Below are 54,663 nucleotides of genomic sequence, written 5' to 3' on the forward strand. Positions count from 1 at the left end.
CTCCACGAACGCCGCGTCCCGCAGGCCCGCGCCCCGCTCGAAGGAGAACAGCATCGACCGGGTGCCCTCGGCGTCGTACAGCTGGAGCTGCTCGTGGTCGATCTCCTCCTCCCGGCGCCGCAGCGTGTAGTACGCGAACAGCGCCTCCGAGCCGTTGACCAGGTACAGCTTCACCGGCGGGGTGAACGGCAGCGCCCGGAACGACACCCGTACGTCGACGCCGTGCGAGGCGCGCAGGGCGCGCAGGTTGTGCCGCAGCACCTGCCCCTGGGCGTTGCGCTGCGCCAGCCAGCGCCGGTGCAGCAGATCGGCGCCGGCCGGGTCCGCCGGGCCGGCGGGCGCCGGGAAGGCGAGCGCGATGTCCCGGGAGGGCAGCAGCACCCGGACGTCGACCTTGGCCGGTTTCAGCTCGCCCGCGTGGATGCGGCGCAGCGGCTCCCCCATGGCGAGGGTCAGCGAGACGGAGGTCAGGCACAGGGCGTCGATCCGCACGTGCGGGGCCGCGAAGGCGGCGGCGACGCGCGGGGCGAGCGCCACCGTGGTGGGCAGCGGCACGGCGGCGGGACCAGCGGTGGCGGCGGCCCGGTCGGGGATCGCGACGGTCGCCGGGCTGCCCTTGGACAGGTTGGTCAGCAGCCGCTCGGCGTGCAGGATGCGCAGCGCCTGCCGGACGGCCGCGCGTTCGACGCCGAACTCGTCCGCCAGCTGTGCCTGGGTGGGCATGCGCTGGCCCGGCCGCAGCGCCCCGGACCTGATCCGCGCGCGCAGCTCGTCGGCCACCTCGTGGGGTGACCGGTGTGGCGGCTGAGGCCTTTTCCGCCCATTGGCGGAGGCGTGTTCCGGCTCCACGCCCGAACGCTACAACTTCCCGCCATCTTGCGGCAGTTCACCGACAGGTGGTTATGAGTCGCTTCCAAGTGGAGATAACCACAGAGAAGTTGGCCGCCAACTCTGGCGACATGGTCGAACTTACCGAAGGTTGGCCGGACTCCCCTCCGGAGGGGAGCCGGGAGCCCGGCCGGCCGGCACCACCGCACCACAACCACAACTGAAGAGCACGCTACGGATGCGTGAACCTGTCGGAACCGCCGCGGAAGGAGGCTCAGAACGAGTCCGGGCACCAGGGACGCCTGGACGAGCGCAGCAGGGCGTCGGCCACCCGGGCGGCGCCCGCTCGTGTCTCCACCACCCGCCCCGCGGCCACCAGCCGCACCGCCGACTCGTCCCCCAGCCACAGCGACCCGAGGTCGGACACGTCCAGCGTGAGATCGGCGTCCCGCGATGTCGCCGTACACACCCCGCTGCCGTCCCCGTCCGTCTCCAGCAGATACCGTCCGCCGGCGAACCCGCCCGCGTCGACGACCTCCAGCACCAGCCGCCCGGCCCCCGTGTACGTCCGCGCCTCGAACGCCCGTACGACGTCCAGGATCCGTACCCACATCCAGTCCGCCTGCGTGGTGATCCCGGCCGCGCGCGGGTCCGGCAGAAACAGCGGCAGCAGGTCGTCCGGGGCCCGGTAGCCCGTCTTCACCGTGGTGATCCAGTCGACGGAGCACAGGAACCGCCACAGCGCCCGCTCGGCGGCCGGTTCCGACGCGATCAGCCACTGCACGGTGGCCGTGTTCAGCGGCTGCTTGGCGGCGCCCCACTTGTCGTCGGCGGTGTACGCCGCCATGCCCTCGACCTCGCCGCCCGCCGAGCGGTACACCGCGTAGAACGGCTCCTTCCACTGCGGCCAGACGCGCAGCGCCCCGGTGTTGACCTGCCACCAGCGGTCGTTACGGTCCACCGCGCCGGGCGTCGCGCGCCGCACCCGCTCGTGCAGCTCGGGGCCCAGCTTGCGCACCTCGGCGCCGTCGACCAGGTCGATCCGGCCGCCGTCCTCCGGACCCGCCCACCGCGGGTCCAGCCCGGCGCGCGGCACGTCGATCGTCCACTCGGCGGCCGTGGTGCCGGGCCCGAAGCCGTAACGCCCGTAGATCCGGTACTCGGCGGCGATCAGCGTCGCCACCACGTCCCCGCGTTCCTTCGCCGCCGCCAGGTCCCGGCCCATCATCCGGGTGAGCAGCCCGCGCCGCCGGTGCGTCGGGGACACGGTCACGTTCGTGACGGCGTCGGAGGGCACCACGGCGCCCCCGACCGCCGTCAGCTCCTGCGGGAACGACCTCAGCGTCGCCACACACCGGCCGTCGTCGAAGGCCCCGAGGGTGCGCTCCGGCACGATCGCGGCGGCGCGGGCGGCGAGCACCTCCTCGGTGAAGGGTTCGCTCTGCAGGAATCCGGTGGCCATGGCCCGCAGCCAGTGCGGGATCTCGTCCTCGGTGATCGGTCGTATGTCGAGGTCGTCGCGGTCGCTCATGGCGCCACGGTAGGCGTCCGGGACGCGGGCCGTCGCGGGGATTTCAGCGCGTCGAACGGCGCGTCGAACGGATCTCGCCGAATGCCGGCCGGCCCCGCGGCCGGACCTCACAGCAGCAGGTCGTCGACCTGTGCCTCCCCGTCGCGGTACCGGCGGGCGATCTCCGCGCTGCAGTCGTCGGCCGTGCGCTGGAGCCCCTGGCGGCGCCGGGACACCTGCTGCTCGTAGCGGACGAGCCGGCCGATCCCGTCGGTCAGCTCCGCGTCGGTACGGGCGTCCAGCGCGGACAGCTCCACCTCGGCCAGCATCTCGGCCGCCAGCCGCCGGTACTCCTCGCGCTGCGGCGTCCCCACCGTGACGTGGCGGGCCGAGGAGCGGTGCCGGGCCGGGGCGTCGGTCAGGATCTCCGGCAGCCGCTCCACCACGGACGCCTCGCCCACCGCCACCACCGAGGTCGGCCCGCGCCGCGCCAGCTCCGCGCGCAGGATGTCGATCCGCCCCTGCAGCAGCCGCCGTACATAGCTCAGGTCGGCCTCGTCGCGCTGGGCGTCCCGGCGCAGCGTGCGCAGCTCGGGCAGGCTCAGCGCGGCCAGGTCGGGCTGGGGCGGCTCCGGCAGCAGCGGTGGCCGGTCGCCGCCCTCACCGCCGTCGGGACTGCCGGTGCGCTGCGCGGGCGGCCGCAGCGTCCCCACTTCCTCGCCCGTGCTCGGTGTGCTCATGTGCCTCTACCGTCCCCTCGACCGGTGTGTGGGAAGCATCGTGCCACCCCAAGTGGCCGCTATGTGACCGAGTGCCCCCGAACGGCCCCAGATGGACGGGTTAGGGATCGAAAAGCAGCCACGGCATGATGGTCATATGCGAGCAGTGGTGCAGAGGGTGGACGGCGCGAGCGTCGTGGTGGACGGCCGGACCGTCGGGGAGATCATCGGCGAGGGCCTGTGCGTGCTGGTGGGCGTGACCCACGACGACACCAGGGAGAAGGCGGCCCAGCTGGCCCGCAAACTGTGGTCGATCCGGATGCTCCAGGACGAGAAGTCCTGCAGCGACATCGACGCCCCGCTCCTGGTGATCAGCCAGTTCACGCTCTACGGCGACGCCCGCAAGGGCCGCCGCCCCACCTGGAACGCGGCCGCGCCCGGCGAGGTCGCCGAGCCGCTGGTCGACGAGGTGGTCGCCCAGCTGCGGGCGCTGGGCGCGACGGTGGAGACGGGCCGGTTCGGCGCGCAGATGCGGGTGTCGCTCACGAACGACGGCCCGTTCACCGTCCTCATCGAGATCTAGGGCCCCTATAGGGGGTGTCTCGCTAGGGCGCTACGACGACTTCCTGGGCGGCCGCCGTGTCCCCGGCGACCAGCCGGGCGTCCAGGGGCACGTTCCGCTTCACCAGGGCGAGGGCGACCGGGCCCAGCTCGTGGTGGCGGGCGGACGTCGTGATGAAGCCGATCTTCCGCCCGTCGGGACCGTCGTCCGCGAGGCGGATCTCGGTGCCGTGGGTGGGCAGATGGACCTCGCTGCCGTCCAGGTGCAGGAAGACCAGCCGGCGCGGCGGCTTGCCCAGGTTCTGCACCCGGGCGACGGTCTCCTGGCCGCGGTAGCAGCCCTTCTGCAGGTGCACGGCGGTGCCGATCCAGCCCAGCTCGTGCGGGATGGTGCGGTGGTCGGTCTCGAAGCCGAGGCGGGGGCGGTGGTGCTCGACGCGCAGCGCCTCGTAGGCGAGGAGCCCGGCCGCCGGGCCGGCCTGCCCGGCGTACTCCTCCAGCCGCTCCCGCGGCAGGAACAGGTCACGGCCGTGGGCGGTCTGCCGTACGACGACGCCTTCGGGGACCTCGGCGATGGAACCGGCGGGCAGGTGGACGACCGCGAAGTCGGCGGTGCGGTCGGCGACCTCGACCCGGTAGAAGAACTTCATCGACTCCAGGTACTGGATCAGCGCGTCCTGGGTGCCGGGCTCGATGTGCGCCCAGACCGTCGAGCCGTCGTCCACGAGGTACAACGCGTGCTCGATGTGGCCGTTCGCGGAGAGGATCAGCGCCTCGGTGGCCTCGCCGGTGGGCAGGTCGCTGACGTGCTGGGTGAGCAGCAGATGCAGCCAGCTCAGCCGGTCCTCGCCGGAGACGGTGACGACTCCGCGGTGCGAGAGGTCGACGAAACCGGTGCCGTCGGCGAGGGTGCGCTGCTCGCGGAACAGGTCGCCGTAGTGGGCGGCGACGCCTTCGTCCACACCCTCGGCGGGGACGGCGCCGGGCAGGGACAGCAGGGGGCTCTTCATGGCTCCAAGCCTACGACTCGGTATTTGAACTCTTCAGGGAACAGTTCTCGCACCTGCCGAAGATCGCGAAGTGCTTCATGTCCGTGTCGAAGCCGAACTGTTCGCGCAGCTTGGCGGTGAACTCGGCGGCCACGCCGAGATCCGCCTCGATGACGTCGGAGCAGTCGCGGCACACCAGGTGGATGTGGTGGTGCCGGTCGGCCAGGTGGTACGTGGGCGCCCCGTGCCCGAGGTGCGCGTGGCTGACCAGCCCCAGCTCCTCCAGCAGCTCCAGCGTCCGGTACACCGTGGAAATGTTGACCCCCGACGCCGTCTTCCTCACTTCCACGAGGATGTCGTCGGGGGTCGCGTGTTCCAGGGTGTCCACGGCTTCGAGCACGAGTTGCCGCTGCGGGGTCAGCCGGTAGCCGCGCTGCCGCAGATCGCTCTTCCAGTCGGTGCTCACCACACCGGAAAGTGTAGGCCGCCCGTGCCCGAGGGCTTACTTGAAGAAGGCGATGCCGTCGTCAGGCATGTCGTCGGGCAGGGCCTTCGCCCAGCGCTCGACGTCCTCCGGAGTGACGACCTTCTTCAGGTGGGCCGACATGTAGGGGCGCAGCTCGACCTCGGGGGTCTGCTTCTCGCCGACCCACATCAGATCGCTCTTGACGTAGCCGTAGAGCCGCTTGCCGCCGCTGTACGGGCGGGAGGCGGCGGTGCGGGCGACGGCGTCGGTGACCAGGTCGATCTGCGGCTTCTGGTGGGCGAGCTCGCCGTACCAGATCTCGATGACGCCGTCGTCGCGGGTCATCGTCACCTCGACCTTGCGGTCGGCGTCGATCCGCCAGAAGCCGTGCTCCGACTCCAGGGGCCGCACCTTGTTGCCGTCGTTGTCCAGCACCCAGGTGTGGGAGTGGTACTCCAGGAAGTCCCGGCCGTCGTGCGTGAAGGTGACCTCCTGCCCGAAGTTGCACTTCTCCGAGCCGGGGAAGTCGTGCACGCCCGCGCCCGCCCAGTTGCCGAGCAGGAAGGCGAGGGGGACCAGGTCCTTGTGGAGGTCGGACGGGATCTCGATCATGAGCGGCGTTTCCTGGCTATTCCTGTCGACTGGGTCAGCGCTGGCCCTGGTACAGCTTCTTCACGGTCAGACCGGCGAAGGCGAGAACGCCGACGGCGACCAGGACCAGCAGGATTTCGAAGAAGAGCTCCACGGCGTGCTCCTTGCAGGGCGAGGGTGAGCGGTACACAAGGCCGGGGCCCAGCTTACGCGGGTGCCTCGCGCACTACGATTCCGGCTATGGCGAAGAAGCTCGTGATCAAGGTGACCGCGGGGGCCGATGCCCCCGAGCGCTGCTCGCAGGCGTTCACGGTGGCGGCGGTGGCCGTGGCCAGCGGGGTGGACGTCTCCGTGTGGCTGACCGGCGAGAGCGCCTGGTTCGCGCTGCCCGGCAGGGCGGCGGAGTTCGAGCTGCCGCACGCGGCACCGCTGCCCGACCTGATCGACTCGGTGCTCGCCGCCGGCAAGCTCACCCTGTGCACCCAGTGCGCGGCCCGGCGGGAGATCACGGAGAAGGACGTCATCGAGGGCGTGCGTATCGCGGGCGCGCAGGTCTTCGTCCAGGAGGCGCTGGCGGAGGACACCCAGGCGCTCGTCTACTGACGCGTCTCACCGGAGCCCGGGTGCTTCTTGCCGTCCAGCTCGTCCCACCACTCGTCGGACTGCGGGTCGCCGGAGGGGTCGTCCCACCAGCGGTCGTCGGGGCCGCGCCGGTTGGCGATCATCGCGGCGACCGGCGGGATCAGCATGGCGACCACGCACATGCCGACGGCCACCTCGGTCGACCAGAGGCGGACGACTCCCCAGGCCAGGACGAACAGCACCAGGCAGATGCCCATCATGGCGAAGTACGTATGACGCCGCCGTGCGTACATACGTCCAGAGTAGGCGGGCAGGCCGAAGGGCCGCACCCAGGCGTCCAACCCGGGGGTGCGGCCCTTCCGCCGTACGGGGTGCCGTCCTCGTCAGACCGCGATCGCGACCTCGGCCAGGTCGCCCTTCTCGGCGACGACGACCGTGCGGTCGGCGGTGCCGCCGGGGACGAGGGCGCGGACGGTCCAGGTGCCCTCGGCCGCGTAGAAGCGGAACTGGCCCGTGGCGGAGGTGGGGACCTCCGCGGTGAACTCGCCGGTCGAGTCCAGGAGGCGGACGTAGCCGGTCACCGGCTCGCCGTCGCGGGTCACCTGGCCCTGGATGGTGGTCTCACCGGGCTTGATCGTCGAGGCGTCGGGGCCGCCGGCCTTCGCTCCACACATGTCGTACTCCTGAAGAGGTCTTGAAAGGTCGGTCGGGAGGGGTTACTTGTTGGCGCCGAGCTCGATCGGCACGCCGACGAGGGAGCCGTACTCGGTCCAGGAGCCGTCGTAGTTCTTGACGTTCTCGACACCGAGCAGCTCGTGCAGGACGAACCAGGTCAGGGCCGAGCGCTCGCCGATACGGCAGTAGGCGATGGTGTCCTTGGAGAGGTCGACGCTCTCCTCTTCGTAGAGCTTGCGCAGCTCGTCGTCGGACTTGAACGTGCCGTCGTCGTTGGCGTTCTTCGACCACGGGATGTTGCGGGCGCTCGGGACGTGACCCGGACGCTGCGACTGCTCCTGCGGCAGGTGGGCCGGGGCGAGCAGCTTGCCGGAGAACTCGTCAGGGGAACGCACGTCGACGAGGTTCTGGGAGCCGATGGCCGCCACGACGTCGTCGCGGAAGGCGCGGATGGCGGTGTTCTGCGGCTTGGCCTTGTACTCGGTGGCGGCGCGCTCGGGCACCTCCTCGACCAGCTCGCGGGCGTCCAGCTCCCACTTCTTGCGGCCGCCGTCGAGGAGCTTGACGTTCTCGTGGCCGTAGAGCTTGAAGTACCAGTAGGCGTAGGACGCGAACCAGTTGTTGTTGCCGCCGTAGAGGACCACCAGCGTGTCGTTGGCGATGCCCTTCGCCGACAGGAGCTTCTCGAAGCCCTCCTGGTCGATGAAGTCACGGCGGACCGGGTCCTGCAGGTCCTGCGTCCAGTCGATCCGGATCGCGTTGCGGATGTGGTTCTTCTCGTACGCGGACGTGTCCTCGTCCACCTCGACGATCGCGATGTCGGGGTTGTCCAGGTTGTCCTGCAACCAGTCGGCGTCGACCAGGACGTCGCTGCGGCTCATGCTCTTTCTCCTCCGGGGCAGTTGCGGCGGGGCGTGCGAGTGAGAGGGTGCGCTCGAATGCCGCGGGGCGGCGCGGCGCACGGATGCCCTGAGCAGGGCGGGGGGTGAACGCGGAAGGCGGTGCTGCCGCTCAGACGGTGCGACAGAGCATGGCGGCAACGCGGCACAGGTCTACTGCCCGCCGCTTCGTGAGATCCGCCTGTCGCTTCATGCTGTCGATCGTAGGGACGGACGGGCGGGCATGTCACCGGCGTGTCGCATGGTGAGACGCGATCGTCCGCTTTACGAGACAAGAAAGCGCCCGGAGCCTTGGACGTACGGCTTCCGGGCGCGTGCAGCGGCGGTCACACCTGTTTGGCGGACGCGGCCGTCTCGCCTTTCGGACAAGGGTGGGTGGTGCGGTCGGGTCCTACCCGACCAGCTGGACGTTCGAACCCCGCACCGTGATCTCCACGCCGTCCGGCGCCGCCTCCACCTTGTCCAGCCGGATGCCGCCGGGGAGGTCGTCGATGGCCTGCTGGAAGTCGGTGATCTCGCGGACCGACTCCTCGGCGAGGTCGAGGCCCGCCAGCTCCGGCAGGGAGTCGGTGCGCACCTCCACGGTGTCGCCCTTGACGGCGACCGTGCTGAGCACCGAGAGCCGCTGGGTGCCGAGCACCGGCACCTCCGCCTCCAGCCCGACCTTCATCTTGCCCTTGCCGCCGTCGGCGAGGCTCACCACGCGGGCGGTGACGCCGGGGGCGACCTCGGTGGGCTCGGACTTGGCGGCCTTGAGCAGTTCGTCGTAGGCGATGGTCGCCGTGCCGGTGGCGGAGGCGGCCGTGGCGGAGCTGTAGTCGCCGGAGAACTCGACGCCCTTCATGTGCGCCGTCAGGTCGTCGATCCGGATGCTCTCGCCGTCGCCCGCGGCGGCCACGAAGGTGTCCATGCCGACCTCGACGTCGTCCAGCTCACCGCCCGCCACCTGGGTGAGGAACGGGAAGCCGTTGATCGACACGTCCGGGGTCTCCGCGAGGTTCTCGCTGGTCCTCAGCCGGTCCGCGGCCTCCCCCTCGGCGAAGTTCACGGCGAGCCGGTCCGCGGCCACGAAGAGTCCCCCGAGGATCACGACGACGATCAGAACTATTCGCAGCGCACGCATGTTTCCCCACTTTGGCCTACGGCAACGAGGGCCAAGGTAACCCGGCCGGGCGGCCGGGCCCCGGAATTGTGGATCATCTGTGACAGGCGCGGGCCGGTCAGCCCAGCGTCCGCCCCAGCACCCACACCACCGGCGCGGCCGCGCTCAGAGGGAGGGCGACACCCGCGGTGAAGTGCACGAAGCGGGACGGGTAGTCGTAGCTCGCGACCCGGTGGCCGATCAGGGCGCACACTCCGGCCGCCGCGCCCAGCAGCGCGCCGTCCGTCCCGGAGCCGGCACCGGTCAGGCCGCCCGCCGCGAAGCCCCCGCCGGCCGCCGCGAGCAGCGCGACGACGACGGACACGGGCGTCGGCAGTGGCAGCGCCCGGGCGAGGATCGCGACCGCGACCGCCGCCGCTCCGATCGTCACCGCGTCGGGCTCGGCCGCCAGGTGGCCGGCCGCGACGACCGCCAGAGCCGCCGAGACGACCGTGGCCATCAGGCCGTACAGACGCTCGTCCGGGTCGGCGTGCGAACGCAGCTGGAGGACCAGCGACAGCAGCACCCAGACGCCGAGCGTGCCGAGGATCGCCACCGGGCCGTTGTCCCGGCCCGCCACCAACAGCGCCGCGTCCGCGGTCAGCGCGCCCAGGAACGCCAGCGCGATGCCCTGCCGGGCCGGCCACATGCCGTTCAGCCGGAACCAGCCCGCCGCGGTGACCGCCTGCAGGGCGACGAGCGGCACGAGCAGCGCCCAGGAGCCGACCGCCGCCGCGCCGGACAGCAGCAGACCGAGCAGCGCGGTCAGCGCGGCGGGCTGCAGGCCGGGTTCGATGATCGGGGAACGGCCTTCGAGCCGGGCCCGCTGGGCCGCGGTGAGCGGCGCGGACGGCTCGGGCGCCGAAGCCTGAGCCGGTGCCTGTGCATGTGCCGGAGCCGGTTCGGCCACGGCCGTCCGCGGCTCGTACGTCTGCTCGGGCACGTACGCCTGCTGCGGCGCGTACTCCGCCGTCGCCGGCTGGGCCTGGGTGTCCCAGGTCCGGCCCTCCCACTGCTGGGTGTGCGGGGCGGCGGCGTACTGGCCCTGGTACTGGGGCTGGGCCTGCTGGTACGGGTCCTGCGGGTACTGGGGGTACTGATCGGGGTGGTACTGAGCCTGGGGGTACTGGGGCTGGTACTGGGGCTGCTGGTACTGGCCGTACCCCTGGTACTCCCCTTCGGGCGCACCCTCGTACTCCCCTTCGTACCGCCCTGGGTACTGCCCGTCGTACATCCCGTCGTACGGCTGGTTGCTCATCGGTCTGGTCACCCTCCTGCGAACGGCGGGAGCACCTCGACCGTGCCGCCGTCGGCCAGCCGTACCGTCTCATGCCCGCGGGTCCCGACGGGATCGCCGTCGATGAGGAACGAGCATCGCCGCAGCACCCGCGCGAGCTCGCCGGGGTGCCGCTCCCGCACCGCGGTGAGCGCGTCGGCGAGCGTGCCCGCCTCGTACGCCTCCTCGGCGACCCCGGCCGCGGCCTTCGCGGCGGCCCAGTAGCGCACCGTGACCTTTGCCATCTCGTCCCTCACGTCAGTCCACTCGTGAACGCTGCCAGGCTAGGCCCTGCCGTCAAATTCCCGTCGTCCGCCCGGCGGGCGGGAATTTGACGGCGGGGCCTAGCCCGCCGCGCCGAGGGCCCAGTCTCCGATGCGGTCCAGGAGGGCGTCGTCCGCCGCGTTCTCCGCGTGGCCCATGTCTGGTTCGAGCCACAGCTCGCCGTGTTCGCCGGCGGCCGCGGCCAGCATGTGCGGGTGGTCCAGCGGGAAGTAGCCGTCGCGGTCGCCGTGGACGACGAGGAGCGGGGTGGGCGCGATCCTCGGGACCGCCTCGACCGGGGAGAGCGGGACCGGGTCCCAGTCGCGGTGGTGGATGCGGGTGCGGAAGCCGTAGCGGCCGACGAGGCGGCCCGCGGGCCGGGTCACCAGCCAGTGCAGCCGGCGCATGGGGGCCGTGCCCCGGTAGTACCAGCGCGCCGGGGCGCTGACGGAGACCACCGCGGCGATCTCCTGCTCCCGGTGCAGCGCCGCGTGCCGCAGCACCACCGAGCCGCCCATGGAGAAGCCGACGGTGATCACGCGCGTGTGCCCGAGGGCGCGGGCCCAGTCCACGGCGGCGGCCAGGTCCAGGACCTCGCGGTCGCCGACGGTGGAGTGGCCGCCGGAGGCACCGTGGCCGCGGAAGGAGAAGGTGACGACGGCGCCGTGGCGCGCGAGGGCGCGCGCGACCCGGCGCATGTGCGGGCGGTCCACATCACCGGTGAAGCCGTGGGCGATCACGAACACGGGGTGATCGGCGGATGGCCGTGAGGCGTCGGGAGAGGGCGAACGGGCGAGGTCGTATACAACGGCCGCCGGATCGTATACGGCTTCGATCCGCACGCCGTCCGACGTGTGCAGATACGTACGCAATCGCGCGGAACCGATCAGCCCCGCCGTCTCGGAGTGTGGACGAACGGTGGAACGGGGCGTGGATCGGGCCACATGACCTGCCGGACCTGAGCTCATGTGGGCTATTCTGCTTGGCAGAGGACTCGGGCAGCGTAGCCCCCGGGTCCTTTTGTGCTTTCGGAAGCGTTGTATACGACGCGGGAAACCGCAGGTGTACGGGCCGTCGAACGCATAGCGGCCCGCGAGGGCCGCCGCGGATCCCAGGGGCGCGGGGAGCCGCACCGTACGAGCAGTGCCGCAAACGTCCTCGCAGGGACCGAGGAGGAACCAGACGTTATGGGCGAGCGAACCGTGCACGAGCGTGAGACGACCCGGGCAGGTGGAGTGCGATGAGTTCTCTGCTGCTCCTGACCAATGCCCTCCAGCCGTCGACGGAGGTGCTTCCCGCCCTCGGCCTGCTTCTGCACAACGTGCGAGTGGCCCCGGCGGAAGGACCGGCACTCGTCGACACCCCGGGTGCCGACGTCATCCTGATCGACGGCCGCCGCGATCTCCCGCAGGTCCGCAGCCTCTGCCAGCTGCTGCGCTCGACGGGCCCCGGCTGTCCCCTGATCCTCGTCGTCACCGAGGGCGGCCTCGCCGCCGTCACCGCCGACTGGGGCATCGACGACGTCCTCCTCGACACCGCCGGCCCGGCCGAGGTCGAGGCGCGGCTGCGGCTCGCCATGGGCCGCCAGCAGATCGTCAACGACGACTCCCCCATGGAGATCCGCAACGGCGACCTCTCGGTCGACGAGGCGACCTACTCCGCCAAGCTCAAGGGCCGGGTCCTCGACCTCACCTTCAAGGAGTTCGAGCTCCTGAAGTACCTCGCCCAGCACCCGGGCCGCGTCTTCACCCGCGCCCAGCTGCTCCAGGAGGTCTGGGGCTACGACTACTTCGGCGGCACCCGCACCGTCGACGTCCACGTACGACGGCTGCGCGCCAAGCTCGGCCCGGAGCACGAGTCGCTGATCGGGACCGTCCGCAACGTCGGGTACCGGTTCGTCACCCCGGAGAAGGTGGAGCGCGCCGCCGAGGAGGCCAAGGCCAAGGCGGACCGGGCGGCCAAGGCGGACCGGGCGAAAGCGGATGAGACGGACGGTGTGCCCGCCTCCGTCGCCGGCGAGGCCTGACCGGCGCACCGGCCCGCGCCACGGCACGGCGGGCCGGTATCCCGGGCGGGCGCGGCCAACACTCAAGACGCCCTGCCCAGAGCGGGTCTCTCCGCGTAGACTCCGCGCGTGGCCAAGGTGACTCGGGATGATGTGGCGCGGCTGGCGGGAACTTCGACCGCCGTCGTCAGCTATGTCATCAACAACGGACCCCGGCCGGTCGCCCCGGCCACGCGCGAGCGTGTCCTCGCCGCGATCAAGGAACTGGGGTACCGGCCCGACCGGGTCGCCCAGGCGATGGCCTCCCGGCGCACCGACCTGATAGGCCTGATCATCCCCGACGCCCGCCAGCCCTTCTTCGGGGAGATGGCGCACGCCGTCGAACAGGCCGCGTCCGAGCGCGGGAAGATGGTCCTCGTCGGCAACACCGACTACGTCGGCGAACGCGAGGTCCACTACCTGCGGGCGTTCCTCGGCATGCGGGTGTCCGGACTGATCCTCGTCTCCCACGCGCTGAACGACCTGGCGGCCGCCGAGATCGAGGCCTGGGACGCGCGCGTGGTGCTGCTGCACGAGCGCCCCGAGTCCATCGACGACGTCGCCGTCACCACCGACGACCTGGGCGGCGCCCAGCTCGCCGTACGCCACCTCCTCGAGCACGGCTACGAGTACGTCGCCTGTATGGGCGGCACCGCCGAGACCCCCGCCGTCGGCGACCCGGTCTCCGACCACGTCGAGGGCTGGCGGCGCGCGATGGCCGAGGCCGGCCTGTCCACCGAGGGCCGGCTCTTCGAGGCGCCGTACAACCGCTACGACGCCTACCGGGTGGGCCTTGAGGTGCTGTCCGGCCCGGACCGGCCCCCGGCGATCTTCTGCTCCACCGACGACCAGGCGATCGGCCTGCTGCGCGCCGCGCGCGAGCTGCGCATCGACGTGCCGGGCGAGCTGGCCGTGGCCGGCTTCGACGACATCAAGGAGGCGGCGCTCGCCGACCCGCCCCTGACCACGATCGCCTCCGACCGCTCGGCGATGGCCCGGGCGGCGGTGGACCTCGTCCTCGACGACGGCCTGCGGGTGGCGGGGTCGCGCCGGGAGCGGCTGAAGGTGTTCCCGTCGCGGCTGGTGGTGCGGCGGTCGTGCGGCTGCGCGGAGCCCGCCTCCGGCTGACGGCGACGGCGTACGGCGGCGGCTGCACACCGGCGGCGTACGGCAGCGGCTGTTCGGCAGCGGCTTTATATCGGGCATACGAGGTTCTGCCGGGCTTCTCAGGGAGCACTCAGGCAGCTCTCATGGTCGGGCGACAAGCTCATGTCCATGACCGAGAGCAACGTGAATCCGGAGTGGCCGCCCCCGCCGGCATACCAGCCCACCGCGCTTCCGACGGAGCCGACGGAGCCCGTGACCCGGCGGCGCGCCAAGAAGCGCGGGCCTGTCGCACTGCTCACCGCCGTGGCGATCGTCGCGGCCGCGATCGGCGGCGGCACGGCGTACGGCATCCAGGAGCTGACCGGCGACGACACGGTCGCCGCGAGCAGCAGCACCAGCACCAACGTCGTGCCGTCGAGCCAGAAGGGCACGGTCGCCGGGGTCGCCGAGGCGGTCAGCCCGAGCATCGTCGAGATCGGCGCGACCTCCAACGCCGGGTCCTCCACCGGCTCCGGCGTGATCATCACCGGCGACGGCGAGATCATCACCAACAACCACGTCGTCTCCGGCGCCTCGGAGATCAAGGTGACGACCAGCGACGGCAAGGAGTACGCCGCCCAGGTCGTCGGCACCGACAGCAGCAAGGACCTCGCCCTGATCAAGCTGGACGACGCCTCCGGGCTGACGGCGGCGACGCTCGGCGACTCCGACGGCGTGCAGGTCGGCGACCAGGTCGTGGCGATCGGCTCCCCCGAGGGCCTGACCGGCACGGTGACCAGCGGCATCGTCTCCGCCCTGGACCGTGACGTGACCGTCTCCACCGACGAGGGACAGCAGCAGCAGCGGCAGCCCGGCGGCGGCTGGCCGTTCGAGTTCGGCGGTCAGGAGTTCAACGGCGACACCGGGTCGTCCACCACGACGTACAAGGCCATCCAGACCGACGCGTCCCTGAACCCCGGCAACTCCGGCGGCGCGCTGATCGACATGAACGGCAACATCATCGGCATCAACTCGGCGATGTACTCGGCGAGCGGATCCTCCTCGTCCGACGCCGGCAGTGTCGGCCTCGGCTTCGCCATCCCGGTCAACACCGTCAAGGCCGACCTGGCGGAGCTGCGGGCGGGCGCGAGCGGCTGAGCAAACGTGCGACGCTGACAGCGTCAGACCACGCCACGTCCACCACCGCACCCGAGGAACCACGCCATGAGCCCCGCCGAAGGCGACCGTGACCCCCAGCGCATCCTCATCGTCGACGACGAGCCGGCGGTGCGGGAGGCGCTTCAGCGCAGCCTCGCGTTCGAGGGGTACGACACGGAGGTCGCGGTCGACGGCGCGGACGCCCTGGAGAAGGCGACCGCGTACCGGCCCGACCTCGTCGTCCTCGACATCCAGATGCCCCGCATGGACGGGCTGACCGCGGCGCGGCGCATCCGCGGCGCCGGCGACACGACGCCGATCCTCATGCTGACGGCCCGGGACACGGTCGGCGACCGGGTGACCGGCCTGGACGCCGGGGCCGACGACTACCTGGTCAAGCCGTTCGAGCTGGACGAGCTGTTCGCCCGCATCCGGGCGCTGCTGCGGCGCAGCTCCTACGCGGCGGCGGTCGCCGGCGCCACGGCCGAGACCGGCGAGGCGCTGGCCTTCGCCGACCTGCGCATGGACCTCGCGACCCGTGAGGTGACGCGGGGCGGGCGGGCGGTGGAGCTGACCCGCACCGAGTTCACCCTGCTGGAGATGTTCATGGCGCACCCGCGCCAGGTCCTCACACGGGAGCAGATCCTGAAGGCGGTGTGGGGCTTCGACTTCGAGCCGTCGTCGAACTCCCTCGACGTGTACGTCATGTACCTGCGCCGCAAGACGGAGGCGGGCGGCGAGCCGCGGCTCGTGCACACCGTGCGGGGCGTGGGGTACGTCCTGCGGCAGGGCGGCACCGAGTGAACCAGGCGGTGCGGCGCCTGCGCGCCCTGCCGATCCGCTCGCGGCTGGCGCTGCTGGTGACCACGGCCGTGGCCGTGGCGGTGGCGCTGGCCTCGGCCGCGTGCTGGTTCATCACGCGGGCGCAGCTGACTTCGCAGTTCGACACGACCCTGCGGCACACCCAGGTCCACGAGCTCTATCTGCGCAGCCTGATCCGGGCCTGCACGTCCGACGGCACGGACAGCATCGGTTCGCTGCCCGGCTACACCGTGCAGATCGTGACGGCCGACGGCTCGGCCTGCCGGCCGTCCTCGGACGCCGAGCTGCCCGTCTCCGGCCAGGACGTGGCGGTCGCGCGCGGCGAGCAGCGCGACGCCCTGCACACGGTGACGGACGGCGACGGCGTGAAGCGGCGCGTCCACACCTATGTGCCGGGGCCCGGCCCGGTCACCGTCGGCGTGGAACGCTACGCCGTCTCGCTGGCCCAGCCCACGACGACGGTCGACAAGCCACTGACGAACCTGGCGTGGGTGCTGCTCCTGGTGTCCGGGATCGGCGCGGTGGGCGCCGGGGCCGCCGGCCTGTGGGTCGCGCGGACCGGGCTGCGGCCCGTCGACAGGCTCACCGAGGCCGTCGAGCACGTGGCCCGCACCGAGGACCTCACCATCCGTATCCCCGTGGAGGACGACAGCGACGACGAGGTCGCGCGGCTGACGCGGTCGTTCAACTCGATGACCTCCGCGCTGGCCAGCTCCCGCGACCTCCAGCAGCAGCTGATCGCGGACGCCGGACACGAGCTGCGTACGCCGCTCACCTCGCTGCGCACCAACATCGAACTCCTCACCCGCAGCGAGGAGACCGGCCGCCCCCTTCCGGAGGCGGACCGAAGGGCGCTGCTCGCCTCGGTGAAGGCGCAGATGACGGAGCTGGCCGCGCTGATCGGCGACCTCCAGGAGCTGTCCCGCCCCGACACCGGCCAGGCCGGCGACCGTACGCAGGTGATCCCGTTCCAGGACGCGGTGGAGTCGGCGCTGCGCCGGGCCCGGCTGCGCGGCCCCGAGCTGACGATCACCGCGGACGTACGGCCGTGGTACGTGCGGGCGGAGCCGTCGGCGCTGGAGCGGGCGGTGGTCAACGTCCTGGACAACGCGGTGAAGTTCAGCCCGGCGGGCGGCACGGTCGACGTACGGCTCGACGGCGGCGTCCTCACGGTCCGCGACCACGGCCCCGGCATCCCCGCCGACGAGCTGCCGCACGTCTTCGACCGCTTCTGGCGCAGCCCCGGAGCGCGTGCCCTGCCGGGCTCGGGCCTGGGCCTGTCGATCGTGGCGCGGACGGTTCAGCAGGCGGGCGGCGAGGTGACGCTCGCCCCCGCGGACGGCGGCGGCACGCTGGTGACGGTGCGCCTGCCGGGGGCTCCGACGCCGCCGCCCGAGGCGCCCGGCGACAGCGCCTGACGTCACGGCAGTTCCAGCTCGGGGTCCATACGGGTGAACACCACGTCGTCGGGCGATCTGCCCACAGCTATCGCGGTGGCGGTGTCCCAGCCCACGACCCGGTAGGCGTTCAGGGTGGTGGCCGGGCTGCCGGGGTCATCGTCGTTCGGGGTGTCGTCACAGGGCGGCTGGGCAGCGGTGCCGATCCGCTCGCCGACCTCGAAGTCGACGTTCTCCGCACCTACGTACGCGTGCCCCTGATACGTCACCACGTACGCGCAGGACGCCGCCCCCTCACCCCCGCCGCCCGCGACCGTGCACCCCGTGACCGGCAGCAGCAGCATCAGCGCCCCTCGTGCAGCCCTCATGCGGGCCCCCTTCCCTCATGACTCCGACGCCGGTCCCGTCCGGTTCGTTCACGGCAACCCTTCCGCCTCCCGCGGCGACTACCGGGCGACCATCCCCACACGGAACGGAACCCGCGCATGAGTGAGACCCATGGCAAGCCCCGTCACCGCAGGCGCAGGACGACGTTGCTGGCGGCCGGTGTGCCCCTCGCCCTGACCGCCGCGGGCGTGCTCGTGCTCGGCGAGGACGCGCAGCCGAAGGCCGCCGCGGCCGCCACGGCCGCCGTGCCCGCCTGGGCGACCGCCACCGCGGACGGCTTCGCCTCCGTCGACTCCCTCGGCCAGAACGGCACGTACGGCGGCCGGGGCGGACAGATCGTCACCGTGAAGACGCTCGCGGACCTGGAGAAGTACGCGACGGCCGCGGAGCCGTACGTCATCGTCGTGGCCGGGACCATCAACATGTCGCCGGTCGGCAAGGAGATCAAGGTCCGGTCCGACAAAACCATCATCGGATCGGGCACCTCGGGGCAGATCGTCGGCGGCGGCTTCTTCCTCGGTACCGGCGTGCACAACGTGATCATCCGGAACCTGACCATCCGGGACTCGTACCAGGGCACCTGGAACGACAAGGACCACGACTTCGACGCCATCCAGATGGACGGGGCGCACCACGTCTGGATCGACCACAACGACCTGCGGCACATGGCGGACGGGCTGATCGACGTCCGCAAGGACAGCACCAACGTCACCGTGTCGTGGAACAAGCTGAGCGACAACAACAAGACGTTCGGCATCGGCTGGACCGAGAACGTCAAGACGGACATCACGATCCACCACAACTGGATCCGCGAGACCGAGCAGCGCAACCCCTCCACGGACAACGCCGCCCACGCGCACCTCTACAACAACTTCCTGGAGGACACCCCGGGGACGGACATCACGTCCTCCTACGGCAACTACTCGCGCGGCGGCACGAAGATGGTCCTGGAGAACTCCTGCTTCCAGGGCATGCGGAACCCCGTCATCAAGGACGCCACCGCGACGATCGTCCAGCGCGGCAACGTCTTCTCCGGCACCAGCGGCCGCAACGAGAGCGGTGGCACGGCGTTCGACCCGAAGACGTACTACGGCTACACGCTCGACAAGGCGGCGGACGTGCCGGCACTCCTGAAGTCCGGTGCCGGGCCACGCGGTTCCATCGGAACGACCACCGCCGCCAGCGCCACCACCAAGGCCGCCGCCACCACCCTCACCGTCGCCCAGGACGGCAGCGGGCAGTACAGGACGGTGCAGGCCGCCGTGAACGCCGTCCCCGCGAACAACCCGTCCCGGGTCGTCATCGCCGTGAAGCCGGGCACGTACCGCGAGACGGTGAAGGTCCCGGCCAACAAGCCGCACGTCACCATCCAGGGCACCGGCGGCAGCCGCAAGGACACCGTCATCGTCTTCGGCAACGCGGCGGGCACGCCGAAGCCGGACGGGTCGGGCACGTACGGCACCGCCGGCAGCGCCACCGTCGCCGTCGAGGCCGACGACTTCCAGGCCCGCAACCTGACCGTCACCAACGACTTCGACGAGAAGGCGAACCAGTCCCTGTCCGGCCACCAGGCCGTCGCCCTGCGCACCGCCGCCGACAAGGTCTTCCTCGACGGGATCATCGTCAACGGCGACCAGGACACCCTGCTCGTGGACACCGCGGCCAAGGACCGGCTCGGCCGGGTCTACATGACCGACTCCTACGTCACCGGCAACGTCGACTTCATCTTCGGCCGGGCCACCGCCGTGATCGACCGGTCCGTCATCACGCTGAAGAAGCGCTGGGACGGCACCTCCGCCGGCTACGTCACCGCCCCGAGCACACCCGCGAACCGCAAGGGCATCCTCATCGCCAACTCCACCGTCAACGGCGACGTGGCCGACCGCACCTTCCACCTCGGCCGCCCCTGGCACGCGGGCGGCGACGCGACCCTCGACCCGCAGACCACCGTCCGCAACACGACCTTGAGCGCGGCGATCCGCACCGCTCCCTGGACGGACATGAGCGGCTTCTCCTGGAAGGACGACAGGTTCGCGGAGTACGGGAACACCGGCCCCGGCGCGGGCGCGGCGAGCGGTGACCGCCCGCACCTGACCGCCGCCCAGGCCGCCGACCAGGAGGTCGCGGACTGGCTGGCGGGCTGGGTGCCTACGGCTTCCTGAAGGCCTGCCTCCGGGCCCCCACGACGTAGAAGCCGGCGCCGCGCGCTCAGTCGCGCGGCGCGCTGTCTTCCGGCTCGACACCGGGCGGCAACACGTCGACCACGAAAGAGCCCTTGTGGGGCAGGGTCTCGATGAGTCCTCGCTCGCGCAGGTCCCGCAGGGCGCGCCGAATCGTTCGGTCAGCGACACCGTGCATCTCCGCGAGCCGTGTGATGCTGGGCAGTGCTCCGCCGGGCGGAATGCGTCCCGACCTGATCTCTTCCTCGATGACGCCTGCGATCCGCTGCCATTCGTACTGGGCCATGCCCACAGCTTCGCCTGGTGCACCATTACCCGTATTGGCAGGGCGTGGTGCACCGAGGGCATCCATGGCGTACCGTGGTACATCGACAAAGTACCCCCGCGACGGGTGCAAGCCGTCCGGGGGCGTGGCCGAACGCTGAAAGAGGAGCGTCGACATGACCGACCTTATCCACCGCACCACCCTCTGGCTGCGCCTGCTGCTCACACCCGGCACCGGAAAACGCCGCCGCACCCCGCACCGACCGCACCTCACCGCCGTACCGCGCGCGCTCCCGGAACCGCTCCCCCAGCCCCGGTCCCCGTACGGCCTCGACACCCCACTCGACGGCACCGCCTCCCGCCTCGTGCGCCCCTACCTCCGCGCCGCCGACCACGGCATCGACCTGGACCAGCGCCTGATCGGCACCCGGGAGGTGGCCGCATGACGCGCCCGCCGGCCCGCCGCACCGCCACCTTGCGCCTGCTCCCCTGGCCCTCCCCCGACGGCAAACCCTGTTACCTGTCCACGGACGACGAGGGCGGACCCCTCTCCCGCCTCGCCGACGAGATGGAGGCGTTACAGCTCGACACCGCCGCCGACGTCCTCGGCCTCGCCCGCGCCGTGCTCGACGACCCCGCCTCGCCGTACACCGAGGTCCGCTACGCAGGACTCCGGCTCGCCGAGTGCCTGACCGACACCCTGCGCGTGGCCGAGTCCCGCGGGCTGCGTGTGTCCGGCCCCGACGAGAAGGACCGCCCCCACTTCGGACAGCCCGCGCAGAACCAGAGGAGCGGACTATGGTCGTAACCACGACGCATCGAAGGAGCCCATCGGTCATGTCCGCCCACGCCAGCGAACCGACACCGGGCGTCCCCCCCATGCCCGAGCGCAACCCGAAGGCGCTGCGCGAGGCCATCGCCCAGTACGCCCCCCAGCTGCTCCCCGACTTCGACGAGCACTGGAGGTGGGCCGTTGCCGACGCGTACGACATCAGCACCGTGCCGGCGTTCATGGCCCGGTGGTGGGGCGAGTACGCGATCGCGCGCGATCCGAAGCTCGATGCACACATGAAGGACCTCCACCGGCGTGCGGCGGAGTCCACAGACATCGAAGAGGCGAAGACGCTCCTCGAAGAGGCTTCCAACATCCGCTACCAGGCCCGGCGGCTGGAGCCCGGCCAGTGACCGACGACGCTTTCATGGGTCCGCCCTGGCAGATGGACTGGCCCGAACGCAGCTGACGCCCCCCGGCCCGGTGCCGGAAAGGCCGTGCCGCACGGCGGGCGTAGGCTGTCGATCATGCCGGACGACTCCCCTCTCATACAGAGTCTGCGAACGGCCGTCGCCGCAGCGCCCGCCGACGTACCCCTACGACTGCACCTCGCGGAACTCCTGCTGGACGCGGGCCAGTCGGACGCGGCAGTCGCCGAAGCCGCCGTCGCCCTCCAGCACGCGCCGGGTGACGCCCAGGCCCGGGACCTGATGGCCCGTGCCATGGGGGCGCCGCAGCAACCGGTCCCGCGGCAGGGCGCGTTCGACTGGCAGGCCGCCCAGGAGCAGGTCGGCGACGTCGTCCCGCCCCGCTTCGTCGAGGCGCCGGTCCGTGCGGACGGGCAGGACGATCCCGGGGACGCCGAGGCCTGGGACGTGGAGACGCCGGGCGGGGTGCGGCTGGCCGACGTCGGTGGCATGCAGGACGTGAAGGACCGCCTGGAGGCCGCCTTCCTCGCGCCGTTGCGCAATCCGGAGCTGCGCAAGCTGTACGGCAAGAGCCTGCGCGGCGGTCTGCTGCTGTACGGGCCGCCCGGCTGCGGCAAGACGTTCATCGCGCGGGCCGTCGCCGGTGAACTCGGCGCCGCCTTCCTGTCCGTGTCGGTCAACGACGTGCTCGACATGTGGATCGGCAACTCCGAGCGCAACATGCACGAGATCTTCGAGACCGCCCGCCGCCAGGCGCCCTGCGTCGTCTTCCTGGACGAGCTGGACGCCCTCGGCGCCAAGCGCAGCCGGACCGCGCACAGCGGTATGCGCAACACGGTGAACCAGCTGCTCACCGAGCTGGACGGCATCGACTCGGCGGCGAACGAGGGCGTGTTCGTGCTGGCCGCCACCAACGTTCCCTGGGACGTGGACATCGCCCTGCGCCGTCCCGGCCGGCTGGACCGCACGATCCTCGTCCTGCCGCCCGACGGGCCCGCCCGCGAGGCGATCCTCCGCTACCACCTGCGGGACCGGCCCATCGAGAACGTCGACCTGGGCAAGCTGGTGAAGGCCACCGACGGCCTGTCCGGCGCGGACCTGGCACATGTCTGCGAGGCGGCGGCCGAGCGGGCGCTGCTCGACTCCGCCCGCACCGGCACCGTACGCCTGATCGGCATGAAGGACCTGCTGGCCGCCGCGAAGGACGTGGTGCCGTCCACCGAGCCGTGGTTCGCCTCGGCGCGGAACGTGGCGATGTTCGCCAACCAGGGCGGGATGTACGACGACCTCGTCGCGTACCTGAAGAAGAGGCGCAAGCTGTGACCACCACCGTGCACCCCGCCGTGGAGCGGGCCGACCTGCTCATCGACCTGGAGCGGTGCGACGAGGCCCGGGAGCTGCTGGCCGGCCGGCTCGCGGAGGACCCGGAGGACGTCCGGGCCTGGGTGAAGCTCGCCCGCAGTCATCTGGTGGGCGACGCCCAGGACGGGCAGCGGGCGCTGGAGGCGACGGAGCGCGCGCTGGCGCTCGACGCCGAGGACATCGGGGCGCTCGTCATGCACGCGCACGCCCTGCGCGCCGCCGGCCGCTTCCTGGAGACCGAGGACGTGCTGCGCGAGGTGATCCGCCTCGCCCCCGACCACTGGTACGGCTACGCGCTGCTCGCCAACTGGGTGTGGCGCATCAAGGCGATCCGCTCCGGGCGGGCCAACGGCGGCCAGGTCAGGCGCGAGGACCAGGACGCCGCCCTGCGCGAGGCGGGGGAACTGGCCCAGGAGGCCATCCGGCTGGGCCCGGAGGAGGTGTTCGCCTACGAGGCGGCGTGGCTGATCGCCGACATGGCCGGCAACCGGACCGTCGCCGACCAGTTGGACGAGGCGATCCTCCGGCTCGACCCGCAGCACGAGCAGGCCCTGGCCCGGCGGACGAAGCAGGCGGCGACCGCCCCCGGCGTCAAGGCCGCCGAGGCCGCCACCCTGTACGCCGACGCGCTCGCCGCCGCCCCGGACTCGGCGCCGATGCGGCGCGGCCTCGACGAGGCCTCCTACCGTCTGCTGCGCGGCGTCCGCTGGCTGGCGCTGCTCTGTGTGGCGCTGGCCGGCGTCGGCATCGACCTGTTCCCCACCGAGGGCGAGGTTCAGCGGGAGCTGCCGCTGCCGCTCGGCCAGCGGCTGTGGGACCTCGTGCCGATGGCCGTCGTCTGGGCGCTGGGCGCGCTGCTGAGGTACCGCCGGCTGCGCGCCGGGATCCGGGTCAACCTGCGCTCGCTGGTCCGCCGCCGCACCTGGGCGCGGGTCGTCCTCGGCCAGGCCGCGTGGGCGATGCTGTGCGCGCTGCTCGTCGTCGAGGTGCCGTGGACGGAGCGGACGGTGCCGATGGTCCTCTTCTGGGCCGGGCTGGCGCCGACGCTGGCGACGATGTGGTTCGACCGCGGGAAGGCCGGCTGAGCGGGCGAACGGCAAAGGGGGGACGCAGCCATGCGTCCCCCCTCCGCCGGGTTCTCAGCGGTTACTTCACTTCACGATCGTGATCCGGTCCGCCTTCGGCGGCGCGATCGGGCTGGTCGCCGAGGAGTTCGCCGTCAGGTACTTCTCCAGGGCGGTCAGGTCGTCCGCGCCGACCAGGTCGTTGGTGCCCTGGCCCAGCGTCGGGAAGCCGTCGCCGCCGCCCGCGAGGAAGCTGTTGCTCGCGACGCGGTACACCGCCGACGGGTCGACGGGCGCTCCGTTCAGCTTGACCGAGTCGGTCACGACCCGGTCGGCGCCCGTCTTCGTCAGGTCCAGGGTGTACGTCAGGCCCGAGGAGATCTGGAGGATCTTCGGGGCGGCCGCGTTCGCGCCGCTCACCTGCTCCTTGAGGATCTGGATGAGCTGGGTGCCGGTGATGTCCTGGAGGTTCACCGTGTTGGCGAACGGCTGGACCGTGAAGCCCTCGGCGTAGGTCACCACGCCGTCGCCCTCGGCGCCCTTGGCCGCGTAGGTGAGGGGCGCGCGGATGCCGCCCGGGTTCATCAGCGCCAGGTCGGTCTCCGGGTCCAGCTCCTTGCCGTAGGCGAGCTGCGCGTCGGCGATGAGGTCGCCGAGCGGGGACTCGGTGCCGGTGTTGCCGATGTCGCCGGAGATGTAGCCGATGGCGCGGTTGCCGATGGGCGCGGCGAGCGTGTTCCACTTGCCGATCAGCGCGGTCATGTCGGGCGCCTTGGGGACGTCCCGGGTGACGACGTGGTTCGCGGAGCCGACCGCCGTACGGGCGATGTCACCCGTCCACCGGTCGTACGTCAGCGTGGTGTCGGTGTAGAGCCGGCCGAAGGAGGCGGCGGAGGTGACCATGCGGGGGTTGCCCGCCGGGTCGTCGATGGTGCACACGTACGGCGCGTGGGTGTGGCCGGTGACGAGGGCGTCGACCTGCGGGGTGACGTTCTTGGCGATGTCGACGATCGGGCCGGATATGCCGTCGCCCGCGCCGGGCGCGTCGCAGTCGTAGTTGTACGCGGTGCCGGCCGGGAAGCCGCCCTCGTGGACGAGCGCGACGATCGACTTCACGCCCTGGCGCTGGAGCACCTTGGCGTACTTGTTGATGGTCTCGACCTCGTCCTTGAAGGTGAGGCCCTTGACGCCCTCTGCCGAGACGACGTCCGGGGTGCCCTCCAGGGTCACACCGATGAAGCCGATCTTGACGTCCTTCTTCTTCCACACCCAGTAGGGCTTGAGGATCGGCTTGCCGCTCTTCTCGTCCAGGACGTTGGCCGCGAGGTACGGGAAGTCGGCGCCCTCGAACTCCTCGTCCGTGTAGCAGCCGTCCGTGGGGTGGCAGCCGCCCTGCTGGAGGCGGGCCAGTTCCTTGGCGCCCTCGTCGAACTCGTGGTTGCCGACGCTCGTCACGTCGAGGTCGAGCTCGTTGAGCGCCTCGATGGTGGGCTCGTCGTGGAACAGGCCGGACAGCAGCGGGGAGGCGCCGACCATGTCGCCGCCCGCCGCGGTGACGGAGTACTTGTGGCCCTCGCGCGCCTCGCGCAGATGGGTCGCCAGGTACTCGACGCCGCCCGCGTCGACGGTCCTGGTGGTGCCGTCGGGCTGCAGCTCGGTGACCCGGCCGGAGGAGCCGGACGGCGGTTCCAGGTTGCCGTGCAGGTCGTTGAAGGACAGCAGTTGGACGTCCTGGTAGCGGCCCGGCCAGTGCTTGCCGGTCTGCTCGTCGGCGCTGGCGGTGGACGGCAGCGCGGCGACCAGCGCGCCGACGGTCGCGAGCCCGGCGGTGGCCGCGAGCAGCCTGGTCGTGCGCCGTCTGCGGCGGTCGTGCGGCGGAGTGGTGGCTGGCATACGCCCCCCTGTACCTCTGTGCGTCTGTGTGGTGGTCCCGGCGCAGCCTAGAGTCAACGCGCGTAGCGCGACAGGGGGTTCATGGTTACATCCTGGTTTCCCTTTGCCGCCGTTTTCGGGCCGCCTCCCCTTACCCTCGTAGGCATGACCAGCGACGACATCGCACGGCCCGGCCCCTCCCGCGCCATCGAGACCTACGCGGCGCTCTCCCCGGAACAGATCGAGGCGGTTCTCGGACTGCTCGCGGAGGCCGTTCGCGTCGACGGCCAGCAGGCGGTGTCCGAGCAGGGCCGGCTCCAGCTGCGCGGCGGGGAACGCGAGGGTGTGTCCCATCTGCTGCTGACCCTCGGCGACCAACTCGTGGGCTACGCCCAGCTGGAGGACACGGATCCGGTGGAGGCCCCGGCCGCCGAGCTGGTCGTCCACCCCTCGCACCGCGGCCACGGCCACGGCCGCGCCCTCGGTACGGCGCTGCTGGCCGCCTCCGGCAAGCGGCTGCGGGTGTGGGCGCACGGCGGCCATTCCGCGGCCCGGCATCTTGCGCAGGTGCTGGGGCTGACCCTGTTCCGCGAACTGCGTCAGATGCGGCGCCCCTTGGCGGGACTCGACCTGCCCGAGCCGGTGCTGCCGGCCGGGGTGAGCGTGCGGACCTTCGTGCCGGGGCGGGACGACGCGGCCTGGCTCGCCGTCAACGCCGCCGCGTTCGCCCACCACCCGGAGCAGGGCTCCCTCACCCAGCGCGACCTGGACGACCGCAAGGCGGAGCCGTGGTTCGACCCGGCGGGCTTCTTCCTGGCCGAGCGCGAGGGCGAGCTGGTCGGCTTCCACTGGACGAAGGTGCACGCGGAGGAGCAGCTCGGCGAGGTGTACGTCCTCGGGGTGGCGCCCGGCACGCAGGGCGGCGGCCTGGGCAAGGCGCTGACCACGGTCGGGCTGCGGCATCTGGCGGCGCAGGGGCTGCCGACGGCGATGCTGTACGTCGACGCGGACAACAAGGCGGCGGTGTCGGTGTACGAGCGGCTGGGCTTCACCACATACGAGACGGACCTCATGTACCGGTCCGAAACCTGATCTTTCCGCTCGGAGGCCTCACGAGGGGGCGGCGATCTTGACGCCGCCCCCTCTCTTGCACCACCCTTTCACTACTCAATTAGTGAAAGGGTGGTTGTCCGAGTGGTCGAATACCGCGTCGACCGGCGCAGCGGAGTCGCCACCTACCTGCAGATCGTCCAGCAGACCAAGCAGGCGCTGCGCCTCGGCCTGCTCCAGCCCGGCGACCAGCTGCCCACGGCCCGCGAGGTCGTGGCGGCCACCGCCATCAACCCGAACACCGTCCTGAAGGCCTACCGCGAGCTGGAACGCGAAGGCCTCGTCGAGGCCCGCCGCGGCCTCGGCACCTTCGTCCGGCGCTCCCTGGGCGCCGCACCCGCCGACTCGCCGCTGCGCAGCGAACTGGAGGCGTGGGCGGCGAAGGCCCGCACCGCGGGGCTCGAACGGGACGACGTGGCCGCGCTCTTCACGTCCGTACTGGACACGCACTTCAAGGGGGACCAGGAATGACCGACACCGCCATCGAGGCGGCCGCGCTGTCCAAGAGCTTCGGCCGGCGCGGACGGCGAGCGCTCGACGACTGCGCCTTCCGGCTGCCCGCCGGGCGCGTCTGCGCCGTCGTCGGGCCCAACGGGGCCGGCAAGTCCACCCTGCTCGCCCTCACCGCCGGACTGCTCGCCCCCACCGAGGGCACCGTCCGGGTGCTGGGCGCCCACCCGGCCGACGTCCGCGAACGCCTCGCCTACGTCGCCCAGGACAAGCCCCTGCACCCCCAGCTCACCGTCGCCGACACCCTCCGTCTCGGCCAGGAGCTCAACCCCGGCCGCTGGGACCAGGCGGTCGCCGCCCGCGTCGTCGCCGAGGGCGACCTCGACCCCGGTGCCCGCGTCCGCTCCCTTTCCGGCGGCCAGCGCACCCGCGTGGCGCTCGCCCTCGCCCTCGGCAAGCGCCCCGAGGTGCTGCTGCTCGACGAGCCGATGGCCGACCTCGACCCGCTGGCCCGGCACCAGCTGATGGGCACGCTGATGGCGGACGCCGCTGAGCACGGCACCACGGTTGTCATGTCCTCGCACGTCGTGGCCGAGCTGGAGGGCTCCTGCGACCACCTGCTGCTCGTCGGCGGCGGCCGCATCCGCCTGTCCGGCCCGCTCGACGACCTGCTCGCCGCGCACACCCTGATCACCGGCCCGACGGGCGCCGACCTCACGCCGCACACCGTCGTCGAGTCCCGTACGACCGGACGCCAGCTCACCGCGCTGATCCGCCCCCGGGGCCCGGTCCCCGGCGCCTGGCAGAGCACCGAGCCCTCGCTGGAGGAGCTGGTCCTCGCCCACCTGCGCGCCCCCGAAGCGCCGGAGCTGCACCTCGACACCCCGGTGGAGGCCGCCGTATGACCGCCGTGACGACCACCACGGCCCCCGAGCGGGCCCGCACTGCCCGTGGCCCGCGCGGCCTGACCTGGGTGCTGCTGCGGGTGCACCGGTCGGCGCTGTGGTTCTGGCTGATGCTGCTCGCCGTCGCCGGAGGCGCCCTGCTGTGGGCGTACGGGCCGGGCGTGGACGCCGCTCTGGACGTCTACCGCGGGATGGACTGCGGCCCCGGGTACTGCGACGCCACGGTCCCCGCCGCCCAGCACTACCAGCTCGCCACCGTCCTCGGCACCGGCCTGCTCACCCTCACCCCGCTCCTCACCGCCGCCTGGGCGGGCGGCGCCCTCATCGGCCGGGAAATGGAGAACGGCACCGCCCGGCTCGCCTGGACCCAGTCCGTCACCCCCGCCCGCTGGCTCGCCGCCAAGCTCGCCGTGCCCGCCGCCCTGCTCGCCGCCGGCACGGTCCTGCTCACGCTGCTGCACCGCCTGCTGTGGTCGGTGGACGGACCGCTGCGGGAGGCCACCGGCACGCGCGACTGGCACGACGGCGGCGTCTACCTCGCCAACGGCACCCTGGCCACCGCCTACGCCCTGCTCGGCCTGGCCGTCGGCGCCCTCGCCGGCCTGCTCCTCCGCCGGGCGCTGCCCGCGCTGGCGGCCGCCGTGGTCAGCCTGCTCGTCCTCACCGGCGCGCTGTCCTCCCTGCGCCCGCACCTGTGGCCGGCCGTGACCCTGACCGGCAAGGAGTACTACCCGGAGTGGACCGGCATGGTCGTCGGCGACGGCGCCCTCACCTCCACCGGCGCCCGCGTCCCCGACCCGATCTGCGTCGACGACGCCCGCTGCCTCGCCGAGCACGACATCGTCGGCTTCTACCGCGACCACCACCCGGCCGGCCACTTCTGGCCCCTCCAGCTCGTCGAGACCGGCATCGTCCTCGCCGTCGCCGCTCTCGCGGTCCTGGCCGCGTTCTGGCTGCTGAACCGCCGTACGGGAGCCCGCCGTACGGGAGCCCACCGTACGGAGACCCGCCGTCCCGGAGCCGCCGCATGACCGCGCTCGCCGCCCCCGCCGCCCCCGCCGCGCGCGGCACCCGGCGCCCGCGCGGTCTGATCTGGGCCGTGCTGCGGCTGCACCGCACGGCGCTGTGGCTCTCGCTGGCCGCGCTCGCCGCCGCCGCGCTGGTCTCGGTGTGGATGTACGTCATCGGGGACGACGCCCGGCGTGGCATCAGCGCCTGCGCCACCCCGGCCACCGGCCGGCTGCCGTCCTGCGCGGAGGTCGAGGCGATCGGCGCCGACGAGACCTACGCCGCCGGGATCGGCCTGCTCACCGGCACCCTCGCCTACCTGGTCTTCCCGGTGACCGCCTGGGCGGGCGGCGCGCTGATCGGCCGCGAGCTGGAGAACGGCACCGCCCGGCTCGCCTGGACCCAGTCCGTCACCCCGGCCCGCTGGCTCGCCGCCAAGCTGGCCGTGCCCGCAGCGCTGCTGACGGCCGGGACGGCGGCGGCCCTGGCACTGCTGGAGTGGGCGCGCGGGGACGGCGACCCGAACCTGACCGGCGACTGGTACCTGCCGGACGTCTTCGTCAGCGGCGGTCCCACCGCCGTCGCCCACCCGCTGGCCGGTCTCGTCCTCGGCGCCCTCGCCGGACTGCTCACCGGCCGGGCACTGCCCGCCGCCGGACTGTCACTCGCCGTCTGGACCGTCCTCCACAACGTCCTGGAGCACTACCGCGGCGACCTGTGGCCGGCGCTCACCCGCACCGCCGGCGGCGCCACCTTCGAACTGCCCCGCTCGGCCTTCGCCGTCGGCACGGTCCACGACCAGGACCGGATGACCTCCGCCACCTACCACCCCCGCTCCCACCTGCTGCCCCTCCAGCTCGTGGAGACCGGCATCCTGCTCGCCCTCACCGCCGCCGCGGCCGCCGCCTGCCATCTGCTGCTGCGCCGCCGCGCGAGCTGAGGACCTAGGGGGCGTCTCGTCGATCATGCCGGGCTCGCGGCGCCTGGCACCGCGCCTCGCCGCGTTGTCGTCGGTCCCCGATTCCCCCAAGCTCTCGGCTCCGCTCGAGCAGGGGGGACCCCCATCGCATCGGCTCCCTCCTCCGCCTTGCGATGCACGGCACCAGACGCCGCTCCCTGATCCGGCCTGATCGGCAAGACACCCCCTGGACCCGGTCCGCGTACGCCCCTCCACGGGGGGAGGGACGTACGCGGGCCGCTCCCGTGCGCCCGCGATCCGCCGCCCGCTATCCCACACGTCATGTCGCCGTAACCATCGATTCAGACGACCTTGCGACGCTCGGCGAATGAAGCCCGCCGTGCCAGAGCCTTCACCCCCGCCCGAGGGGAGCGTTTCCGGGAACGGGACCGCCGGCGCCAGCGCCGCGCTCCCACCCGCCCGCTCCGACGCGCCTGTGTCCCTCCTGGCGCGGAAGAATGGGTTCATGAGCCAGCAGAACGCCCAGGCACCGGTCCAGCAGGTCCAGCACGCACAGCCCTCCGTGGGCTCCATCGCCGCGCACCGCCCGCACACCGTGGCGGCGGCGGTATCCGACCTGGAACCCGACATCGACGCCGACCTCGACGCGTACGAGGAAGCGCGCGTGGACGGTGCCCAGCTACCCCAGGGCCGGTTCCTCGACCGGGAGCGCAGCTGGCTCGCGTTCAACGAGCGCGTCCTCGAACTCGCCGAGGACCCCGACACCCCCCTGCTCGAACGAGCGAACTTCCTGGCGATCTTCGCCAGCAACCTGGACGAGTTCTTCATGGTCCGGGTCGCGGGTCTGAAGCGCCGCATCGCCACCGGCGTGGCCACCCGGTCCGCCTCCGGTCTCCAGCCGCGCGAGGTGCTGGAGATGATCTGGGCCCGCTCCCGCGAGCTCATGGCCCGGCACGCCGCCTGCTACCACGAGGACGTCGCCCCCGCCCTCGCGGAGGAGGGCATCCACCTGGTCCGCTGGAGCGAGCTGACCGAGAAGGAACAGGCCCGCCTGTTCACCCTGTTCCGGCACCAGATCTTCCCGGTGCTCACCCCGCTCGCCGTGGACCCCGCGCACCCCTTCCCGTACATCTCCGGCCTGTCCCTGAACCTGGCCGTCGTCGTGCGCAACCCGGTCAGCGGCCACAGGCACTTCGCCCGTGTGAAGGTGCCGCCGCTGCTGTCCCGCTTCCTGGAGAGCAGCCCCGGCCGGTACGTCCCCATCGAGGACGTCATCGCCGCGCACCTGGAGGAGCTGTTCCCGGGCATGGAGGTGCTGGAGCACCACGCCTTCCGCCTCACCCGCAACGAGGACCTGGAGGTCGAGGAGGACGACACCGAGAACCTGCTCCAGGCCCTGGAGAAGGAACTCATGCGGCGCCGCTTCGGGCCGCCGGTGCGCCTGGAGGTGGAGGAGTCCATCGACCGGGAGGTGCTGGACCTCCTCGTGCGCGAGCTGAAGATCAGCGAGGCCGAGGTCTACCCGCTGCCCGGCCCGCTCGACCTCACCGGCCTCTTCCGCATCCACGGTCTCGACCGGCCCGAGCTGAAGTACCGGAAGTTCATCGCCGGCACCCACCGCGACCTCGCCGAGGTCGAGTCCGCCTCCGCACCCGACATCTTCGCCGCCCTGCGCCAGCGGGACGTCCTGCTGCACCACCCGTACGACTCGTTCTCCACGTCGGTGCAGGCGTTCCTGGAGCAGGCCGCGCAGGACCCGGACGTCCTCGCCATCAAGCAGACGCTGTACCGCACCTCCGGCGACTCCCCCATAGTCGACGCGCTCATCGACGCCGCCGAGTCCGGCAAGCAGGTCCTCGTCCTGGTCGAGATCAAGGCCCGCTTCGACGAGCACGCCAACATCAAGTGGGCGCGCAAGCTGGAGGAGGCCGGCTGCCACGTCGTCTACGGCCTCGTCGGCCTGAAGACCCACTGCAAGCTGTCGCTGGTGGTCCGTCAGGAAGGCGACACCCTGCGGCGGTACAGCCACGTCGGCACCGGCAACTACCACCCGAAGACGGCCCGCCTCTACGAGGACCTGGGCCTGCTCACCGCCGACCCGCAGGTCGGCGCGGACCTGTCCGACCTGTTCAACCGTCTCTCCGGCTACTCCCGCCGGGAGACGTACCGCCGCCTCCTCGTGGCCCCCAAGTCGCTGCGCGACGGCCTGGTCTCACGGATCAACAAGGAGATCCAGCACCACCGCGCCGGACGTCCCGCCTACGTCCGCGTCAAGGTCAACTCGATGGTCGACGAGGCTGTCATCGACGCCCTGTACCGCGCGTCCCAGGCGGGCGTGCCCGTCGACATCTGGGTGCGCGGCATCTGCGCGGTGCGGCCGGGTGTGGCGGGCCTGTCGGAGAACATCCGGGTCCGCTCGGTCCTCGGCCGGTTCCTCGAGCACTCCCGGATCTTCGCCTTCGGCAACGGCGGCGAACCGGAGGTCTGGATCGGCAGCGCCGACATGATGCACCGCAACCTCGACCGCCGGATAGAAGCCATGGTCCGGGTCGTCGACCCGGCCCACCGTGCCGCGCTCAACCGGCTGCTGGAGACCGGGATGTCCGACTCCACCGCCTCCTGGCACCTCGGGCCGGAGGGCGAATGGACCCGGCACGCGACGGACGGGGACGGCGGCCCCCTGCGGAACATCCAGGAGATGCTCATAGACGCCCGGAGGCGCCGGCGTGGCACAGCGACACCTTGACCCCATGGCCGCTCCCGTGACGGGGGACGCCCTGGCGGGCTATCTGCGCGCGCAGGCCACGGAGTTCCTGCGTGCGCTGCGCCAGCACCGCGAGACCGGCACCGGCCCGCACGACTCGCTCGACGCGGCCCGGGCACTGCGCCGCTCGGCCCGGCGCATCAGCGGCAGCCTCCACACGTTCCGCGCGCTGCTGGACACCGACTGGTCCGAGGGCATGCGCCCCGAACTGGCCTGGCTGTCCGGCACCCTGGCCCTGGAACACGCCTACGCCTCCCGTCTGGAACGCCTGCTGAACGCGTTGCACCGCCTCTCGGGTTCGGCGGCGTTCCCGGGCCAGGCCACCGTGGCCGAGACCGTCAGAGGGAGCCGTACCGCGGGGGCGGCGCGGGCGGGCGCGGCGGCACCCGGCAACGCCGGCACCCCCGCGCCCGCGGAGCGCGGCAACCTCACCGTGGGTGCCGCCAAGGCGGGTGCCCTCCTGGACCGCCAGCTCACCCTCGCCCGCACCCGCGCCCACTCCACCGCCCTCCAGGCCCTCGGCTCCTCCCGCTTCCACGCGGTCGCGGACAAGGTCGCCGTGCTGGCCAGCGAGGTCCCCCTCGACACCACCGCGACGACCACGGACCTGCGCCCGCTCGCGGCCGCCGCCGAGGAACGCCTCAGGGACGCCGTCACCGCCCTGCCCCTGGTCACCGCGGGCAGCCCGTACAACGCGGAGGCGCTGGTCCACGGCCTCTCCCCGGACCCGGCCCCGCACCCCCAGGACGCCCCGTGGCACCAGGTCCGCCTGCTGCTGCGCCTGCACCGCTACGCCCGCGAGGTCGTGGAGGGCGACGACGCGCCCGTCGACGTTCGTCTGCTGACCGCCGGTCAGTCCCTCAACCGGCACCGCGACGCCTCGGAGGCCGCCGCGGCTGCGGCAGCGGCCGCCCGCACCCCGCGCATCGCCCCGGCCACCGCCTACGCCCTCGGCGTCCTGCACGCCGACCAGCGCCACGAGGTGGAGGCGGCCCGGTTCGCGTTCCAGCAGTCCTGGCAGATGCAGACGGTGGGCACACCGTGACCGGCCCCGCCGACAGCACCCCCGTCCAGGCCGCGGGCTGCGTCCTGTGGCGCCGCTCGCCCGTGGACGGGGAGCTGGAGCTCTGCCTCGTGCACCGCCCGAAGTACGACGACTGGTCGCACCCCAAGGGCAAGCTGAAGCGCGGCGAGGACCCGCTGGCCGGCGCCCTGCGCGAGGTCGAGGAGGAGACCGGCTGCACGGCGACGCCCGGAGCCGAGCTGCCGACCCTGCACTATCCGGTGGGCGGCCGCCCCAAGCAGGTCCGTTACTGGGCGGCCGAGGCCGTCTCCGGCACCTTCACCCCGACCACCGAGGTCGACCGCGTCCTGTGGCTCTCCCCCGCCGCCGCCCGCGAGCGGCTGACCCAGCCCCGCGACCGGGAACTCGTCGACGAACTGCTGGCCGCCCTGCGCCTGGCCTGACGCGCGGGCTCACGCCTCGTCCGCATGTCCCGCCCCGTCCGTCCGCGCCTGGCTGCGCGCCCGGCGGGCGGGCCCCCGCCAGCCGCAGCTGCACCGCGCCACACAAAACGGCCCCTGCTCCACCGTGGTGATCCGGTGCTCCGGATGGTTCCGGCCGGGGGCGTACCGTTCCTGCTCGGTCACACCGGACACAGTACCCAGGCAAGGTGAACGAACCGTGAGAGTCCCGTGCCGCCCCGCTCCGCCCCCGGCCGCGTGACGGCCCAACCTACCCGTCGTTAACCGGACGACAGGGGGCCCTTGACGGACGGACGGCTGGGGGTAGGCAGGGATGGCGGAGCGGCAGCACGGCAGGGCGGGCGGCACGGTCCTCGCGGCGGGGTTCATGGCCTGCGTCTGTCTCACCACGTCGGGATGCCAGAGCAGCGGCGCGGCCGCCGACGACCGCCGGCCCGCCGCCGACCCGCTCCCCGCGCTCCGCCAGGCCGCCGCCGCCCTGGTCGCCGCGGGCACCTCCAAGGCGATCACGTCGATGGAGATGGCCACCGGCGGCACCCGCGTCACCATCCGCGGCGAGGGCGTCTACGACTACACGCGCGCCGTCGGCCGGCTGAAGGTGCTGCTCCCGCAGGACCCGGCGGGCCGGACCGAGCGGCGTCCCATCACCGAGCTCCTCGCCCCGGGCGCCCTCTACATGAAGAACCGGGGCGCGGGCGTCCCGGCCGACAAGTGGGTCCGCGTCGACACGGCCACCCTCACCGACGGCAACCTGGTCACGGGCGGCGCCACCGATCCGCTCGCCGCGGCCGAGGTGCTGCTCGGGACGCGGACGGCGACGTACGTCGGCCGTACCGAGGTCGGGGGCGCGCCGGTCCGGCACTACCGCGGCACCGCGGACCTCGCCGAGGCCGCGAAGAAGGCCTCACCCGGCGGAAAAGCGTCCCTGGAGGCGGCGGCGAAAGGGTTCGCCACGTCCGAGGTCCCGTTCGACGTCTTCCTCGACGACGAGGGCCGCGTCCGCAAGATCCGGCACCGCTTCAGCTTCGTCAACGGCAGCCAGAAAGCCACGGTGGCGGTCGCCTCGACGACCCTGCTGTACGACTTCGGCACCCCCGCCGACGTACGGCTGCCGCCCGCCGGGGACATCTACGCGGGCCGGATCGCCGAGGAGTGACCGGCTGGAACTAGCCCGTCCGTGCCATGCGCGGCGTGTAGGCCGCTCCCTACTCTAGGAAGCCGGTGACGGCAGAGAAGAGGTGACGCACGTGGCTCCGCTCGGCGGTACGGCAGTACAGGACCACGTGGCCCTCGCCGAGATCGAACTGTGCGGAGAGCTGATCATCGCGGCCTCGGCCGCCGAGGACCGGCTGAGCATGGAGAGCATCGACCAGGTCCTGCGAGTGGCCGAGGAACGCGCCCGCGCCACCGAGGCGTAGTGCCCGCCGCGGCGCCGCGGCGCCGCGGTGCTGTCAGGTGCGGCGCCGTCAGGTGCGGCGCCGTCAGGTGCGGAGCATCCGCCCGATGGCCTTGGTGGCCTCTTCCACCTTGGCGTTGATCTCGTCCCCGCCCTTGAGGGCCGCGTCCGCGACGCAGTGCCGCAGGTGCTCCTCCAGGAGCTGGAGGGCGAAGGACTGCAGGGCCTTGGTGGAGGCGGACACCTGCGTGAGTATGTCGATGCAGTAGACGTCCTCGTCGACCATCCGCTGCAGGCCGCGGATCTGCCCCTCGATGCGGCGCAGCCGCTTCAGGTGCTCGTCCTTCTGGTGGTGGTATCCGTGGATGCCCCGATCGTGATCGGTCACCACGGCGTCCGCGACGCCCTCCACGGAGACCTCCGCGGGGACCTCGGCGGGCAGACCGGCGCCGGCCTCGGTGGTCGTCATAGCACCCTCCATCTACATACCCCTACTGGGTATATCGTAACGGACTTTGCCGGGTATGGGCCCCTTGCCGACAGGACGGACCCGACCCCGTGCGCCGCCCCCGTGCCGATAACTCTGCCCGATGGGCGACACTGGGGGACGGCCCATTAGCCGTGGCCGGATGATGCGCCTAGCATCAGCCTGACCGAAACCGATGCATACCGAGGACCCCACGTGCGCTTTCGTCTGACCCCCAGGGAGACGAGCTTCTACGACATGTTCGCCGCATCCGCGGACAACATCGTCACGGGCTCGAAGCTCCTGATGGAACTGCTCGGGGCGGACACCTCCGCCCGGGCCGAGATCGCGGAGCGTATGCGGGCAGCGGAACACGCGGGTGACGACGCGACGCACGCGATCTTCCACCAGCTGAACTCCTCCTTCATCACGCCCTTCGACCGCGAGGACATCTACTCCCTCGCCTCGTCCCTCGACGACATCATGGACTTCATGGAGGAGGCCGTCGACCTGGTCGTCCTCTACAACGTCGACGAGCTGCCCAAGGGCGTGGAGCAGCAGATCGAGGTCCTGGCGCGGGCCGCCGAACTCACGGCCGAGGCCATGCCCAACCTGCGCACCATGGACAACCTCACCGAGTACTGGATCGAGGTCAACCGGCTCGAGAACCAGGCCGACCAGATCCACCGCAAGCTGCTCGCCCACCTCTTCAACGGCAAGTACGACGCCATCGAGGTGCTGAAGCTCAAGCAGATCGTCGACGTCCTCGAAGAAGCCGCGGACGCGTTCGAACACGTGGCGAACACGGTGGAGACCATCGCCGTCAAGGAGTCCTGAGGCGTCGATGGACACCTTTGCCCTGGTCGTGACCATCGGGGTCGCGCTCTTCTTCACGTATACGAACGGCTTCCACGATTCGGCGAACGCGATCGCCACCTCCGTGTCGACGCGCGCACTCACCCCGCGGGCGGCGCTCGCGATGGCGGCCGTGATGAACCTCGCGGGCGCCTTCCTCGGTTCCGGCGTCGCCAAGACGGTCAGCGAGGGGCTGATCGAGACGCCCGAGGGCTCCACCGGCATGGGGATCCTCTTCGCCGCGCTGGTCGGCGCGATCGTCTGGAACCTCGTCACCTGGTACTTCGGACTCCCCTCGTCCTCCTCGCACGCGCTGTTCGGCGGCATGGTGGGCGCGGCACTCGCCGGCGGCACCACCGTCTACTGGGACGGCGTGCTGGAGAAGATCGTCATCCCGATGTTCGTGTCGCCGGTGGTAGGCCTGCTGGCCGGCTACCTCGTGATGACCGCGATTCTGTGGATGTTCCGGCGGGCCAACCCGCACAAGGCCAAGCGCGGCTTCCGCATCGCGCAGACGGTGTCGGCGGCGGGCATGGCCCTCGGCCACGGCCTCCAGGACGCCCAGAAGACGATGGGCATCGTGGTGATGGCCCTCGTCATCGCCGACGTCGAGGACTACGGCGACCCGATCCCGGTGTGGGTCAAGATCGCCTGTGCCGTGATGCTGTCGGCGGGCACCTACGCGGGCGGCTGGCGCATCATGCGGACGCTGGGCCGCAAGATCATCGAGCTCGACCCCCCGCAGGGCTTCGCCGCCGAGACCACCGGCGCGACGATCATGTTCGGCTCCGCCTTCCTCTTCCACGCGCCGATCTCCACCACCCACGTCATCACCTCCGCCATCATGGGCGTGGGCGCGACGAAGCGGGTCAACGCGGTGCGCTGGGGCGTGGCCAAGAACATCGTCCTTGGCTGGTTCATCACCATGCCGGCAGCGGCAGCGGTGGCGGCCCTGTCGTACGGCCTGGTCCACCTGGCGTTCCTGTAGCCCCTGCCGTCCCGCGCCAACCGAGCACACCGGGACGGAACGACGTACCGGCAACGAACAGGCCCGCCCCCCGGGAGCCAGGGGGCGGGCCCTTGTCGCCTCGCGGTGGCACCGCCATGCAGCACCGCGAGGGGTCCATGTGGACGGCTGGATCAGCCGAAGCGGCCGGAGATGTAGTCCTCCGTGGCCTGGACGGACGGGTTGGAGAAGATCCGCTCCGTGTCGTCGATCTCGATCAGCCGGCCGGGCTGCCCGACCGCGGCGAGGTTGAAGAACGCCGTGCGGTCGGAGACCCGCGCCGCCTGCTGCATGTTGTGCGTCACGATGACGATCGTGAACCGCTCCTTCAGCTCCCCGATCAGGTCCTCGATCGCGAGCGTCGAGATCGGGTCGAGGGCCGAGCACGGCTCGTCCATCAGCAGCACGTTCGGCTCGACGGCGATCGCCCGCGCGATGCACAGCCGCTGCTGCTGACCGCCGGAGAGACCGGAGCCGGGCTTGTTCAGGCGGTCCTTCACCTCGTTCCAGAGGTTCGCGCCCTTGAGCGACTTCTCGACGATGTCGTTCAGCTCGCTCTTCTTGTAGTTGCCGTTGAGCCGCAGCCCCGCCGCCACGTTGTCGAAGATCGACATCGTCGGGAACGGGTTCGGCCGCTGGAACACCATGCCGACCTCGCGCCGCACCGACACCGGGTCGACGCCGGTCCCGTACAGGTCCTCGTCGTCGAGCAGCACCTTGCCCTCGACCCGCCCGCCGGGCGTGACCTCGTGCATACGGTTCAGGGTGCGCAGGAACGTCGACTTGCCGCAGCCGGACGGGCCGATGAACGCCGTCACCGAGCGCGGCTCGACGGTCATCGAGATGTCCTCGATCGCCTTGTGGGAGCCGTAGTAGGCGGTCAGTCCGCTTACGTCGATTCGCTTGGCCATGATTGCTTCACTTCCAGAATGCTTGATCGGTCGCCGTTGGCCGCGTCAGCGACCGGTCTTCGGGGCCTTCCAGCGCGCGATGCCGCGCGCCAGCAGGTTCAGGATCATCACGAAGGCGATCAGCGTCAGGGACGCCGCCCACGCACGGTCGAACGCCGCTTCGGCGCCCGCGCTCTGCGCGTACTGCTGGTAGATGTACAGCGGCAGCGAGGCCTGGGCCCCTTCGAACGGGTTGTTGTTGATGAAGGGGTTGCCGAACACCAGCAGCAGCACCGGCGCCGTCTCACCGGCGATACGGGCGACCGCCAGCATGATGCCGGTGGTGATGCCGCCGATGGCGGTGGGCAGGACGACCTTGAGGATCGTGCGCCACTTGGGCACGCCCAGCGCCAGGGACGCCTCCCGCAGCTCGTTCGGTACGAGCTTGAGCATCTCCTCCGTGGAGCGCACGACCACCGGCATCATCAGGATGGCCAGCGCGAGCGAGCCCGCGAAGCCGAAGGGCTGCATCTCGAACATCAGCATGATGCTGAGGATGAACAGACCGGCGACGATCGACGGGATACCCGTCATGACGTCGACGAAGAAGGTGACGGCCCGGGCGAGGTTGCCCCGTCCGTACTCGACCAGGTAGATCGCGGTGAGCACACCGATCGGCGCGGCGATCAGCGTGGCGAGGCCGACCTGCTCCAGGCTGCCGATGATGGCGTGGTAGATACCGCCACCGACCTCCCGGTCGCCGACGAGCCCCATCGAGTGGGTGAGGAAGTAGACGTCCAGCACCTTCAGACCGCGCTGCACGGTCGCCCAGATCAGCGAGGCGAGCGGCACCACGGCGAGCAGGAAGGCGACCCAGACCAGCGCGGTGGCGATACGGTCCTTGGCCTGCCGCCGGCCCTCGACGGCCGAGGCGATGACGTACGTGCCGAGGACGAACAGGATCGCGGCGATCAGACCCCACTGGATCCGGCTGTGCAGGTCGGCGACGACGCCGATGCCCACGCCGAGCGCGAGCGAGCCCGCGGCGATCGCCCACGGGGCCCACTTGGGCAGGCCGGCGCCGCGCAGCGTGCTGGGGCGCTTGTCGTTGAGGACGGCGTGGCTCATGCGTTGGCCCCCGAGTACTCCTTGCGGCGGGCGATGATCGCGCGGGCCGCGCCGTTGACCAGCAGCGTGATGACGAACAGGACCAGACCGGAGGCGATCAGCGCGTCACGGCCGAAGGTGTCCGCCTCGCCGAACTTGCTGGCGATGTTCTGGGCGAAGGTGCCGCCGCCCGCGTCGAGCAGGCTGGTCTGGATCTCGAAGGAGGGGGAGAGCACGGTGGCGACGGCCATGGTCTCGCCGAGCGCGCGGCCGAGGCCGAGCATCGACGCGGAGATCACGCCGGAGCGGCCGAACGGCAGCACGGCCATGCGGATGACCTCCCAGCGCGTGGCGCCGAGGGCCAGGGCCGCCTCCTCGTGCATCTGCGGGACCTGGCGGAACACCTCGCGGCTGACGTTGGTGATGATCGGCAGGATCATGATCGCCAGCAGGATGCCGACCGTGAGCATCGAGCGGGCCGGCCCGCCCTCCCACTCGAAGACGCCGGTCCAGCCGAAGTACTGGTCGAGCCAGCCGAACAGGCCGTTCATGTGCGGGACGAGGATCAGCGCGCCCCAGAGGCCGTAGACGATGGACGGCACGGCGGCGAGCAGGTCGATCACGTAGGCGATGGGACCGCTCAGCTTGCGCGGGGCGTAGTGGGTGAGGAACAGCGCGATGGCGACCGCGATCGGGACCGCGATGACCATGGCGACGATCGAGGAGACCACGGTGCCGAAGGCCAGCACGGCGATGCCGAAGACCGGCGGCTGGGCGCTGGTGTCCCACTCGAAGGTGGTGAGGAAGTTGCCCTCGTCCTCGCTGATGGCGAGGAACGCGCGGTAGGTGAGGAAGACCGCGATCGCGGCCATGATCACCAGCAGCAGGATGCCCGAGCCGCGGGACAGACCGAGGAAGATCCGGTCGCCCGGCCGGGTGGCGCCGCGGGCCGCGCGCTGGGCCTCGGTCACCACGGGCTTCGTGGGTGGTGGTGCGTCAGTGTTCTTGGTCGTTATGTCCATCAGGTTCTCCGGTCTGCGGAGCCGGACGCGACGTGCGGCTCCTGGCGGCGGTGCACCGGACGGTGCGGGGCCCGGCCCCCTTCCGGGGAGCCGGGCCGCGCACTCGGGTCAGCTCAGGCCCTCGATGGTGGTGCGGACCTTGGTGATGATCTCGTCGGGGATCGGCGCGTAGCCGGCGTCGGCGAGCAGGCCCTGGCCGTCCTCGCTGGCGATGTAGTTCAGGAACGCCTTGGTGGTGGGCAGGGTCTCCGCCTTGTTGCCCTTGTCGCAGACGATCTCGTACGTGACCAGGGTGATCGGGTAGGCGCCGTCGGCCGAGGTCTTGTAGTTGATGTCCAGGGCGAGGTCCTTGCCCTGGCCGACGATCTTGGCGTCGGCGATGGCCTTGGTGGCGCCCTCGGTGGAGGCCTTGACCGGCTCGGCGGCGCCCGTGTCGATGGCGACGACGTCCATGCCCTCGGCGTAGGACAGCTCCATGTAGCTGATCGCGCCGGAGACCTGGGAGACCTGCTGGGCCACGCCGGAGGAGCCGGACGCGGACTGGCCGCCCTTGGCCTGCCAGGCCTTGCCGCCCTCGTACTTCCAGTTGTCCGGGGTGGTGGCGATCAGGTACTTGGTGAAGTTGTCCGTGGTGCCGGACTCGTCCGAGCGGTGGAAGGCCTGGATCTTCAGGTCGGGAAGGTCGGCCTCGGGGTTCAGCTTCTTGATCGCCGCGTCGTTCCACTTGGTGATCTTGCCGTCGAAGATCTTGGCGATCGTCGGGGCGTCCAGCACCAGGTTCTCGACACCCGGGACGTTGTAGGCGAGCGCGATCGGGCCGCCGACCATCGGGAGGTCGATGCCCTGACCGCCCTCGCAGACCTCCTTGGAGGCGGCGATCTCCTCGCTGTCCAGCGCGGAGTCCGAACCGGCGAAGGCGACCTGGCCCTGGTTGAACGCGGTGATGCCGGCGCCGGAGCCGGAGCCCTTGTAGTTGATCTGGACGCCCTGGCAGGCGGCGGCGAACTGCTTCACCCAGGCGTCGATGGCGTTCTTCTGCGCGGACGAGCCGTCTGCGAGCAGCTGACCCTTGGCGTCGTCACACTGGATCGAACCGGAGGGCTTGGCGGCGCCCGTCGCGTCGCCGCTGTTGCCGGTGTCGTCGGAGCCGCACGCCGTGAGGGCCAGGGCGCCGGAGACGGCGAGAGCACCGAGGGTGAGGGCCCGCCGGTTCATGCGCTGAAGCTTCACTTTCGGGAGTTCCTTCCGGGAGCCGCCGTCCTGAATCCGGCGGCGTGCGAAGTCTGGGTGTGACGGACGCGGTATCGAGGTCGCGCCCGTCATCAGCAAGGCCGAAATTAGGCAGATCAGGTGAAGCCGCCTATGGCCGGAAGTGAACGGGGGGTGAACCCCTGCGGTCGGTGCGGTTAGGTCACGGAATGCTTACGGGGAGAGCACATGGAGGTCCCGGCAACCCTGGCTCCAACCCGCACGTGAGTTCGACAGCGCGGGCCTCGCATGGCGAACAAAAGGGTCATTTGCGTGGAAGGTACACCACACCGTGCGGCCACCGGGAGTACCCGATCGTGTATCGCGCTCCGGCCCGCACCACAGCGCGTGGAACCCCCGGCCCGCGGCCCCCGTCTCGTTCAACGACAACACGTTGCGGGCGAAGGCGGCAGCACATGGAACGGCGTACGTTCATCGGCGGCGGTACGGCCGCCCTCACGGCGACGGTCTCGGCGGCGGCCTGCAGCGGCGGCACCGGCCGCGCGGAGGCCACGGGCACCACCACCTCCACCGCCGCCGGTACGACGGCCCGCACCACGACCACCAAGGCCTCCGCGAGCCTCGGCGCCCTCGCCCGCGACCTCGACGGCACCCTGATCCGCCCCGGCGACGCCGACTGGTCCACCGCCCACCGCCTCTACAACACTCGCTTCGACGCCCTGAAGCCCGCCGGTGTCGCCTACGTCGCCCACGCCGACGACATAGCCACCGCCCTCGCCTACGCCCGCGCCCACGAGATGCGCGTCGCCATCCGCAACGGCGGCCACTCCTACGCGGGCTGGTCCTCCGGCGACGGCCGGCTGATCATCGACGTCTCCGAGCTGAGCCGGGTCCGGGCGAGCGGCGGCTCCGCGGTCGTCGGCGCCGGCGCCAAACTGATCGACGTCTACCGCGCGCTCGCCGCGAAGGGCACGACGATCCCCGCCGGCTCCTGTCCGACCGTCGGCGTCTCCGGCCTCGTCCTGGGCGGCGGACACGGAGTGGTCTCCCGGGCGTACGGCCTGACCTGCGACAGCCTCACCCGGGCCACCCTCGTCACCGCCGACGGCAAGCGGATCACCGCCGACGCCGACCACCACAAGGACCTCTTCTGGGCGCTGCGCGGCGCGGGCAACGGCAACTTCGGCGTCGTCACCGAACTGCACTTCCGCACCCACCCGGCCCCGCAGGCCGTCACCGGCTACCTGACCTGGCCGTGGGCGAAGGCGGCGGCGGTGGTGAAGGCGTGGCAGGAGTGGGGCCCGGACCAGCCGGACGAGATCTGGTCCTCCCTGCACCTCGCCAAGTCGGCGGGCGGAAACCCCACGGTCTCCGTCGCCGCCTTCTCCCTCGGCACATACGGCGAACTCCAGAACGCCGTCGACCGCCTCGCCGACCGCGTGGGCGCCTCCGCCTCCTCCGTCTCCCTGCGCCGCCGCTCCTACGAGGAGGCGATGGAGATATACGCCGGCTGCGCCTCCTTCACCTCGGACGCCCAGTGCCACCTCCCCGGCGACGTCCCCGGCCGCGACCCGCAGGGCGCGCTGGGCCGGGAGACCTACACGGCCCGCTCCGACTTCTTCGACCGCTCGATCTCCGCGTCGGGCATCCAGACCCTGCTCTCCCAGATCGGCTCGGTGCGGGGCGGCGCGGGCAGCATCGCGCTGACGGCACTGGGCGGCGCGGTGAACCGCGTCTCGCCGACGGCGACGGCGTTCGTACACCGCCGTTCACGGATGCTGGCCCAGTACCTCGTCTCGTGGCGGGCGGGCACGTCCGGCACCGACGCCCAGGCGTGGCTGAATACCGCCCATCAGGCGATGCGCCCGCACGCCTCGGGCGCGGCCTACCAGAACTACACCGACCCGACCCTGAAGGGCTGGCGCAAGGCGTACTACGGCGACGCGGCCCCGCGCCTGACGAAGCTGAAGCGGACGTACGACCCGGGTCGGCTCTTCACGTACCCGCAGGCGCTGTGAGGTCGGGCAGGAACCTCAGGCGGCGAGGTCCCGCTCCTCAGCCGCCCCGGCGCTCTCCGTGCGGGTGCCCGCGATCACGGCGTCCCGGCTGTCGGCCGACGGCCGCTTGCGGATCAGCCACCCCACGCGCGGCGACCGCTCCATGGCCTTGGCGACCGGCGTGAGCAGCGCCATGGCGACGGGCGAGAGCAGCAGCGCGACGGCGGTGCCGAGCGCGAAACCACCCACGACGTCCGTCGGGTAGTGCACGCCCATGTAGACCCGGCAGAACCCCTCGAACAGCGCGAGCCCGATCCCGACGAGGCCGAACTTCCGGTTGGCGACGAAGAGCCCGACGGCGATGGCCATGGTGATGGTGGCGTGATCACTGACGAACGAGTAGTCGGTCTTCCCGGTGACGAGCACTTCCAGACCGTCGTGCTCCAGGAACGGCCGGGGCCGCTCCACGAACCCGCGTATCGGTACGTTCACCAGCACGGCGACACCGGCCGCGAGCGGCGCCCACACGAGCGCGGCGACCGAGGAGGCCGCCTCCTCCGCGGACCCGGCCCGTCGGCGCCCCGTCCACCAGCACCACAGCACGAGCAGCACGACGGCGAGCAACAGCCCGTACTCACCGACGTACTCCATGACCCGGTCGAACCAGTGCGGCGCGTCCTTGGCCAGGCCATTGATGTCGTAGAGCAGCTCGACGTCGGGGTTCGACCCGGATTGCGCGAGTCCAGCCATGGTGCAGCGGCCCCTTCGTCGTCATCTCACCGGCGCACTCCGTCCATGCGCCGTCTGCCACCCCCGTGGTCCGTAGATCGATCGGCTAGGTCGATGGGCTAGGTCAATCGGCTACGTCAACAGGAACGCACGGTCCCGGCCTCCGCGTTCCACAATCCACTGAATGATCACGCAGACGTTATCGAAGAGAGACACATCGCCGCAGCTCAGGGGTGCACCTCACGCTCGGTTCAAGCCGCTCTCGACTGCCGTCAGACGGCCGAGGGCAACGCTTTTGCGCCATCCTCGGTCACCCTGGTCGCCCCGAAGTACTTACGGGTGTCGATCGGATCGAACCGGATCACGGCCCCCGTGTACGGCGCGTCGATCATGTACCCGCCGCCCACGTAGATCCCCACGTGATCGATGGCCCGCGAGTTGGACGGATCCGGCGAGAAGAACACCAGGTCCCCCGGCAGCAGCTCCTCCCTGGAGGGATGCGGCCCCGCGTTGTACTGATCGTTGGCCACCCGCGGCAACGTGATCCCCACACTCTCGTACGCCGCCTTGGTCAACCCCGAACAGTCGAACCGTCCCCCCTGCTCAGGCGTACCGTTCCCACCCCACAGATAGGGCGTCCCGAGCTTCTTCTGCGCGTAGTGGATCGCGCCGGCGGCCTGCTTGGAGGGGTCCAGGCGGGTGGTGGGGGCGGCGAAGCTGTCCTCGAGGGTGGTGATGATCTGGACGTAGTTCTGGGTCTCCTTGTACGGCGGCACGCCCCCGTACTTGATCACGGCGTACGCGCCCGCGTTGTAGGCGGCGAGCATGTTCTTCGTGGGGTCCCCGGGCACGTCCTTCACGTACTTGGCGAGGGTGCAGTCGTACGACGCGGCCGATGGAATCGCGTCATTCGGGTCCCAGACGTCACGGTCGCCGTCCCCGTCACCGTCGATCCCGTGCGTGGCCCAGGTGCCGGGGATGAACTGCGCTATCCCCTGCGCGGCGGCCGGGCTCTTGGCGTTCGGGTTGAACCCGCTCTCCTGGTAGAGCTGGGCGGCGAGCAGCGCGGGGTTGATGGCGGAGCACAGGTTGCCCCACTTCTGCACCAGCGGCTGGTACGCGGCGGGCACCGACCCCTTGGCCAGCGTCTTGCTGCCGCCGCTCACGCCGTTGACGAGGTTCCCGGCGACGATGTACACCCCGACGACGAGCAGCATCACGAAGCTCAGGCCCATCGCGAGCGCGACACCACCGGCCACCCATACTTTTCGCACGGCTCAACCCTCCCCCATTCCGGACCCGTTCATCGCGGCTTCGACGGCGCGCCCGCCGAGTCAGCCCTCTTTTCGGCCTATTCGACGTGGAATCCGGTGCAGCCGATGCTTTCGTAGTCGGTGGGGCTGCTCCCCACGTGGTACAGCACGACCGTCCAGTCCCCCGGGTCGTTGGCCACGGGGATCGCCGGCTCAGCGGTGCCCTGGAAGTGGCTCTGGAAGTCGTCGGGGTAGGTCAGCTCGACGAAGCCGCCGTCCTTCCAGTGCGTGTAGATGTCCACGGGCTTGCTGGTGTAGCCCATGTTCTTGTTCTCCATCACGATGTCGGCGTACGGCTTGCCCGTGTCGGGGTCGATCTCGTGCGGGGGCTTCACGCCGACGGAGACGTAGTAGGGCTCGGGCTTCTTCGGCTTGTTCTCGGCGTACTTGAAGCGGAAGCCGATGCGTGCCTGCCGGGTGACGAACGCGGCGGCGGGATCGTCGACGTCGCCCACACTCGTCTGGAGTTCTCCGGATGGGCTGACGGCGCCGATGAGCGCGCACTCGCCCACCCCGTACGCCGCCTCGTCGGGATCGTCGGACAGCGTCCAGTAGTCCCGGGAGACCCTGTTGTTCTCGATGTAGGCGGGCGGCGGCTTCGGCTTGGACTTCGCGGAACTTCCCGTCCCACTGGCGGAGGGTGACACCCCGTCGGCCCGCTGCCCCTCGTGTCCTCCGTCCAGCGCCCGCAGGGCCACGGCCGAACCCGTCCCCACGACGACCGCGACGGCGAGTGCCACGATCCAGGGCGTACGACGGGACCGGGCCCGTTCCGGCACGACGGTCGGCGCCGAGGGCGCGAGGGTCGGGACGTACCCGGGGCCGACGGTGGGTGAAGCGGCGGGCCCGACGGCCGGCGCGTACGCGGGCGCGGCCGGCGCCCCGTGCCCGGCCGGCACCAGCCCGGCCGCGACGGCCTCAGCCAGATCCCGCGGCACAGTGGGCACCTCACTGCCGGTGAGGCGCCCGTAGTACGGGTCCTCGGCGATCCCGCTGCTCACCGCACACCGCGCGATGACCGTCTCCAGCGGCGGCCGCCGGTCCGGGTCCTTCGCCACGCACTCCTCGATCAACGCGGCCAGCTCCGGCTCGACCCCGGCGACGTCGATGTCCTCGTGCACCACGCGGTACGACACGGCATGCGTCGGCCCCGAACCGTAGGGCGGACGGCCGGTCACGGCGTAGGCGATGGTCGCCCCGAGAGCGAACACATCGGCGGCGGAACCCACCTGACCGCCGGTCATCACCTCGGGCGCCGAATAACCGGGTGTGCCCGGGGTGAATCCCGTCTGGGTGAGCGCGGTGTCCGCCACGCCCCGCGCGATGCCGAAGTCGATGAGCAGCGGTCCCTGCGGCGAGAGGATCACGTTCTGCGGCTTGAGATCCCGGTGCGTCACACCGTGCGAGTGCACCACGGCCAGCGCCTCGGCCAACGCGGCGAACAACCGTCGCCCACTGCCGGCGGGAAAGGCACCCTGCCCCTGTACGGCCTTGGCGAGCGTGGGCCCGGAGACGTACTCGGTGGCCAGCCAATACGGCGCCGCCTCCAACGAGGCGTCGATCAGATTCGCGGTAAACGCACTCCGCACCGCCCGCGCGGTCTCCACCTCCCGCCGGAACCGCGCGAGAGCCTCCGGATGATCGGTGATCTCATCCCGGATCACCTTGATCGCCACCAGCCGCCCACCAGGCGACCGCCCCAGATAGACCTGCCCCATCCCCCCGGCCCCCAGCCGGGCGAGCAGCGTGTAGGGACCTATGTGCGCGGGATCCCGGTCTCTGAGTGCGTCCACGGGAAACGACCATGCCACACACGCCAGTTGCCACGAAGTGCACCCGGCACTGAGTTCCCGTTCACGACAATCGTTTCGCGACGGAGGGGAGGGACCTGAATGCGGCACGGCAGGTCCACGATCGAACGGCTGTGGCAGGAGTACGGGCTGCCCGCCGCGGATGGGCTCTACTTCCCCGACGGCAGAGCGTTCGAGGTACTGGTCGCTCCGGAGGAACCCACAGGGCTCCGCGTCGGAGGGGCCTTCGACGTCGACCGGCTGCTGTCCGAGGAACCCGACCTGATCTCACACGTCGACGGGTTGACCGCCCTCGAGCTGCCCGGCGGGGACATCCTGTGGGCGGGCGAAGGCTCCCACGGCTCAGATGGCTTCTTCGGCCGTGTCACCCCCGGCCGAGGCCTCGTGTGGGCGGTCTTCCTGGAAGAGGCCAATCCGTTCGGCACCATCGAGCTCTCAGCACGAGCCGGAACCTTCACGTCGACGCTCGGGGTGAGCATCACCATCGACATCGACGACCCGGTGCGCGGCGAAGGGCGGCCCTGAAGACGAACCGGGCCCGCAGAGCCGCCCGGCTCACCCCGCCTTCACCGCGAACGTCACCCCCGTCATCTCCTCCGACACATCCCACAGCCGCCGCGCCGCCACCGGATCACTCGCCGCCGCCGTCCGCCCCACCAGCGTCGGCGCGCCCCGCATCTCCGCGAGTCCGTCGGGGCCGACGTAGCTCGCGCCGGGGAGGTCCGCCACCGCCGCGTACAGCGTGGGCAGGGCGCCCGCCCGGTCGTCCTGGGCGACGAGGCGGTTGCCGAGCTGCATGAGGGCCCTGGACAGGGGGTTCCCGGCGTGGCTCTGGAGGTTGGTGGCCGCGTACCCCGGGTGCGCGGCGAGCGCGCGGACAGTCGAGCCGGCCTCCGTGAGGCGGCGCTGGAGTTCCAGCGTGAAGAGCAGGTTGGCCAGCTTGGACTGGGCGTAGGCACGCTGCGGGTTGTAGCCGGCCGTCAGGTTCAGGTCGTCGAAATGGATCGCCGCGCCGGGCCAGCGGTGGGCGCCGGACGCGACCGTGACCACCCGGTCGGTGATGTACGGCAGCAGCAGGTTGGTCAGCGCGAAGTGCCCCAGGTGGTTCGTGCCGAACTGCATCTCGAAGCCGTCCCGCGTCTGCCGCTGCGGCAGCATCATCACGCCGGCGTTGTTGATCAGCAGATCCAGCGGGCGCCCTTCCCACGCCTTCGCGAACTCCCGTACGGACGCCAGGTCCGCGAGATCCAGCCGCCGCACCTCCGTACTGCCGCGCGCCTCCGCCGCGGCCGCGCGCCCGCGCTCCTCGTCGCGTACGGCGTAGACGACATGCGCCCCCGCCCGCGCCAGCTCCTGCGCCGCGACCCGCCCGATACCGCTGTTCGCGCCGGTGACGACCACCGTCCGCCCGGAGAGGTCGGGCAGTCGGCTCGCGTTCCACTTGGCCGGCCGGGCCGGCTTGCTCGTAGTAGCCATGACCCCAAAGTAGGCACCGACAACAATGCTGTCAACGACAACAATGATGATGGTGACAACAAAGCTGTCAGCGCCAACATCGAGATACGATGACCCTCATGTCCCACCCCGAGAGCAGCGCCCGCCCCTACCACCACGGAGACCTTCGCTCCGCCCTGCTCTCCGCCGCCGAACGCACCCTCCGCCAGAAGGGCGCCGCCACCCTCTCCCTCCGCGAACTCGCCCGCGAGCTCGGCGTCAGCCACGCCGCACCCGGCCGGCACTTCAAGGACAAGCAGGCCCTGCTCGACGCGCTCGCCCTCAACGGCTTCCAGCGCATGGCCCAGGCGATGGACGCCGCCGACGACCCGGACCTGCCGCTCGAACCCCGGCTCACCGCGCTCGCCCGCGCCTACCTCGGCTTCACCGTCGACAACCCGGCGCTGCTGGAGCTGATGTACGCCCGCAAACACGATCCGGACATTCCCCAGGGGCTGGCCGCCGCCATCGCCCGCACGAAGGAACCCTTCTTCCGGATCATCACGGACGCCCAGGAGCGCGGCGAGATCGTCCCGGGCGACCCCGAGCACATCGTCCTCCTGGCCGGCGCCAGCCTGCACGGCGTCGCCAGCTTCACCGCCACCGGCCACCTCCCGCCCGAGACCGCCCTGACCGGCGTCGGCGAACTGGTCCACCACCTGCTGCACGGCCTGCGACCCCGATAGCCTCCACTAGCCTTCACTCGGAGACGCAACCCGTCGATCCGTCAGAAACCGGCCGAGTCACCAAAAGTGACACAACGACGGAACCACACCCCAGGTTTCGCACCCGCTTCATTGCCCGGCGTTACCGCTCGTGATACACAGAGTGACCATACGAGGTATTCGTACGAAACCCGCCAGGCAATGACGCCAAGTCGACATACGAGCGCGGCATTGTCGGCGAGAATGAGGCCTGACCTCTGCGCACCGCAGGGGACTGCGGAACTACCCAACAGGGGCGGTGACTTAAATGCTCTTTGCGGCCGACGAGGGAGACATCAACACCATTATCGGCGGGATCGCTCCGGACTGGGGCCCCTTCGGCAGCCTGGGCAACGAGGCCAAGGTGATGATCGAGGTGGTGATGGCGGTCGCCATCCTCATCTGTCTCGGCATCGCCATCTGGGGCGCCGCCAAACAGCGCATCGGCGCGACCGCGCTCCGCGACACCTTCAGCGCGGAACAGGGCAAGGGCCTCATCATCGCCGGTCTCACGGGCGTCTTCATCATCGGATCCCTCGGCACGCTCTTCACCATCGTGTACGGCATGGCCGTGTAACCCGGCCCGCCGCCGCCCGCCTCGGGCGCGCCCAGTCCGCTCCGGGCACGCCCGGTACCCCTACCCCCACCCGCCCGTCGTGCCCACCGGCTGAGGTTGCGTCTCCCTGATGTCGAGTCACCACACCGCGCCCGCGCGGGAACCAGCACGGCTACCGTCGTACATCTACGCGTTCAATCAGTACGAGGGTTTCCGCTACGACGTCGAGGGGGCGGACGCGGCATGAGTCTCGGAGACGAGCACGGGGCGCCGGACTCCGGCGGCTACGGCGGCACCGGCCACACCCGCACCCGCCTCCCCGAGGCGGACCCCTACGGCGGCGCCCGCCGCGGCGGCCGCTCGTCCTCCCGCAGCCTGGTCACCGTCGTCGGCGTCGTCGTCCTCCTCATCGCGGCGATCGCCTTCGCGAACAGAGGCGACGAGGAGTCCCCCGCCGGGGCGGAGGGCGCGGAAAAACCCCAGCCGGCGTCCACGGCCGCCAGCGGGGAGAGGCCTGTGACGACGAAGGCCGGCGGGATCCCGACGGGGTTCGCCCAGGATGAGCAGGGGGCGCAGAGTGCTGCTGCGAACTATGCGGTGGCCCTCGGCTCCGCCGAGATGTTCGACAAGGCGAAGCGGGACGCCATCCTGCAGGGCATCATCACGCCCTCGCGTGTCGCCGACTTCAAGGCGACGCTGGACAAGGCCTACACGCCCGCGTTCAACAAGAACGTGGGCCTGAACGAGGACGGCACGACGCCCAAGGGGTACAGCTTCGTGTCCCGCACCAGCCCGATCGGCACCAAGGTCACGGAGAAATCGCCGAGCACCGCCACGGTGGAGGTCTGGTGCAGCGGCCTGCTCGGCCTCGCGGGCGAGAACTCGACGACGCCCGTCACGAACAGCTGGTTCACCATCACCATGCAGCTCGAGTGGACCGCCGAGGACTGGAAGATCGTCACGCACTCCCAGAAGGAAGGCCCCGCCCCCGTCCCGGGTGACGACCGGGCCTCCAGCGCCGACGAGATGGCGAAGGCCGTCCAGGAGTACGGAGGGTTCACGTATGCCCGGTAGGCGCCGCGTCCTCAAGCTGACCGCCGTAATGGCGGCCGTACAGACCAGCGTGGTGCTCGCGACCGCGCGGGCCTTCGCCGCACCCTCTCCCACGCCGACTCCGTCCGCCACGCCCTCAGCGTCCCCCTCGCCCAGCAACGATCCCTGCGATCTGATCCACGGCCCCGCCAAGGACTACTGCGAACGAGGCGAAGGCGGCTCCAGCCGCACCGGCAACTCCCCCACCCTCGACCCCACCTCCACCCTCGACCCCCTCTCCTCCCTCGCCCAAGGCTGTGCCGACGCCGCGTCCTGGACGATCGACAAGCTCAGCGAGGCCGTCAAGGAGACCGCGAACGTCGACTTCACGAACCCGAAGTTCCTCCAGCAGTACGCGGTGGTCTTCGCGGCGTCGACGATCCTCACCCTGCTCCTCTGGCTGCTGGCCGTGGCCAAGCGGGCGGTGCGTGGCGTCCCCCTCACCACCGCCATCTCCGAGGCCATCGGCTTCCTCTGGCTCACCGTCCTCGCCTCCGCCTTCACCCCTCTGATCCTGTACACCGTCGTCTCGGCGACGGACGGCATCACGGAGGTCCTGGCGAAGACGACCGGCGATCAGACGGACACGTTCTTCGGCAATTTCTCGGGCGCCCTGGAGAAGGGCGACGACATCGGCGGCGGCCCGATCATGCTGATCGTGGTCTCCCTGGTCAGCATCCTCGCCGCGGGCGTGCTCTGGCTGGAGCTCGTGATCCGCGCCGCCCTGCTCTACGTCGGCGCCCTGCTCGGCACGGTCGTCTACGCCGGCCTGGTCGACAAGAACCTGTGGGGCCACGTCCGCCGCTGGGCGGGCATCATGATCGCGGTCATTCTCGTGAAGCCCGTCATCGTGATCGTCCTCGGCCTCGCCGGCGCGCTCTCCGCCGACGACGGCCCCGACGCCTTCTCCGCGGTCGTCTCCGGCCTCGCGATCATCCTGCTCGCCATCTTCGCCTCGGCGATGATCTACCGCTTCGTCCCGGGCTTCGGCGACGAGATCGCCGGCTCCCGCAACAACCGCATCATGCGCGGCGCCGAGGGCAAGGCGGCGGCCGTCATCAGCAGCCCGGCGACGCTCGTCGCCCAGGGCATCAAGACGCACAGCTCCCGCGCGGACAACAACGGCGGCCAGGGCGCGAGCAGCAGCTCCCCCCGCCCGGCCAACACCGCGTCCGGCGGCGTCGCCGCGCACAGCTCGCGCACCTCGACCGGTGGCGGCGGATCTGTCCCCTCCGCCGCACCCCCGCCGCGCTCGTCGAGCCCGGTGAGCACGCCTCACGCCAGCAACACCCGCAACAGCAGTACCAACCGCACGGGAGGTGAAGGGCGTTGACGACCGAGTCCCATCTGTCCCATCCGGTCACGCCCCGCCGTACATATCTGATCGGCCGCGCCCGGCCGAACGCGATCGTCGGCCGCAACCGCGAGACCGGCGAGATCGCGCTGATCATCGCGGGCGCGTTCCTCGGCATGATGTGCGGGCTCCTCGTCCCGGTCCTGTCCCTGCGGATCGTGCTGCTCATGGGCTTCCCGCTGCTCGCGCTGGCGGCGGTCTACGTGCCGTACAAGCACCGCACGTTCTACAAGTGGTTCGAGATCAACCGCAGCTACAAGCGCACCCTCCGCTCCGGCGCCACCTACCGCTCCGGCGCCGTCGAGGCCGGCACCCGGCTCGACGGGCGGGAGGTCGAGGTCGGGCCGCCGCCCGGCATCGGCCGCATCACCTGGCTGTCCGCCCCCTTCGGGCCCGACGAGATCGCCGTACTCCTGCACGCGGACCGCAAGACGGTCACCGCCTGCATCGAGATCGAGGGCCCCGGCGTGGGCCTGCGCGACTCGGAGGACCAGGAGGCCCTGGTCGACCGGTTCGGCACCCTGCTCAAGCACGTCGCCAACGGCGACGGCTTCGTCACCCGCCTGCAGATGCTGGCCCGCACCCTCCCCGCCGACCCGGACGCCCACGCCAAGGACGTCGCCGTCCGCGGCGACGACAAGGCGCCGCCGTGGCTGCAGCAGTCGTACGACCAGCTCCAGTCGATGGTGTCGACCAGCAGCGAGCAGCACCGCGCGTACCTCGTCGCCTGCATGCACTACACCCGCGAACTTGCCGCCGAGGCCCACGCGATGGCCCGCGCGGCCCGCCCGCACGGCGGCAAGGTCGACCGGGACGCGGGGCTCGCCGTCGTCATGGCGCGTGAGCTGACGGACATCTGCTCCCGGCTCCAGGAGGCGGACATCCGCGTCCGGCAGCCGCTCGGGCAGGGCCGGCTCGCCTCCCTCATCCACTCCATGTACGACCCGGACCACCCCATCGACCACATCCAGGCGATGACGAAGCGCAACGCCTGGCCGGCCGAGCTGGACGCCATGGAGCCGACCTTCCTCCAGGCGAAGACCCGCGAGTCCTCCACCCGCGCCCCCTGGTGCCACGCCACGGCCTGGGTGAAGGAGTGGCCGATGACGCCCGTCGGCGTCAACTTCCTGGCCCCGCTCCTCGTCCACACCCCGGACGTCATCCGGACCGTGGCGGTGACGATGGACCTCGAACCCACCGAGGTCGCCATCGAACGCATGCTCACCGAGAAGACCAACGACGAGGCGGAGGCGTCCCGCGCCGCCAAGATGAACCGCACCGTCGACCCGCGCGACATCGCCGCCCACAACCGCCTGGACCAGCGCGGCGAGGACCTCGCCAGCGGCGCCGCCGGAGTGAATCTCGTCGGCTACATCACCGTCTCCTCACGCAATCCGGAGTCCCTGGCCCGCGACAAGCGGACGATAAGGGCATCGGCCGGAAAGTCGTATCTGAAACTGGAATGGTGCGACCGCGAGCATCACCGCGCCTTTGTGAACACTCTGCCCTTCGCCACCGGCATCCGGAGGTAGGACCTGATGCGGGACCCGCTGTCCGTCCTCACCGACGCCTTCACGTCCTTCCTCTTCGGGAAGGTCGAGACGACCCGCCTGCCGGTCCGCACCTCCACGGGCCAGGCCCAGGCCGTCTACCTGCCGACCGCCGCGCCCGGCCTCGGCGACTC

General features: G+C 71.3%; 59 protein-coding genes (2 of these 59 running past the window's edge). 33 read left to right on the top strand and 26 right to left on the bottom strand.

Going from position 1 to position 54,663, the window contains the following annotated elements; all coding sequences use genetic code 11:
- From AMK31_RS18910 to AMK31_RS18920, 3 genes are all read right to left on the bottom strand, one after another.
- Nucleotides 1-849, bottom strand: partial view of a winged helix-turn-helix domain-containing protein gene (locus tag AMK31_RS18910; protein ID WP_073941713.1) — the 5' portion only. The gene continues 66 nt to the left of window position 1, outside the view; the window shows 849 of its 915 coding nt (coding positions 1-849); its start codon is at nt 847-849; its stop codon lies off the left edge, out of view.
- Nucleotides 850-1,102: 253 nt separating this feature from the next.
- Complete coding sequence (locus tag AMK31_RS18915) at nt 1,103-2,359, bottom strand: GNAT family N-acetyltransferase (protein ID WP_073941714.1); 1,257 nt, start codon at nt 2,357-2,359, stop codon at nt 1,103-1,105.
- Nucleotides 2,360-2,466: 107 nt separating this feature from the next.
- Nucleotides 2,467-3,078: an RsiG family protein gene (locus tag AMK31_RS18920; protein ID WP_073941715.1), complete on the bottom strand. Its 612-nt coding sequence runs from the start codon at nt 3,076-3,078 to the stop codon at nt 2,467-2,469.
- 136 nt (nt 3,079-3,214) lie between these two features.
- Between AMK31_RS18920 and dtd the strand changes: the two genes are divergently transcribed.
- The gene (gene dtd, locus AMK31_RS18925) at nt 3,215-3,640 is read left to right on the top strand and encodes a D-aminoacyl-tRNA deacylase (RefSeq protein WP_073941716.1); all 426 of its coding nucleotides are present in this window, start codon (nt 3,215-3,217) and stop codon (nt 3,638-3,640) included.
- 22 nt (nt 3,641-3,662) lie between these two features.
- Here dtd and ygfZ read toward each other — a convergent pair whose 3' ends face one another.
- The 3 genes from ygfZ to AMK31_RS18940 are packed head-to-tail and all read right to left on the bottom strand — an operon-like array spanning nt 3,663 to nt 5,685.
- Nucleotides 3,663-4,628 (bottom strand): CAF17-like 4Fe-4S cluster assembly/insertion protein YgfZ, encoded by a 966-nt coding sequence (gene ygfZ, locus AMK31_RS18930; RefSeq protein WP_073941717.1) that lies wholly within the window; start codon nt 4,626-4,628, stop codon nt 3,663-3,665.
- A gap of 10 nt (nt 4,629-4,638) precedes the next feature.
- Nucleotides 4,639-5,076, bottom strand: coding sequence for a Fur family transcriptional regulator (locus AMK31_RS18935; protein WP_073941718.1), 438 nt, complete (start codon nt 5,074-5,076; stop codon nt 4,639-4,641).
- 33 nt (nt 5,077-5,109) lie between these two features.
- A complete protein-coding gene (locus AMK31_RS18940; protein ID WP_073941719.1) occupies nt 5,110-5,685 on the bottom strand; it encodes an FABP family protein in 576 nt (191 codons plus the stop codon).
- Between the two features lie 219 nt (nt 5,686-5,904).
- Here AMK31_RS18940 and AMK31_RS18945 point away from each other — a divergent pair, with 219 nt between their 5' ends.
- Nucleotides 5,905-6,267: a DsrE family protein gene (locus AMK31_RS18945; protein ID WP_073941720.1), complete on the top strand. Its 363-nt coding sequence runs from the start codon at nt 5,905-5,907 to the stop codon at nt 6,265-6,267.
- Here the strand turns inward: AMK31_RS18945 and AMK31_RS18950 are convergent.
- The 8 genes from AMK31_RS18950 to AMK31_RS18985 all read right to left on the bottom strand — a co-directional run bounded on the left by AMK31_RS18950 (nt 6,261) and on the right by AMK31_RS18985 (nt 11,469).
- The gene (locus tag AMK31_RS18950) at nt 6,261-6,539 is read right to left on the bottom strand and encodes a DUF3099 domain-containing protein (protein WP_073941721.1); all 279 of its coding nucleotides are present in this window, start codon (nt 6,537-6,539) and stop codon (nt 6,261-6,263) included. The genes AMK31_RS18945 and AMK31_RS18950 overlap by 7 nt on opposite strands.
- Before the next feature lie 90 nt (nt 6,540-6,629).
- Entirely contained in the window at nt 6,630-6,920 is a 291-nt protein-coding gene (locus AMK31_RS18955) for a DUF1416 domain-containing protein (protein ID WP_073941722.1), read from the bottom strand.
- Between the two features lie 42 nt (nt 6,921-6,962).
- Complete coding sequence (locus tag AMK31_RS18960) at nt 6,963-7,802, bottom strand: sulfurtransferase (RefSeq protein WP_073941723.1); 840 nt, start codon at nt 7,800-7,802, stop codon at nt 6,963-6,965.
- Between the two features lie 130 nt (nt 7,803-7,932).
- Nucleotides 7,933-8,013: a putative leader peptide gene (locus AMK31_RS42420; protein WP_350203226.1), complete on the bottom strand. Its 81-nt coding sequence runs from the start codon at nt 8,011-8,013 to the stop codon at nt 7,933-7,935.
- A gap of 198 nt (nt 8,014-8,211) precedes the next feature.
- Entirely contained in the window at nt 8,212-8,943 is a 732-nt protein-coding gene (locus AMK31_RS18970; RefSeq protein WP_073941724.1) for an LmeA family phospholipid-binding protein, read from the bottom strand.
- Between the two features lie 97 nt (nt 8,944-9,040).
- Nucleotides 9,041-10,219: a hypothetical protein gene (locus AMK31_RS18975; RefSeq protein WP_073941725.1), complete on the bottom strand. Its 1,179-nt coding sequence runs from the start codon at nt 10,217-10,219 to the stop codon at nt 9,041-9,043.
- 8 nt (nt 10,220-10,227) lie between these two features.
- A complete protein-coding gene (locus tag AMK31_RS18980; RefSeq protein WP_073941815.1) occupies nt 10,228-10,482 on the bottom strand; it encodes a MoaD/ThiS family protein in 255 nt (84 codons plus the stop codon).
- Between the two features lie 99 nt (nt 10,483-10,581).
- Nucleotides 10,582-11,469, bottom strand: a complete 888-nt coding sequence (locus AMK31_RS18985) for an alpha/beta hydrolase (RefSeq protein WP_073941726.1) — start codon at nt 11,467-11,469, stop codon at nt 10,582-10,584.
- 272 nt (nt 11,470-11,741) lie between these two features.
- On the opposite strand from AMK31_RS18985, the gene AMK31_RS18990 reads away from it, so the two are divergent.
- From AMK31_RS18990 to AMK31_RS19010, 5 genes are all read left to right on the top strand, one after another.
- Nucleotides 11,742-12,527: a response regulator transcription factor gene (locus AMK31_RS18990; RefSeq protein WP_073941727.1), complete on the top strand. Its 786-nt coding sequence runs from the start codon at nt 11,742-11,744 to the stop codon at nt 12,525-12,527.
- Nucleotides 12,528-12,635: 108 nt separating this feature from the next.
- A complete protein-coding gene (locus AMK31_RS18995) occupies nt 12,636-13,673 on the top strand; it encodes a LacI family DNA-binding transcriptional regulator (protein ID WP_073941728.1) in 1,038 nt (345 codons plus the stop codon).
- A 147-nt stretch (nt 13,674-13,820) separates the two neighbouring features.
- Nucleotides 13,821-14,789 carry a S1C family serine protease gene (locus tag AMK31_RS19000; RefSeq protein ID WP_274535968.1) on the top strand — a complete coding sequence of 323 codons (969 nt, stop codon included), beginning with the start codon at nt 13,821-13,823 and terminating at the stop codon, nt 14,787-14,789.
- A 66-nt stretch (nt 14,790-14,855) separates the two neighbouring features.
- Entirely contained in the window at nt 14,856-15,593 is a 738-nt protein-coding gene (locus AMK31_RS19005) for a response regulator transcription factor (protein WP_073941730.1), read from the top strand.
- Entirely contained in the window at nt 15,590-17,029 is a 1,440-nt protein-coding gene (locus AMK31_RS19010; RefSeq protein WP_073941731.1) for a sensor histidine kinase, read from the top strand. Before AMK31_RS19005 ends, AMK31_RS19010 begins: the two co-directional genes overlap by 4 nt.
- Before the next feature lie 2 nt (nt 17,030-17,031).
- Here AMK31_RS19010 and AMK31_RS19015 read toward each other — a convergent pair whose 3' ends face one another.
- Nucleotides 17,032-17,376, bottom strand: a complete 345-nt coding sequence (locus tag AMK31_RS19015) for a DUF6281 family protein (protein WP_073941732.1) — start codon at nt 17,374-17,376, stop codon at nt 17,032-17,034.
- Between the two features lie 117 nt (nt 17,377-17,493).
- On the opposite strand from AMK31_RS19015, the gene AMK31_RS19020 reads away from it, so the two are divergent.
- Nucleotides 17,494-19,557, top strand: a complete 2,064-nt coding sequence (locus AMK31_RS19020; RefSeq protein WP_073941733.1) for a pectinesterase family protein — start codon at nt 17,494-17,496, stop codon at nt 19,555-19,557.
- Between the two features lie 46 nt (nt 19,558-19,603).
- Here AMK31_RS19020 and AMK31_RS19025 read toward each other — a convergent pair whose 3' ends face one another.
- Complete coding sequence (locus AMK31_RS19025; protein ID WP_073941734.1) at nt 19,604-19,861, bottom strand: winged helix-turn-helix domain-containing protein; 258 nt, start codon at nt 19,859-19,861, stop codon at nt 19,604-19,606.
- A gap of 154 nt (nt 19,862-20,015) precedes the next feature.
- On the opposite strand from AMK31_RS19025, the gene AMK31_RS19030 reads away from it, so the two are divergent.
- The 5 genes from AMK31_RS19030 to AMK31_RS19050 all read left to right on the top strand — a co-directional run bounded on the left by AMK31_RS19030 (nt 20,016) and on the right by AMK31_RS19050 (nt 23,486).
- Nucleotides 20,016-20,285, top strand: coding sequence for a hypothetical protein (locus AMK31_RS19030; RefSeq protein ID WP_073941735.1), 270 nt, complete (start codon nt 20,016-20,018; stop codon nt 20,283-20,285).
- Entirely contained in the window at nt 20,282-20,647 is a 366-nt protein-coding gene (locus AMK31_RS19035; protein ID WP_073941736.1) for a hypothetical protein, read from the top strand. The genes AMK31_RS19030 and AMK31_RS19035 overlap by 4 nt, the downstream gene beginning before the upstream one ends.
- Nucleotides 20,648-20,676: 29 nt before the next feature.
- Complete coding sequence (locus AMK31_RS19040) at nt 20,677-21,024, top strand: DUF6247 family protein (RefSeq protein WP_073941737.1); 348 nt, start codon at nt 20,677-20,679, stop codon at nt 21,022-21,024.
- A 114-nt stretch (nt 21,025-21,138) separates the two neighbouring features.
- Nucleotides 21,139-22,362: an ATP-binding protein gene (locus AMK31_RS19045; protein ID WP_073941816.1), complete on the top strand. Its 1,224-nt coding sequence runs from the start codon at nt 21,139-21,141 to the stop codon at nt 22,360-22,362.
- Nucleotides 22,359-23,486 (top strand): tetratricopeptide repeat protein, encoded by a 1,128-nt coding sequence (locus tag AMK31_RS19050; RefSeq protein WP_073941738.1) that lies wholly within the window; start codon nt 22,359-22,361, stop codon nt 23,484-23,486. The genes AMK31_RS19045 and AMK31_RS19050 overlap by 4 nt, the downstream gene beginning before the upstream one ends.
- A 66-nt stretch (nt 23,487-23,552) precedes the next feature.
- Here AMK31_RS19050 and AMK31_RS19055 read toward each other — a convergent pair whose 3' ends face one another.
- Nucleotides 23,553-25,358, bottom strand: a complete 1,806-nt coding sequence (locus AMK31_RS19055) for a bifunctional metallophosphatase/5'-nucleotidase (RefSeq protein WP_073941739.1) — start codon at nt 25,356-25,358, stop codon at nt 23,553-23,555.
- Nucleotides 25,359-25,502: 144 nt separating this feature from the next.
- Here AMK31_RS19055 and mshD point away from each other — a divergent pair, with 144 nt between their 5' ends.
- From mshD to AMK31_RS40700, 10 genes are all read left to right on the top strand, one after another.
- Nucleotides 25,503-26,429: a mycothiol synthase gene (mshD, locus tag AMK31_RS19060; protein ID WP_073941740.1), complete on the top strand. Its 927-nt coding sequence runs from the start codon at nt 25,503-25,505 to the stop codon at nt 26,427-26,429.
- Between the two features lie 102 nt (nt 26,430-26,531).
- Entirely contained in the window at nt 26,532-26,918 is a 387-nt protein-coding gene (locus AMK31_RS19065) for a GntR family transcriptional regulator (protein ID WP_073941741.1), read from the top strand.
- A complete protein-coding gene (locus AMK31_RS19070; protein WP_073941742.1) occupies nt 26,915-27,802 on the top strand; it encodes an ABC transporter ATP-binding protein in 888 nt (295 codons plus the stop codon). The genes AMK31_RS19065 and AMK31_RS19070 overlap by 4 nt, the downstream gene beginning before the upstream one ends.
- Nucleotides 27,799-28,833, top strand: coding sequence for an ABC transporter permease (locus AMK31_RS19075; RefSeq protein WP_073941743.1), 1,035 nt, complete (start codon nt 27,799-27,801; stop codon nt 28,831-28,833). Before AMK31_RS19070 ends, AMK31_RS19075 begins: the two co-directional genes overlap by 4 nt.
- Nucleotides 28,830-29,750, top strand: coding sequence for a hypothetical protein (locus tag AMK31_RS19080; RefSeq protein WP_073941744.1), 921 nt, complete (start codon nt 28,830-28,832; stop codon nt 29,748-29,750). Before AMK31_RS19075 ends, AMK31_RS19080 begins: the two co-directional genes overlap by 4 nt.
- 346 nt (nt 29,751-30,096) lie before the next feature.
- Nucleotides 30,097-32,475 carry an RNA degradosome polyphosphate kinase gene (locus AMK31_RS19085; protein WP_107468654.1) on the top strand — a complete coding sequence of 793 codons (2,379 nt, stop codon included), beginning with the start codon at nt 30,097-30,099 and terminating at the stop codon, nt 32,473-32,475.
- A complete protein-coding gene (locus AMK31_RS19090) occupies nt 32,456-33,538 on the top strand; it encodes a CHAD domain-containing protein (RefSeq protein ID WP_073941746.1) in 1,083 nt (360 codons plus the stop codon). Before AMK31_RS19085 ends, AMK31_RS19090 begins: the two co-directional genes overlap by 20 nt.
- The gene (locus AMK31_RS19095) at nt 33,535-33,960 is read left to right on the top strand and encodes an NUDIX hydrolase (protein WP_073941747.1); all 426 of its coding nucleotides are present in this window, start codon (nt 33,535-33,537) and stop codon (nt 33,958-33,960) included. Before AMK31_RS19090 ends, AMK31_RS19095 begins: the two co-directional genes overlap by 4 nt.
- Nucleotides 33,961-34,291: 331 nt before the next feature.
- Nucleotides 34,292-35,134, top strand: a complete 843-nt coding sequence (locus tag AMK31_RS19100) for a hypothetical protein (RefSeq protein ID WP_073941748.1) — start codon at nt 34,292-34,294, stop codon at nt 35,132-35,134.
- A gap of 82 nt (nt 35,135-35,216) precedes the next feature.
- On the top strand, nt 35,217-35,396 hold the full coding sequence (locus AMK31_RS40700) for a hypothetical protein (RefSeq protein ID WP_073941749.1): 180 nt from the start codon (nt 35,217-35,219) through the stop codon (nt 35,394-35,396).
- A gap of 63 nt (nt 35,397-35,459) precedes the next feature.
- Here AMK31_RS40700 and AMK31_RS19110 read toward each other — a convergent pair whose 3' ends face one another.
- Entirely contained in the window at nt 35,460-35,843 is a 384-nt protein-coding gene (locus AMK31_RS19110; protein WP_073941750.1) for a metal-sensitive transcriptional regulator, read from the bottom strand.
- A 213-nt stretch (nt 35,844-36,056) separates the two neighbouring features.
- On the opposite strand from AMK31_RS19110, the gene AMK31_RS19115 reads away from it, so the two are divergent.
- Nucleotides 36,057-36,677 carry a DUF47 domain-containing protein gene (locus AMK31_RS19115; RefSeq protein ID WP_073941751.1) on the top strand — a complete coding sequence of 207 codons (621 nt, stop codon included), beginning with the start codon at nt 36,057-36,059 and terminating at the stop codon, nt 36,675-36,677.
- Between the two features lie 7 nt (nt 36,678-36,684).
- Nucleotides 36,685-37,683, top strand: coding sequence for an inorganic phosphate transporter (locus AMK31_RS19120; protein ID WP_073941752.1), 999 nt, complete (start codon nt 36,685-36,687; stop codon nt 37,681-37,683).
- A gap of 152 nt (nt 37,684-37,835) precedes the next feature.
- On the opposite strand, the gene pstB is transcribed toward AMK31_RS19120, so the two are convergent.
- The 4 genes from pstB to pstS form a co-directional block, all read right to left on the bottom strand.
- The gene (gene pstB, locus AMK31_RS19125; protein WP_073941753.1) at nt 37,836-38,612 is read right to left on the bottom strand and encodes a phosphate ABC transporter ATP-binding protein PstB; all 777 of its coding nucleotides are present in this window, start codon (nt 38,610-38,612) and stop codon (nt 37,836-37,838) included.
- A gap of 45 nt (nt 38,613-38,657) precedes the next feature.
- Nucleotides 38,658-39,719 (bottom strand): phosphate ABC transporter permease PstA, encoded by a 1,062-nt coding sequence (gene pstA, locus AMK31_RS19130; protein ID WP_073941754.1) that lies wholly within the window; start codon nt 39,717-39,719, stop codon nt 38,658-38,660.
- A complete protein-coding gene (gene pstC, locus AMK31_RS19135) occupies nt 39,716-40,720 on the bottom strand; it encodes a phosphate ABC transporter permease subunit PstC (RefSeq protein WP_073941755.1) in 1,005 nt (334 codons plus the stop codon). Before pstC ends, pstA begins: the two co-directional genes overlap by 4 nt.
- A gap of 108 nt (nt 40,721-40,828) precedes the next feature.
- Nucleotides 40,829-41,950 carry a phosphate ABC transporter substrate-binding protein PstS gene (gene pstS, locus AMK31_RS19140; RefSeq protein ID WP_073941756.1) on the bottom strand — a complete coding sequence of 374 codons (1,122 nt, stop codon included), beginning with the start codon at nt 41,948-41,950 and terminating at the stop codon, nt 40,829-40,831.
- A gap of 434 nt (nt 41,951-42,384) precedes the next feature.
- Here pstS and AMK31_RS19145 point away from each other — a divergent pair, with 434 nt between their 5' ends.
- A complete protein-coding gene (locus tag AMK31_RS19145) occupies nt 42,385-43,947 on the top strand; it encodes an FAD-binding oxidoreductase (protein ID WP_073941757.1) in 1,563 nt (520 codons plus the stop codon).
- A 15-nt stretch (nt 43,948-43,962) separates the two neighbouring features.
- Here AMK31_RS19145 and AMK31_RS19150 read toward each other — a convergent pair whose 3' ends face one another.
- The 3 genes from AMK31_RS19150 to AMK31_RS19160 form a co-directional block, all read right to left on the bottom strand.
- Entirely contained in the window at nt 43,963-44,676 is a 714-nt protein-coding gene (locus AMK31_RS19150; protein WP_073941758.1) for a phosphatase PAP2 family protein, read from the bottom strand.
- 251 nt (nt 44,677-44,927) lie between these two features.
- Complete coding sequence (locus AMK31_RS19155; protein WP_158074544.1) at nt 44,928-45,890, bottom strand: C40 family peptidase; 963 nt, start codon at nt 45,888-45,890, stop codon at nt 44,928-44,930.
- A 116-nt stretch (nt 45,891-46,006) separates the two neighbouring features.
- On the bottom strand, nt 46,007-47,761 hold the full coding sequence (locus tag AMK31_RS19160; protein WP_073941760.1) for a serine/threonine protein kinase: 1,755 nt from the start codon (nt 47,759-47,761) through the stop codon (nt 46,007-46,009).
- 99 nt (nt 47,762-47,860) lie between these two features.
- Here AMK31_RS19160 and AMK31_RS19165 point away from each other — a divergent pair, with 99 nt between their 5' ends.
- Nucleotides 47,861-48,304: a hypothetical protein gene (locus AMK31_RS19165; RefSeq protein ID WP_073941761.1), complete on the top strand. Its 444-nt coding sequence runs from the start codon at nt 47,861-47,863 to the stop codon at nt 48,302-48,304.
- Nucleotides 48,305-48,334: 30 nt separating this feature from the next.
- On the opposite strand, the gene AMK31_RS19170 is transcribed toward AMK31_RS19165, so the two are convergent.
- Nucleotides 48,335-49,255 (bottom strand): oxidoreductase, encoded by a 921-nt coding sequence (locus AMK31_RS19170; protein WP_073941762.1) that lies wholly within the window; start codon nt 49,253-49,255, stop codon nt 48,335-48,337.
- 89 nt (nt 49,256-49,344) lie between these two features.
- Here AMK31_RS19170 and AMK31_RS19175 point away from each other — a divergent pair, with 89 nt between their 5' ends.
- From AMK31_RS19175 to AMK31_RS19200, 6 genes are all read left to right on the top strand, one after another.
- Nucleotides 49,345-49,959, top strand: coding sequence for a TetR/AcrR family transcriptional regulator (locus tag AMK31_RS19175; protein ID WP_073941763.1), 615 nt, complete (start codon nt 49,345-49,347; stop codon nt 49,957-49,959).
- Nucleotides 49,960-50,245: 286 nt separating this feature from the next.
- Nucleotides 50,246-50,554: a hypothetical protein gene (locus AMK31_RS19180; RefSeq protein WP_006136301.1), complete on the top strand. Its 309-nt coding sequence runs from the start codon at nt 50,246-50,248 to the stop codon at nt 50,552-50,554.
- Between the two features lie 222 nt (nt 50,555-50,776).
- On the top strand, nt 50,777-51,607 hold the full coding sequence (locus tag AMK31_RS19185; RefSeq protein WP_073941764.1) for a hypothetical protein: 831 nt from the start codon (nt 50,777-50,779) through the stop codon (nt 51,605-51,607).
- Nucleotides 51,597-52,958: a hypothetical protein gene (locus tag AMK31_RS19190; protein ID WP_073941765.1), complete on the top strand. Its 1,362-nt coding sequence runs from the start codon at nt 51,597-51,599 to the stop codon at nt 52,956-52,958. The genes AMK31_RS19185 and AMK31_RS19190 overlap by 11 nt, the downstream gene beginning before the upstream one ends.
- Nucleotides 52,955-54,511, top strand: a complete 1,557-nt coding sequence (locus tag AMK31_RS19195) for an SCO6880 family protein (protein ID WP_073941766.1) — start codon at nt 52,955-52,957, stop codon at nt 54,509-54,511. The genes AMK31_RS19190 and AMK31_RS19195 overlap by 4 nt, the downstream gene beginning before the upstream one ends.
- Nucleotides 54,512-54,517: 6 nt before the next feature.
- Nucleotides 54,518-54,663, top strand: partial view of an ATP-binding protein gene (locus AMK31_RS19200; protein ID WP_073941767.1) — the 5' portion only. Its footprint extends 1,267 nt past the window's final position; 146 of the gene's 1,413 nt are visible here — the first part of the coding sequence; its start codon is at nt 54,518-54,520; the stop codon falls past the right edge of the window.

The sequence above is a fragment of the Streptomyces sp. TSRI0107 genome (genome assembly GCF_001905845.1).
Classification (GTDB): Bacteria; Actinomycetota; Actinomycetes; order Streptomycetales; family Streptomycetaceae; genus Streptomyces.

What these genes read in the sequence shown, in the direction of transcription:
- AMK31_RS18970 (WP_073941724.1), bottom strand. Translation starts at nt 8,943, where the DNA reads ATGCGTGCGCTGCGAATAGTTCTGATCGTCGTCGTGATCCTCGGGGGA.
- AMK31_RS19025 (WP_073941734.1), bottom strand. Translation starts at nt 19,861, where the DNA reads ATGGCCCAGTACGAATGGCAGCGGATCGCAGGCGTCATCGAGGAAGAG.
- AMK31_RS19035 (WP_073941736.1), top strand. Translation starts at nt 20,282, where the DNA reads ATGACGCGCCCGCCGGCCCGCCGCACCGCCACCTTGCGCCTGCTCCCC.
- AMK31_RS19030 (WP_073941735.1), top strand. Translation starts at nt 20,016, where the DNA reads ATGACCGACCTTATCCACCGCACCACCCTCTGGCTGCGCCTGCTGCTC.
- AMK31_RS19170 (WP_073941762.1), bottom strand. Translation starts at nt 49,255, where the DNA reads ATGGCTACTACGAGCAAGCCGGCCCGGCCGGCCAAGTGGAACGCGAGC.
- AMK31_RS19155 (WP_158074544.1), bottom strand. Translation starts at nt 45,890, where the DNA reads ATGGGCCTGAGCTTCGTGATGCTGCTCGTCGTCGGGGTGTACATCGTC.
- AMK31_RS19070 (WP_073941742.1), top strand. Translation starts at nt 26,915, where the DNA reads ATGACCGACACCGCCATCGAGGCGGCCGCGCTGTCCAAGAGCTTCGGC.
- AMK31_RS18920 (WP_073941715.1), bottom strand. Translation starts at nt 3,078, where the DNA reads ATGAGCACACCGAGCACGGGCGAGGAAGTGGGGACGCTGCGGCCGCCC.
- AMK31_RS19185 (WP_073941764.1), top strand. Translation starts at nt 50,777, where the DNA reads ATGAGTCTCGGAGACGAGCACGGGGCGCCGGACTCCGGCGGCTACGGC.
- pstA (WP_073941754.1), bottom strand. Translation starts at nt 39,719, where the DNA reads ATGAGCCACGCCGTCCTCAACGACAAGCGCCCCAGCACGCTGCGCGGC.
- AMK31_RS19020 (WP_073941733.1), top strand. Translation starts at nt 17,494, where the DNA reads ATGAGTGAGACCCATGGCAAGCCCCGTCACCGCAGGCGCAGGACGACG.
- AMK31_RS19180 (WP_006136301.1), top strand. Translation starts at nt 50,246, where the DNA reads ATGCTCTTTGCGGCCGACGAGGGAGACATCAACACCATTATCGGCGGG.
- AMK31_RS19080 (WP_073941744.1), top strand. Translation starts at nt 28,830, where the DNA reads ATGACCGCGCTCGCCGCCCCCGCCGCCCCCGCCGCGCGCGGCACCCGG.
- dtd (WP_073941716.1), top strand. Translation starts at nt 3,215, where the DNA reads ATGCGAGCAGTGGTGCAGAGGGTGGACGGCGCGAGCGTCGTGGTGGAC.
- AMK31_RS18940 (WP_073941719.1), bottom strand. Translation starts at nt 5,685, where the DNA reads ATGATCGAGATCCCGTCCGACCTCCACAAGGACCTGGTCCCCCTCGCC.
- AMK31_RS19190 (WP_073941765.1), top strand. Translation starts at nt 51,597, where the DNA reads ATGCCCGGTAGGCGCCGCGTCCTCAAGCTGACCGCCGTAATGGCGGCC.
- AMK31_RS19045 (WP_073941816.1), top strand. Translation starts at nt 21,139, where the DNA reads ATGCCGGACGACTCCCCTCTCATACAGAGTCTGCGAACGGCCGTCGCC.
- AMK31_RS42420 (WP_350203226.1), bottom strand. Translation starts at nt 8,013, where the DNA reads ATGAAGCGACAGGCGGATCTCACGAAGCGGCGGGCAGTAGACCTGTGC.
- AMK31_RS19145 (WP_073941757.1), top strand. Translation starts at nt 42,385, where the DNA reads ATGGAACGGCGTACGTTCATCGGCGGCGGTACGGCCGCCCTCACGGCG.
- AMK31_RS19120 (WP_073941752.1), top strand. Translation starts at nt 36,685, where the DNA reads ATGGACACCTTTGCCCTGGTCGTGACCATCGGGGTCGCGCTCTTCTTC.
- AMK31_RS19040 (WP_073941737.1), top strand. Translation starts at nt 20,677, where the DNA reads ATGTCCGCCCACGCCAGCGAACCGACACCGGGCGTCCCCCCCATGCCC.
- AMK31_RS18915 (WP_073941714.1), bottom strand. Translation starts at nt 2,359, where the DNA reads ATGAGCGACCGCGACGACCTCGACATACGACCGATCACCGAGGACGAG.
- ygfZ (WP_073941717.1), bottom strand. Translation starts at nt 4,628, where the DNA reads ATGAAGAGCCCCCTGCTGTCCCTGCCCGGCGCCGTCCCCGCCGAGGGT.
- AMK31_RS18975 (WP_073941725.1), bottom strand. Translation starts at nt 10,219, where the DNA reads ATGAGCAACCAGCCGTACGACGGGATGTACGACGGGCAGTACCCAGGG.
- AMK31_RS18980 (WP_073941815.1), bottom strand. Translation starts at nt 10,482, where the DNA reads ATGGCAAAGGTCACGGTGCGCTACTGGGCCGCCGCGAAGGCCGCGGCC.
- AMK31_RS19005 (WP_073941730.1), top strand. Translation starts at nt 14,856, where the DNA reads ATGAGCCCCGCCGAAGGCGACCGTGACCCCCAGCGCATCCTCATCGTC.
- AMK31_RS18950 (WP_073941721.1), bottom strand. Translation starts at nt 6,539, where the DNA reads ATGTACGCACGGCGGCGTCATACGTACTTCGCCATGATGGGCATCTGC.
- AMK31_RS19055 (WP_073941739.1), bottom strand. Translation starts at nt 25,358, where the DNA reads ATGCCAGCCACCACTCCGCCGCACGACCGCCGCAGACGGCGCACGACC.
- mshD (WP_073941740.1), top strand. Translation starts at nt 25,503, where the DNA reads ATGACCAGCGACGACATCGCACGGCCCGGCCCCTCCCGCGCCATCGAG.
- AMK31_RS19075 (WP_073941743.1), top strand. Translation starts at nt 27,799, where the DNA reads ATGACCGCCGTGACGACCACCACGGCCCCCGAGCGGGCCCGCACTGCC.
- AMK31_RS18960 (WP_073941723.1), bottom strand. Translation starts at nt 7,802, where the DNA reads ATGAGCCGCAGCGACGTCCTGGTCGACGCCGACTGGTTGCAGGACAAC.
- pstC (WP_073941755.1), bottom strand. Translation starts at nt 40,720, where the DNA reads ATGGACATAACGACCAAGAACACTGACGCACCACCACCCACGAAGCCC.
- AMK31_RS19110 (WP_073941750.1), bottom strand. Translation starts at nt 35,843, where the DNA reads ATGACGACCACCGAGGCCGGCGCCGGTCTGCCCGCCGAGGTCCCCGCG.
- AMK31_RS19000 (WP_274535968.1), top strand. Translation starts at nt 13,821, where the DNA reads ATGACCGAGAGCAACGTGAATCCGGAGTGGCCGCCCCCGCCGGCATAC.
- AMK31_RS18955 (WP_073941722.1), bottom strand. Translation starts at nt 6,920, where the DNA reads ATGTGTGGAGCGAAGGCCGGCGGCCCCGACGCCTCGACGATCAAGCCC.
- AMK31_RS19015 (WP_073941732.1), bottom strand. Translation starts at nt 17,376, where the DNA reads ATGAGGGCTGCACGAGGGGCGCTGATGCTGCTGCTGCCGGTCACGGGG.
- AMK31_RS19175 (WP_073941763.1), top strand. Translation starts at nt 49,345, where the DNA reads ATGACCCTCATGTCCCACCCCGAGAGCAGCGCCCGCCCCTACCACCAC.
- AMK31_RS18985 (WP_073941726.1), bottom strand. Translation starts at nt 11,469, where the DNA reads ATGAGCTCAGGTCCGGCAGGTCATGTGGCCCGATCCACGCCCCGTTCC.
- AMK31_RS19165 (WP_073941761.1), top strand. Translation starts at nt 47,861, where the DNA reads ATGCGGCACGGCAGGTCCACGATCGAACGGCTGTGGCAGGAGTACGGG.
- AMK31_RS18990 (WP_073941727.1), top strand. Translation starts at nt 11,742, where the DNA reads ATGAGTTCTCTGCTGCTCCTGACCAATGCCCTCCAGCCGTCGACGGAG.
- AMK31_RS19100 (WP_073941748.1), top strand. Translation starts at nt 34,292, where the DNA reads ATGGCGGAGCGGCAGCACGGCAGGGCGGGCGGCACGGTCCTCGCGGCG.
- AMK31_RS19150 (WP_073941758.1), bottom strand. Translation starts at nt 44,676, where the DNA reads ATGGCTGGACTCGCGCAATCCGGGTCGAACCCCGACGTCGAGCTGCTC.
- AMK31_RS19085 (WP_107468654.1), top strand. Translation starts at nt 30,097, where the DNA reads ATGAAGCCCGCCGTGCCAGAGCCTTCACCCCCGCCCGAGGGGAGCGTT.
- AMK31_RS18945 (WP_073941720.1), top strand. Translation starts at nt 5,905, where the DNA reads ATGGCGAAGAAGCTCGTGATCAAGGTGACCGCGGGGGCCGATGCCCCC.
- pstB (WP_073941753.1), bottom strand. Translation starts at nt 38,612, where the DNA reads ATGGCCAAGCGAATCGACGTAAGCGGACTGACCGCCTACTACGGCTCC.